This window comes from Aeromonas sp., assembly GCF_051657805.1.
Classification (GTDB): Bacteria; Pseudomonadota; Gammaproteobacteria; order Enterobacterales; family Aeromonadaceae; genus Aeromonas.
This window is the reverse complement of record NZ_JBOFLJ010000063.1, coordinates 227,115-282,873: the sequence shown is the minus strand read 5'-3', so window position 1 is coordinate 282,873 and position 55,759 is coordinate 227,115. Positions and strand designations below refer to the sequence as shown.

The 55,759-nt window shown below is 63.3% G+C and carries 56 protein-coding genes and 1 pseudogene (2 of these 57 only partly in view); 40 read left to right on the top strand and 17 right to left on the bottom strand.

All coding sequences use genetic code 11. The features are described from left to right. The 6 genes from ACRCYW_RS21510 to ACRCYW_RS21485 all read left to right on the top strand — a co-directional run. Positions 1–107, top strand: the end of a protein-coding gene (locus ACRCYW_RS21510) for a succinate dehydrogenase/fumarate reductase iron-sulfur subunit (RefSeq protein WP_438552005.1). It extends 628 nt beyond the left edge of the window; 107 of the gene's 735 nt are visible here — the last part of the coding sequence; its start codon lies off the left edge, out of view; it ends in the stop codon at positions 105–107. A 16-nt stretch (positions 108–123) separates the two neighbouring features. Next, on the top strand, positions 124–522 hold the full coding sequence (locus ACRCYW_RS21505; protein WP_438552004.1) for a fumarate reductase subunit C: 399 nt from the start codon (positions 124–126) through the stop codon (positions 520–522). A gap of 10 nt (positions 523–532) precedes the next feature. Beyond that, positions 533–889: a fumarate reductase subunit FrdD gene (gene frdD, locus ACRCYW_RS21500; protein WP_100861283.1), complete on the top strand. Its 357-nt coding sequence runs from the start codon at positions 533–535 to the stop codon at positions 887–889. A 265-nt stretch (positions 890–1,154) separates the two neighbouring features. Next, positions 1,155–1,877, top strand: coding sequence for a nucleoside recognition domain-containing protein (locus ACRCYW_RS21495; protein ID WP_438552003.1), 723 nt, complete (start codon positions 1,155–1,157; stop codon positions 1,875–1,877). Next, a complete protein-coding gene (locus tag ACRCYW_RS21490) occupies positions 1,874–2,341 on the top strand; it encodes a YjiG family protein (RefSeq protein ID WP_438552002.1) in 468 nt (155 codons plus the stop codon). Before ACRCYW_RS21495 ends, ACRCYW_RS21490 begins: the two co-directional genes overlap by 4 nt. Before the next feature lie 38 nt (positions 2,342–2,379). Beyond that, the gene (locus ACRCYW_RS21485) at positions 2,380–3,504 is read left to right on the top strand and encodes a M20 family metallopeptidase (protein ID WP_438552001.1); all 1,125 of its coding nucleotides are present in this window, start codon (positions 2,380–2,382) and stop codon (positions 3,502–3,504) included. A gap of 70 nt (positions 3,505–3,574) precedes the next feature. Here ACRCYW_RS21485 and ACRCYW_RS21480 read toward each other — a convergent pair whose 3' ends face one another. Together ACRCYW_RS21480 and ACRCYW_RS21475 are read right to left on the bottom strand one after the other, a co-directional pair. Then, positions 3,575–4,786 (bottom strand): winged helix-turn-helix domain-containing protein, encoded by a 1,212-nt coding sequence (locus ACRCYW_RS21480; RefSeq protein ID WP_438552000.1) that lies wholly within the window; start codon positions 4,784–4,786, stop codon positions 3,575–3,577. A 212-nt stretch (positions 4,787–4,998) separates the two neighbouring features. Then, a complete protein-coding gene (locus tag ACRCYW_RS21475) occupies positions 4,999–5,640 on the bottom strand; it encodes a class I SAM-dependent methyltransferase (RefSeq protein ID WP_438551999.1) in 642 nt (213 codons plus the stop codon). 247 nt (positions 5,641–5,887) lie between these two features. Here ACRCYW_RS21475 and ACRCYW_RS21470 point away from each other — a divergent pair, with 247 nt between their 5' ends. The 3 genes from ACRCYW_RS21470 (at position 5,888) to ACRCYW_RS21460 (ending at position 8,926) form a co-directional block, all read left to right on the top strand. Next, positions 5,888–6,703, top strand: a complete 816-nt coding sequence (locus tag ACRCYW_RS21470) for an SDR family oxidoreductase (protein ID WP_438551998.1) — start codon at positions 5,888–5,890, stop codon at positions 6,701–6,703. Positions 6,704–6,782: 79 nt separating this feature from the next. After that, complete coding sequence (locus tag ACRCYW_RS21465; RefSeq protein WP_438551997.1) at positions 6,783–7,469, top strand: response regulator; 687 nt, start codon at positions 6,783–6,785, stop codon at positions 7,467–7,469. Then, positions 7,466–8,926, top strand: a complete 1,461-nt coding sequence (locus tag ACRCYW_RS21460; protein ID WP_438551996.1) for an ATP-binding protein — start codon at positions 7,466–7,468, stop codon at positions 8,924–8,926. Before ACRCYW_RS21465 ends, ACRCYW_RS21460 begins: the two co-directional genes overlap by 4 nt. A gap of 44 nt (positions 8,927–8,970) precedes the next feature. On the opposite strand, the gene ACRCYW_RS21455 is transcribed toward ACRCYW_RS21460, so the two are convergent. Next, complete coding sequence (locus ACRCYW_RS21455) at positions 8,971–9,486, bottom strand: retropepsin-like aspartic peptidase RloA3 (protein WP_438551995.1); 516 nt, start codon at positions 9,484–9,486, stop codon at positions 8,971–8,973. Between the two features lie 394 nt (positions 9,487–9,880). Between ACRCYW_RS21455 and ACRCYW_RS21450 the strand changes: the two genes are divergently transcribed. The 6 genes from ACRCYW_RS21450 (at position 9,881) to ACRCYW_RS21425 (ending at position 15,561) form a co-directional block, all read left to right on the top strand. Next, positions 9,881–10,924, top strand: coding sequence for a GMP reductase (locus ACRCYW_RS21450; RefSeq protein WP_438551994.1), 1,044 nt, complete (start codon positions 9,881–9,883; stop codon positions 10,922–10,924). Positions 10,925–11,025: 101 nt separating this feature from the next. Further along, positions 11,026–12,207 carry an elongation factor P maturation arginine rhamnosyltransferase EarP gene (gene earP, locus ACRCYW_RS21445; RefSeq protein ID WP_438551993.1) on the top strand — a complete coding sequence of 394 codons (1,182 nt, stop codon included), beginning with the start codon at positions 11,026–11,028 and terminating at the stop codon, positions 12,205–12,207. A 44-nt stretch (positions 12,208–12,251) separates the two neighbouring features. Next, on the top strand, positions 12,252–12,818 hold the full coding sequence (gene efp, locus ACRCYW_RS21440) for an elongation factor P (RefSeq protein ID WP_349919081.1): 567 nt from the start codon (positions 12,252–12,254) through the stop codon (positions 12,816–12,818). Between the two features lie 197 nt (positions 12,819–13,015). Next, positions 13,016–13,624 (top strand): DUF2238 domain-containing protein, encoded by a 609-nt coding sequence (locus tag ACRCYW_RS21435; RefSeq protein ID WP_438551992.1) that lies wholly within the window; start codon positions 13,016–13,018, stop codon positions 13,622–13,624. A gap of 114 nt (positions 13,625–13,738) precedes the next feature. Further along, positions 13,739–14,488 carry a DUF3530 family protein gene (locus tag ACRCYW_RS21430; RefSeq protein WP_438551991.1) on the top strand — a complete coding sequence of 250 codons (750 nt, stop codon included), beginning with the start codon at positions 13,739–13,741 and terminating at the stop codon, positions 14,486–14,488. Positions 14,489–14,604: 116 nt separating this feature from the next. Further along, complete coding sequence (locus ACRCYW_RS21425) at positions 14,605–15,561, top strand: D-2-hydroxyacid dehydrogenase (RefSeq protein WP_438551990.1); 957 nt, start codon at positions 14,605–14,607, stop codon at positions 15,559–15,561. 73 nt (positions 15,562–15,634) lie between these two features. On the opposite strand, the gene ACRCYW_RS21420 is transcribed toward ACRCYW_RS21425, so the two are convergent. Both ACRCYW_RS21420 and ACRCYW_RS21415 read right to left on the bottom strand, forming a co-directional pair. Then, positions 15,635–16,108, bottom strand: a complete 474-nt coding sequence (locus tag ACRCYW_RS21420) for a YMGG-like glycine zipper-containing protein (protein ID WP_438551989.1) — start codon at positions 16,106–16,108, stop codon at positions 15,635–15,637. Positions 16,109–16,366: 258 nt separating this feature from the next. Continuing rightward, a complete protein-coding gene (locus tag ACRCYW_RS21415) occupies positions 16,367–17,884 on the bottom strand; it encodes a diguanylate cyclase domain-containing protein (RefSeq protein WP_438551988.1) in 1,518 nt (505 codons plus the stop codon). A gap of 290 nt (positions 17,885–18,174) precedes the next feature. On the opposite strand from ACRCYW_RS21415, the gene ACRCYW_RS21410 reads away from it, so the two are divergent. Continuing rightward, a complete protein-coding gene (locus ACRCYW_RS21410; protein ID WP_438551987.1) occupies positions 18,175–18,777 on the top strand; it encodes a nitroreductase family protein in 603 nt (200 codons plus the stop codon). 117 nt (positions 18,778–18,894) lie between these two features. Continuing rightward, entirely contained in the window at positions 18,895–20,352 is a 1,458-nt protein-coding gene (locus ACRCYW_RS21405) for a diguanylate cyclase (protein WP_438551986.1), read from the top strand. Positions 20,353–20,389: 37 nt separating this feature from the next. On the opposite strand, the gene ACRCYW_RS21400 is transcribed toward ACRCYW_RS21405, so the two are convergent. Then, a complete protein-coding gene (locus ACRCYW_RS21400; protein ID WP_438551985.1) occupies positions 20,390–21,061 on the bottom strand; it encodes an HAD-IA family hydrolase in 672 nt (223 codons plus the stop codon). Continuing rightward, positions 21,058–21,303, bottom strand: a complete 246-nt coding sequence (locus ACRCYW_RS21395; protein WP_438551984.1) for a hypothetical protein — start codon at positions 21,301–21,303, stop codon at positions 21,058–21,060. The genes ACRCYW_RS21400 and ACRCYW_RS21395 overlap by 4 nt, the downstream gene beginning before the upstream one ends. 132 nt (positions 21,304–21,435) lie before the next feature. On the opposite strand from ACRCYW_RS21395, the gene ACRCYW_RS21390 reads away from it, so the two are divergent. Next, on the top strand, positions 21,436–22,335 hold the full coding sequence (locus ACRCYW_RS21390; protein WP_438551983.1) for a LysR family transcriptional regulator: 900 nt from the start codon (positions 21,436–21,438) through the stop codon (positions 22,333–22,335). A gap of 93 nt (positions 22,336–22,428) precedes the next feature. Here ACRCYW_RS21390 and ACRCYW_RS21385 read toward each other — a convergent pair whose 3' ends face one another. The 3 genes from ACRCYW_RS21385 to ACRCYW_RS21375 all read right to left on the bottom strand — a co-directional run bounded on the left by ACRCYW_RS21385 (position 22,429) and on the right by ACRCYW_RS21375 (position 25,097). Further along, positions 22,429–23,115 (bottom strand): cold-shock protein, encoded by a 687-nt coding sequence (locus tag ACRCYW_RS21385; protein ID WP_438551982.1) that lies wholly within the window; start codon positions 23,113–23,115, stop codon positions 22,429–22,431. Positions 23,116–23,216: 101 nt separating this feature from the next. Further along, positions 23,217–23,783 carry an isochorismatase family cysteine hydrolase gene (locus tag ACRCYW_RS21380; RefSeq protein WP_438551981.1) on the bottom strand — a complete coding sequence of 189 codons (567 nt, stop codon included), beginning with the start codon at positions 23,781–23,783 and terminating at the stop codon, positions 23,217–23,219. Between the two features lie 150 nt (positions 23,784–23,933). Beyond that, positions 23,934–25,097, bottom strand: a complete 1,164-nt coding sequence (locus ACRCYW_RS21375) for an FAD-dependent monooxygenase (RefSeq protein ID WP_438551980.1) — start codon at positions 25,095–25,097, stop codon at positions 23,934–23,936. Between the two features lie 254 nt (positions 25,098–25,351). On the opposite strand from ACRCYW_RS21375, the gene miaB reads away from it, so the two are divergent. The 5 genes from miaB (at position 25,352) to lnt (ending at position 31,036) form a co-directional block, all read left to right on the top strand. Continuing rightward, a complete protein-coding gene (gene miaB, locus ACRCYW_RS21370; protein ID WP_438551979.1) occupies positions 25,352–26,785 on the top strand; it encodes a tRNA (N6-isopentenyl adenosine(37)-C2)-methylthiotransferase MiaB in 1,434 nt (477 codons plus the stop codon). A gap of 43 nt (positions 26,786–26,828) precedes the next feature. Next, positions 26,829–27,872, top strand: a complete 1,044-nt coding sequence (locus tag ACRCYW_RS21365; protein ID WP_438551978.1) for a PhoH family protein — start codon at positions 26,829–26,831, stop codon at positions 27,870–27,872. Continuing rightward, the gene (gene ybeY / locus ACRCYW_RS21360) at positions 27,869–28,333 is read left to right on the top strand and encodes an rRNA maturation RNase YbeY (protein WP_438551977.1); all 465 of its coding nucleotides are present in this window, start codon (positions 27,869–27,871) and stop codon (positions 28,331–28,333) included. The genes ACRCYW_RS21365 and ybeY overlap by 4 nt, the downstream gene beginning before the upstream one ends. A gap of 96 nt (positions 28,334–28,429) precedes the next feature. Next, entirely contained in the window at positions 28,430–29,311 is an 882-nt protein-coding gene (gene corC, locus ACRCYW_RS21355; protein ID WP_438551976.1) for a CNNM family magnesium/cobalt transport protein CorC, read from the top strand. 195 nt (positions 29,312–29,506) lie between these two features. After that, entirely contained in the window at positions 29,507–31,036 is a 1,530-nt protein-coding gene (gene lnt / locus ACRCYW_RS21350) for an apolipoprotein N-acyltransferase (RefSeq protein ID WP_438551975.1), read from the top strand. 76 nt (positions 31,037–31,112) lie between these two features. Here the strand turns inward: lnt and ACRCYW_RS21345 are convergent, their stop codons facing one another. Next, positions 31,113–31,595, bottom strand: a complete 483-nt coding sequence (locus ACRCYW_RS21345) for a zinc ribbon-containing protein (protein WP_438551974.1) — start codon at positions 31,593–31,595, stop codon at positions 31,113–31,115. A gap of 145 nt (positions 31,596–31,740) precedes the next feature. Here ACRCYW_RS21345 and leuS point away from each other — a divergent pair, with 145 nt between their 5' ends. The 16 genes and pseudogenes from leuS to ACRCYW_RS21265 all read left to right on the top strand — a co-directional run bounded on the left by leuS (position 31,741) and on the right by ACRCYW_RS21265 (position 47,367). Beyond that, positions 31,741–34,320, top strand: coding sequence for a leucine--tRNA ligase (leuS, locus tag ACRCYW_RS21340; RefSeq protein ID WP_438551973.1), 2,580 nt, complete (start codon positions 31,741–31,743; stop codon positions 34,318–34,320). Between the two features lie 94 nt (positions 34,321–34,414). Continuing rightward, positions 34,415–34,897, top strand: a complete 483-nt coding sequence (locus ACRCYW_RS21335) for an LPS-assembly lipoprotein LptE (protein WP_438551972.1) — start codon at positions 34,415–34,417, stop codon at positions 34,895–34,897. 13 nt (positions 34,898–34,910) lie between these two features. Then, positions 34,911–35,018, top strand: a pseudogene (locus ACRCYW_RS21330) (DNA polymerase III subunit delta); the annotation flags it as partial. A 35-nt stretch (positions 35,019–35,053) separates the two neighbouring features. Beyond that, on the top strand, positions 35,054–36,088 hold the full coding sequence (gene holA / locus ACRCYW_RS21325; RefSeq protein ID WP_438551971.1) for a DNA polymerase III subunit delta: 1,035 nt from the start codon (positions 35,054–35,056) through the stop codon (positions 36,086–36,088). Beyond that, positions 36,082–36,729 (top strand): nicotinate-nucleotide adenylyltransferase, encoded by a 648-nt coding sequence (nadD, locus tag ACRCYW_RS21320; RefSeq protein ID WP_438551970.1) that lies wholly within the window; start codon positions 36,082–36,084, stop codon positions 36,727–36,729. Before holA ends, nadD begins: the two co-directional genes overlap by 7 nt. 186 nt (positions 36,730–36,915) lie before the next feature. After that, positions 36,916–37,254 carry a ribosome silencing factor gene (rsfS, locus tag ACRCYW_RS21315; RefSeq protein WP_349919125.1) on the top strand — a complete coding sequence of 113 codons (339 nt, stop codon included), beginning with the start codon at positions 36,916–36,918 and terminating at the stop codon, positions 37,252–37,254. Positions 37,255–37,274: 20 nt separating this feature from the next. Next, the gene (gene rlmH, locus ACRCYW_RS21310) at positions 37,275–37,742 is read left to right on the top strand and encodes a 23S rRNA (pseudouridine(1915)-N(3))-methyltransferase RlmH (RefSeq protein ID WP_005298242.1); all 468 of its coding nucleotides are present in this window, start codon (positions 37,275–37,277) and stop codon (positions 37,740–37,742) included. A 191-nt stretch (positions 37,743–37,933) separates the two neighbouring features. Continuing rightward, complete coding sequence (gene mrdA, locus ACRCYW_RS21305) at positions 37,934–39,856, top strand: penicillin-binding protein 2 (RefSeq protein ID WP_438552057.1); 1,923 nt, start codon at positions 37,934–37,936, stop codon at positions 39,854–39,856. Between the two features lie 77 nt (positions 39,857–39,933). Further along, a complete protein-coding gene (rodA, locus tag ACRCYW_RS21300; protein ID WP_438551969.1) occupies positions 39,934–41,037 on the top strand; it encodes a rod shape-determining protein RodA in 1,104 nt (367 codons plus the stop codon). Then, entirely contained in the window at positions 41,037–42,035 is a 999-nt protein-coding gene (gene mltB, locus ACRCYW_RS21295) for a lytic murein transglycosylase B (RefSeq protein ID WP_438551968.1), read from the top strand. Before rodA ends, mltB begins: the two co-directional genes overlap by 1 nt. Then, complete coding sequence (locus tag ACRCYW_RS21290) at positions 41,977–42,921, top strand: septal ring lytic transglycosylase RlpA family protein (protein ID WP_438551967.1); 945 nt, start codon at positions 41,977–41,979, stop codon at positions 42,919–42,921. Before mltB ends, ACRCYW_RS21290 begins: the two co-directional genes overlap by 59 nt. A gap of 206 nt (positions 42,922–43,127) precedes the next feature. Beyond that, positions 43,128–44,357 carry a serine hydrolase gene (locus ACRCYW_RS21285; protein ID WP_438551966.1) on the top strand — a complete coding sequence of 410 codons (1,230 nt, stop codon included), beginning with the start codon at positions 43,128–43,130 and terminating at the stop codon, positions 44,355–44,357. A 263-nt stretch (positions 44,358–44,620) separates the two neighbouring features. Continuing rightward, the gene (ybeD, locus tag ACRCYW_RS21280; RefSeq protein ID WP_010673756.1) at positions 44,621–44,884 is read left to right on the top strand and encodes a DUF493 family protein YbeD; all 264 of its coding nucleotides are present in this window, start codon (positions 44,621–44,623) and stop codon (positions 44,882–44,884) included. Positions 44,885–44,966: 82 nt separating this feature from the next. Further along, positions 44,967–45,644, top strand: a complete 678-nt coding sequence (lipB, locus tag ACRCYW_RS21275; protein ID WP_438551965.1) for a lipoyl(octanoyl) transferase LipB — start codon at positions 44,967–44,969, stop codon at positions 45,642–45,644. Positions 45,645–45,723: 79 nt separating this feature from the next. Beyond that, entirely contained in the window at positions 45,724–46,689 is a 966-nt protein-coding gene (lipA, locus tag ACRCYW_RS21270) for a lipoyl synthase (protein WP_371165303.1), read from the top strand. Positions 46,690–46,848: 159 nt separating this feature from the next. Next, positions 46,849–47,367 (top strand): GNAT family N-acetyltransferase, encoded by a 519-nt coding sequence (locus ACRCYW_RS21265; RefSeq protein WP_438551964.1) that lies wholly within the window; start codon positions 46,849–46,851, stop codon positions 47,365–47,367. A gap of 48 nt (positions 47,368–47,415) precedes the next feature. Here ACRCYW_RS21265 and nqrE read toward each other — a convergent pair whose 3' ends face one another. The 6 genes from nqrE to ACRCYW_RS21235 all read right to left on the bottom strand — a co-directional run bounded on the left by nqrE (position 47,416) and on the right by ACRCYW_RS21235 (position 53,867). Beyond that, positions 47,416–48,015: an NADH:ubiquinone reductase (Na(+)-transporting) subunit E gene (nqrE, locus tag ACRCYW_RS21260; RefSeq protein ID WP_438551963.1), complete on the bottom strand. Its 600-nt coding sequence runs from the start codon at positions 48,013–48,015 to the stop codon at positions 47,416–47,418. A gap of 163 nt (positions 48,016–48,178) precedes the next feature. Next, positions 48,179–48,571, bottom strand: coding sequence for a hypothetical protein (locus tag ACRCYW_RS21255; RefSeq protein WP_438551962.1), 393 nt, complete (start codon positions 48,569–48,571; stop codon positions 48,179–48,181). 244 nt (positions 48,572–48,815) lie between these two features. Next, positions 48,816–49,319 (bottom strand): GNAT family N-acetyltransferase, encoded by a 504-nt coding sequence (locus ACRCYW_RS21250; protein WP_438551961.1) that lies wholly within the window; start codon positions 49,317–49,319, stop codon positions 48,816–48,818. Between the two features lie 24 nt (positions 49,320–49,343). After that, positions 49,344–50,525: a MerR family transcriptional regulator gene (locus tag ACRCYW_RS21245; RefSeq protein ID WP_438551960.1), complete on the bottom strand. Its 1,182-nt coding sequence runs from the start codon at positions 50,523–50,525 to the stop codon at positions 49,344–49,346. Positions 50,526–50,677: 152 nt separating this feature from the next. Then, positions 50,678–52,408 carry a single-stranded-DNA-specific exonuclease RecJ gene (gene recJ / locus ACRCYW_RS21240; RefSeq protein ID WP_438551959.1) on the bottom strand — a complete coding sequence of 577 codons (1,731 nt, stop codon included), beginning with the start codon at positions 52,406–52,408 and terminating at the stop codon, positions 50,678–50,680. Between the two features lie 109 nt (positions 52,409–52,517). Next, positions 52,518–53,867 carry a sigma 54-interacting transcriptional regulator gene (locus ACRCYW_RS21235; protein WP_438551958.1) on the bottom strand — a complete coding sequence of 450 codons (1,350 nt, stop codon included), beginning with the start codon at positions 53,865–53,867 and terminating at the stop codon, positions 52,518–52,520. Positions 53,868–54,220: 353 nt separating this feature from the next. On the opposite strand from ACRCYW_RS21235, the gene ACRCYW_RS21230 reads away from it, so the two are divergent. Beyond that, positions 54,221–55,759: the 5' portion of a hypothetical protein gene (locus ACRCYW_RS21230; protein ID WP_438551957.1), read on the top strand. It continues 255 nt past the right edge of the window; 1,539 of the gene's 1,794 nt are visible here — the first part of the coding sequence; the start codon lies at positions 54,221–54,223; its stop codon lies off the right edge, out of view.

The following is a 55,759-nucleotide window of genomic DNA, read 5'->3' as shown; positions in this document are numbered from 1 at the left end:
ACTGCTCGGAAGTCTGTCCGAAGGGCGTGGATCCGGCCGCCGCCATCCAGCTTGGCAAGGTCGAGAGCGCCAAGGACTACATGATCGCCATGTTCAAGCCGGATTGAGACCAGGAGTGAGACCATGAACAACACCCAGAGCAAACGTAAGCCCTACGTGCGCGAAATGAAGAAAGACTGGTGGCTGAAGAATGCCTTCTACACCGGTTACATGATCCGCGAAGGCACCAGTATCTTCGTCTCCATCTACGCCGTCGTGCTGATGTGGGGTCTGATGCGACTGGTACAGGGTCAGGAGGCGTTCAACGGCTGGCTGGAATCCCTGCAGAGCCCCATCGCCATCCTGTTCCACGTCATCGCGCTGGCAGCCTGCCTGTTCCACGCCAAGACCTGGTTCGCCCTGGCCCCCAAGGCCATGCGTATCTTCCGCGGTGAAGACCTGGTACCGGAGAAGCCGATCGTCATCGCCCAGTACGTGGCACTGGCGGTGGTATCCCTGCTTGTTCTGATCATCGTGGCCTGAGGAGAGAATCATGAGACGTTCTGACGAACCGATTTACTGGGGCCTGTTTGGTGCCGGTGGCATGGTAGTCGCCATGCTGCTGCCGGTGCTGGTCCTCATCACGGGTCTGCTGGTGCCCATGGGCATCATGGACGTGGAGACCATGAGCTACGAGCGCGTGCTCGCCTTCGCCAGCTCCTGGTGGGGTGCCTGCATCCTGCTGGTGGTCATCGCCCTGCCCATCTGGCACGGCATGCACCGGATCTACCACGGCCTGCACGATCTGGGGATCCACACCACCAAGCTGCACCACTATGTGTTCTATGGCTTCGCCTTCCTGGTGTCCGCCATCACGGTCGGTCTGCTGATGGTGCTGGTATTCCAGTAATCCCTCAGTTGCCAGCAACACATAAAAACCGGGCCCAGCGCCCGGTTTTTTTATGGCCGCCCTTTAGCCAGGGTCGTCAGTCTCTCGCCCCGCCAGCAGCCATCCCGCCCCACGAATTAATATTCCAATAAATAACAGACAAGTATCACAAAACACTGACAACACTATCATTTTCAGAACCCTATATTGACCCCCATCAAGTTCGCAACACCTCGCTCCACCATAATCAGCAACGATTAAATATTTCTTCATATGGAGCTAGAACATGACTGACAAGAAACGCTCGGTGACCCTGGGCAGTTACCTGGCACTGGCCTTCGCCATTGTCTTCTTCTCGGGGCTGCTGCAGTCCAATCAGTGGTACGGGGTGTTCGATTTCACCACCTTGAACGGATCGTTTGGCACCATGGTGCAGAGCGTCAGCGACAGCGGTGACGGCATCAAGACCGCCATGACCGACATGCGGGGCAAGGGGGGCAACGGTGCCCGGGACGGCTTCCTGTTCGCCCTCACCCTGATCCCCACCGTCATGTTCGCCCTCGGCATGATCAACGTGCTGGAGCACTACGGCGCCCTGGAGGCGGCCCGCAAGCTGCTGACCCCCTTGCTGCGCCCCCTGATGGGGGTACCGGGCAATACCGGCCTCGCCCTCATCGCCTCCCTGCAGAGCACGGATGCTGGCGCTGCCATGACTCGCCAGCTCAAGGATGAGGCGCTCATCACCCAGCGCGAGACCGACGTCTTCACCATGTTCCAGTTCTCCGCCGGCGCCACCATAGTCAACTTCTTCTCCTCCGGCGCCGTGCTCTTCACCCTGACCCTGACGGACGGCACCCCGGCGGTCGCCTCCTCCATCGGTCTCGCGGTGATCGTGATGTTCGTCTTCAAGTTCGTCGGCGCCAACCTGTTTCGCCTCTACCTCAACCTGACCCAGGGCAAGTCAGACGAGAGCACCACCACTTCATCCGTCCAGGAGCAAGCCAAATGAGCCAGGCCTACGTCAAGAAACCCATAGTCACCGACATCTTCGTGGAAGGGGCCAAGAAGGGCTGGGTCATCGCCACCACCTCCACAGTGCCCAACGTGCTGATGGCCTTCGTCATCATCAAGGCACTGCAGATCACCGGCGCCCTCGGCGCCATGGGCACGATTTTCGCCCCCATCATGGCCGTCTTCGGCCTGCCCGGTGAGGCCGCCGCCGTGCTGATCGGCGCCTGGATGTCCATGGGGGGGGCGGTCGGCGTGGTCATCACCTTGTTCGATCAGGGCATACTGACCGGCACCCACATCGCCATCCTGGCCCCCGCCATCTACCTGATGGGCTCCCAGGTGCAGTACGTGGGCCGCATCCTCGGCTGCATCGGCACCGAGGGGCGCTACATCCCCATCATGATCGCCATCTCCGTGCTCAACGCCTTCGGTGCCATGCTGGTGATGAACCTCATCCTCTGACCCTTTCGCAAGCGGCGCCGAGGCGCCTGGAGTAGTCAATGACCTTTTCTCTCAAGGATTACCTGGCCGAACTGGCCCCCCTCATCAACCTGGATTGCGGCTCATTGCACAAGCCCGGCATCACCCGGGTCGCCGAGCTGATGGCGGCCAAGTACCAGGCCATGGGTGGCTGGCACATCAGGCAGGTCGACTGCGGTGTCGCGGGTCCGGGTCTCGAGATCCGCAACCAGCCGGATGCCGCGCACATCGATGTAATGCTGATCGGCCATATGGACACCGTTTTCCCCCTCGGCACCGCCGCCGCCCGCCCCATGACGGTCGATGGCGATCGGGCCTATGGTCCCGGCGTCTCCGATATGAAGTCCGGCCTGCTCAACATCGTCTATGCCCTGCGTACCCTGCCCCCCGCGGTGCGGGATCGCCTCAGCCTCTGCGTCTGCATGAACCCGGACGAGGAGATAGGCTCCCTGCACTCCAGCGACTGGCTGGCGGGGGTCGCCCGCCAGGCGCGCCATGTGCTGGTGGCCGAGGCGGCCCGCGCCGATGGCTCCCTGGTCAAGGCCCGCAAGGGGATGGCCCGCTATCGCATCGATTTTCATGGCAAGGCGGCCCACGCCGGCAACGAGCCCGAGAAGGGGCGCAGCGCCATCTCCGAGCTGGGTCACTGGATCCTGGCCATCGACGCCCTCACCGACGTCGAGAGCGGCACCACCCTCAACGTCGGCCTGGTGCAGGGGGGCAATGGCGCCAACATAGTGCCGGCCGAAGCCAGCGCCGTGGTAGATGTGCGTTTCTGGGACAATCAGGCCTATCAGCGGATAGACGATCGACTTCAGACCCTGAGCACTCGTCCCCACATCGAGGGGGTCGGCATCCGCCTGACCCGGGAGGCTCACAAGCCCGCCATGGTGCCGTCAGAAGGAACTAAAGCCTTGATGCGCCTGGTGGAGGCGTGTGGCGATGAGCTGGGCTTGCCCATCCGCTGGCAGGCGGTCGGCGGCGGCTCGGACGCCAACCTGACCGCCGCCCTCGGCATCCCCACCCTGGATGGACTGGGGCCCATCGGCGCCGGTTTCCACAGCGAGGAGGAATATCTGGATCTGCCGAGCATTGGGCCCCGCATCGCCCTGCTGCAGCGGCTGCTGACCCGACTGGCAAACTGACCCCAGCCCTTGCTAAAAAGCCCGCCGGTTCATACCGGCTGGCTTTTTCGTTGATGGGATGACGTGACGCCTACCCCTGCCACAGGGCCAGCAGGGGCGCCGGGATGGCGCCAAGGCGTAGGCTCGGGGTCTGGTGCCACTCCGCCAGCTTCTGGATGGCCTTGAGCAGATCCTGGGCCAGGGCCTGGCTCATCTTGACCCTCTCTTCCAGGTAGAGGCTCTTGATCTCGAACACCCCCTCCTTGCGATGGGCCTTGGCATCGAGGCGGCCCACCAGCTTGCCGCGGCGCAGCAGGGGCAGCACGAAGTAGCCGTACTGGCGCTTGGGGGCCGGGGTGTAGCACTCGATGCGGTAGTCGAACCCGAACAGCTCGCTGGCCCGCTTGCGATCCCACACCAGGGGATCGAACGGCGACAGCACGGCGCTATGGGTCGCCTTGAGGGTGCCCCCTTGCGCCTGTGCCAGTTCATCCGAGAGGGAGGCGTGTACGAAGGCGCCGTGCTTCCACCCCTCCACCCGCACCGGCAGCAACTCCCCCTCGTCCGCCAGCCGATGGAGCAGCTCATCGTACTTGCCCCGGCGCAGCCGGTAGTAATCCGCCACCCAGCCTGTCTTGACCAGGCCGAGCGCCCGGCAGCTGGCGTGCACCATGTCCCGCTGCACCCGCTCCTGGCTCGGCAAGTCCCGGGCGTCGTCCCAGTCCGGACGCACCCGCTCGGCGAGATCATAGAGGCGCTGGAAGTTGTGGCGCTCGCTCACCATCAGCTGGCCGGCGGTGAACAGCACCTCCAGGTGGCGCTTCTCCGGTTTCCAGTCCCACCAGCCGTTGCCCTTGCCCGTCTTGCGCTCGAAGTCGCTGGCCCGCACAGGCCCGTCCTGGCGCACCCGCGCCAGGAGCTGAGCGATCTCGTCTTTGTGGGTCTCGAGCCACTGGGCGGAGAACTTCCAGCCCATGGCGGCGGGATCCAGCATGCGGTGGCGCAGCAGCCGGTAGTCCTCGCGGGGCACGAAGCAGGCCTCGTGGGCCCAGTACTCGAAGATCTCCCCCCGTGCCAGCAGGCTGTCCAGCCAGCCGGGTTCGTAGTGACCGAGACGGCTGAACAGCACCAGATAGGGGCTGCGGGCCACCACCTGTATGGTGTCTATCTGCAGCAGCGCCATGCGGCGGATGCAGGCCAGCACATCGGCCGAGGTTGCCTTGCGTCTGGGAGGGGTGAGCAGCCCCTGGGCCGCGAGTTGCAGGTGGCGGGCGTCTTGCAGTGAGAGATGGGGGATGGACATGGCAATACCGGCTCCTTGGTAGCAGGTCATCAGCATGCCCAACTCGGCGGCAAATGGAAACGGCCGCCTCAGAACCTGTTCACGATCTGTGACGAGAGGTCGTCAGCAAGGTAAAGAGCAGCGCAGGAACCAGAGTGTATATGAATACATGAGGGTTCCGAGCAGCACATGAACCTTGATCACGACCTCGCAGTAAGAGCATGAGCAGGTTCTCAGAGTTTGGTGAAGATCACCACATCCGGATGGGGGAACTCGACCCCGGCTCGCCAGCGGGCAGCCAGGGCACGGAACGAGGCCTCGGCGAAGAAGGTGATATGGGTAGGGTCGTGGCGATAGCGCCAGGTGATGAAACGCTCGTCTCCCAGCACCCGCTGGGTCTGCAGCACCAGCAGGCCGCCGGGCTTGAGGCAGTTCCAGAGCCGGTCCAGCGCCTCTCTGGGGTCGGCGATATGCTCCATCACCTCGGTGCTGGTGATAAAGTCATACTGTCTCGTCAGCAGCTCGGGCTCGTCGGCATAGAACTTGTCATAGCCCGCCATCTGATACCCCGCCTCGCGCCCCATGGCGATGAGGGCAGGGCCGGGGCCGCAGCCAAAGTCGAGGCCGCTGGCCGGCGGGGCCAGCCGACTGGTCACCTCCCCGAAGGCGCGCATCAGGAAGCGGCGATAGCCGGGATCGTCCACCCTGTTGTCGTGATCGTCATAGACTGCCTTCTCCGCACGGGCATCCAGATGATCCGCCGCCTCCAGCCAGACCAGCTCGCAGCCCTGGCAGCGATGGTAGCGCTTGCCCGCCACGGGCAAGGGGTAGCTGTGGGGATGCTCGCAGAGCGGACAGGACGGGGAGGCGGACATCTCGGGTTCTCGCTGTGGCTAAATCAGAGTGCAGATTGCCCGCAGGGTGCCTGCCAAGGGCGGTGCTGACAAGGTTTTTTGTCCCTAACCCCCTCTGAGGGCCACGAGACTCTCTTCTCGCCCCCTTAAGGCTTCCTTAAGCCTCACCCATTAACCTTGAGAGCAATGGGCCAGGTAGCGGCTATCCCCGATGATCGTCCTTGCCCGCTCGCCGCCCTTAGGCCTGCACTCAGATGGACACCTCACCATGAACCTGCAAGGAAAATCCGTGCTGCTCACCGGCGCCAGTGGCGGCATAGGGGAAGTGCTGGCCCAAGAGCTGGCGGCGCAAGGGGCTCACCTGCTGCTACAGGGGCGCAAGGGCGCCGCACTGGAGCGTCTGCGTCAGGAGCTCCCCCACCCGGAGCGCCACCAGATAGCGATAGCCAACCTCGCCCTCGCCGCCGAACGCGCCCAGTTGTTGCAACACCCGGCTCTGGACGAGGGGCTGGATGTGCTGATCAACAACGCCGCCACCCTCCAGTTCGCCTGGCTGGAGGATCAGAGCATGGAGCAGGTGGAACGCCAGCTGCGCCTCAACGTGGAAGCCCCCATCCAGCTCACCCGCGCCCTGCTGCCGAGGCTGCGCAGGCCCGCCATCATCATGAACATCGGGGCCAACCTCGGCGCCGTCGGCCATCCGGGTTACAGCGTCTATTGCGCCAGCAAGTTTGCCCTGCATGGATTTAGCGAGGCCCTGGGCCGCGAGCTGGCAGGCTCCGGCATCCGGGTGCTCCATTTCGCCCCGCGCACCACCCGCACGCGGCTGGATTCCGAGGCCGCCTACGCCATGCACCTGGCCATCGACACCCCCATCGACAGCCCCTATGAAGTAGCCGAGCTCGCCATCATAGCCCTGTGCAACGAGACCCGTCGGAGCTGGCTAGGCTGGCCCGAGAGGCTGATGGTGCGTCTCAACGCCCTCTGCCCCTGGCTCATCGACTGGCAGATGGCCCGCAAGGCGCCGCTCATCGAACGCTATGCCCGCCAAGGGCCCGGTGACGCTCAGCACAACGCCCGGTGAGGGTCCCCTGCCACCCCTTATGATGTAAACTGAGGCCGCCCACCTCTGGGGCGGCCTTGAGCTATGGAGAACGACGACGATGCGGATCCTGCTGGTGGAGGATGATGTGATGCTGGGTGATGGCATGCAGGATGCCCTTCGCCACAGTGGCTACACGGTGGATTGGTTGCAGCAAGGGCTACCGACCCTGGCGGCCCTCAAGAGCGATGAATTTGCCGCCATGATCCTGGATCTCAACCTGCCGGACATCGACGGCCTCAGCCTGCTGCGCAAGCTGCGCCGGGAAGGCCACCAACTGCCGGTGTTGATCCTCACCGCCCGCGACGCCCTGGATGACAGGGTGGTCGGGCTGGACGCCGGCTCCGATGACTACATGGTCAAACCCTTCGCCCTGCAGGAGCTCAATGCCCGCCTGCGGGCCCTGGTGCGCCGCAGCAAGGGGCAGGCCCAGGCCAGCCTCAGCTACGGAGAGATCCTGATCCAGCCGGACGCCCAGCAGGTCAGCTACCGGGGTGAGACTGTCAGGCTCACCCCCCATGAGTACAAGATCCTGCTGGAACTGGTGAGCCACTCTGGCCGGGTGCTGAGCAAGGAGCAGCTGCAGCAGAGCCTCTACGGCTGGGACGAGGGGGCCGAGAGCAATGCAGTGGAGGTGCACATCCATCACCTGCGCAAGAAGTTCTACCCCGAGCTCATCCGCAACATCCGCGGCGTCGGCTACATAGTGCCCCCCCTGGACAACCCGCCGAGGGACACCCATTCATGACCCGGGTCCGCTCCATCCGTCGCTTCCTGCTGTCGGGGATCCTGGCCCTGGTCAGCGTCAGCCTCGCCGTCAGCGGCTTCATCGGCTATCTGGAGGCCAACCACGAGATGGAGGAGCTGTTCGATGCCCGTCTCGCCCAGTCTGCCCGCATCACCAATCAGCTGCTCAAGGGCTACATGGCCCAGCACAGCCGCCTGCCCGAGGGGGGAGCCATCTATCAGGAGTGGGAGCAGAGCGCCCCCGAGCCCTACCAGAAAGACACCAGCCTCAATCTGCTGGCGCGGGATCGGGAGTTCACCCCCTACGGCCATGAGTTCGAACGCAATCTCTACTTCCAGTTGCTCAACGAGCGGGGGGATATACTGCTGCGCTCACCCAGTGCGCCGACCCAGCCACTGACCACGTTGGAGCGCGGTTTCAACAGCGAGACCAAGGATCACCACGAGTGGCGCACCTTTACCCTCTACAACGAGGAGGAGGGCACCTGGCTCATCGCCGCCGAGCGGGATGACGAGCGCGGCGAGCTGGCCAGCACCATGGCCACCCTGACCATGCTGCCACTATTCATCACCCTGCCCTTCCTGCTCGGCCTGCTCTGGTGGCTCGTCTCGACGGGACTCTCCCCCCTGCGCCGGGTCGCCCAGGCCATCAGCGAGCGTCACCCCGCCAACCTGAGCCCGCTCACCCTGACCATCAAGGCCAGGGAGCTGACCCCCATAGTCAACGAGATCAACCGCCTGATGCACACCCTGGCGGACACCATAGCGCGGGAGAAACAGTTCACCAACGAGGCGGCCCACGAGCTGCGCACCCCCCTGGCGGTGCTGCGCATTCACAGCGAGAACCTGATGGCCGCCGAGGATGAGCACGAGCGCGAGCAGGCCCTGCGCAAGATGTTGCTGGCCCTGGATCGCAGCGATCGGCTGATCCGCCAGCTGCTGACCCAGGCCCGCATCGACAACCAGCAGGCCCTGGCCCTGGTACCCCTCGATCTCAGCGCCCTGCTGCAGGGGGCCCTGGCCGCCCTGGCTCCCCTGGCGCTGAAGAAGGGGCAGCAGCTCTCCCTGGACGGGGAGGAGCATCTGCAGGTGATGGGCCAGGCCGTGCTGATGGACCTGATGTTCAGCAACCTCATCGACAACGCCCTGCGCTACACCCCGGCCGATGGCGAGATCGCCGTCCTGGTCACCTCGGAGGGGAATCGGGTGAAGGTGGACATCCGGGACAGCGGCCCCGGCATCCCGGCCTCGGCCTTGCCCCGTCTGTGCGAGCGCTTCTATCGGGTCAATCCCCAACAGGGAGATGGCGTGGGCCTTGGCATGGCCATAGTCCGGCGCATCGCCGAGCTCCACGGGGCGGATCTGGATGTGCACAACCGCCCCCAGGGCGGGCTCGAGGTCAGCATCTGGCTCCCCATCCCCCACCCCGCCAGCGCCCCTCTCCACCAGCACCAATAGAAAACGGCCCCGCGGGGCCGTTTTCATTCACAGAAGCGAGGACGCTAGTCGCAACTCGGTTGCACCGTGAAGGTGCGGGCGGAATCCACCGGCCCCAACTCCGCCAGCAGGCGCCGCCCCAGCAAGACCGGATAGTTCATGTCGCTGCGATCCCGCAGGGTGAACCACTCCTTGTAGACCTTGTTCCCCAGACAGATGGACATGGTGACCGTGGGCCTCTCCTCCATGCCGCCGGCACCGCGCACTGTGACGGTGCGTTCCACCGGCCGCTCCAGGGTCTGGCGCACCTCCTTGTCCGTGTTCGCATCGGTCAGCGCCAGGGTGAAACGCACCCAGGGCTTGCCGTCGCGCTTGAAGTGCTGCAAGGAGCGGGCATCCATCGAGGAGGTGAGGGCGCCGGTGTCGAGCTTCATCTTCACCGCCACCCCCTTGCCCGCACGGGTATCCGGCATGATCAATCCCTTCTCGATCCAGCCATAAACATCGGGGGCCGCATAGGCTGCCGCAGGCAAGCAGAGCAGGGTCAGTAACAGCCAACTGGCCTTCGGTGATCCGAGCATGATTGTTTCCTCATCGGCCTCTGGTGGCTCGCCCTGCCAGAGTGAGCAGGAGCAAGGGGACTGTCAACTGACAAGATCCCCTCGGCCGGTCCGGGGCGGCCATGAAGGGCTCTACGGCCAAGTCCAGCGACAGCGACTGACTCCAGAGGGACATTGCGAACGGTAGGGGGTGAGATGATGCTATGAAATGGGGCTGGATGAAACCTGTCACTACCCTCAGGTTGTGACGCCAAAGGCTACCACAAGGATTTGCAAATTATCAGTCTTGTTCTTAAGGGATTTTTGCCTAGACTGTTGTAAACCGGAGGCCTTGAAAACCTGCGGTTTTTTTGTGCCTGCCGAAAATTTGCCACTGCAAAGTGACGCACCAACGAGGCTCAAAAAGGAATTCGCAATGCGTATCGAAGAAGACTTGAAGCTCGGTTTCAAGGATGTACTGTTCCGCCCCAAGCGCTCTACTCTCAAGAGCCGTTCCCAAGTCAGCCTGACCCGTCAGTTCACCTTCAAGCACACCCAGAGCCAATGGCAGGGGGTGCCCGTCATCGCCGCCAACATGGATACCGTGGGCAGCTTCGCCATGGCCCGCACCCTGGCCGGCTTCGAGATGATGACGGCGGTGCACAAGCACTATAGCCTCGCCCAGTGGCAAACCTTCGTGAACGAAACCGACCCGGCCCTGCTCGGCCACATCATGGTCTCCACCGGCACCTCCGAGGATGACTTTACCAAGACCCGCCAGCTCCTTGCCATGTCAGAGGCCCTGCGTTTCATCTGCGTGGACGTGGCGAACGGCTACTCCCAGCACTTCGTCGAGTTCCTGCGCAAGATCCGTGAGGCCTGCCCGAACCACGTCATCCTGGCGGGCAACGTGGTCACCGGCGAGATGGTGGAGGAGCTGATCCTCTCCGGCGCCGACATCGTCAAGGTCGGCATAGGGCCGGGCTCCGTCTGCACCACCCGGGTCAAGACCGGGGTCGGCTATCCCCAGCTTTCGGCCATCATAGAGTGCGCCGATGCGGCCCACGGCCTCGGCGGCCAGATCGTCGGTGACGGCGGTTGCACCTGCCCGGGTGACGTGGCGAAAGCCTTCGGCGGCGGCGCCGACTTCGTGATGCTGGGGGGCATGCTGGCGGCTCACGAGGAGTGCGGCGGCGAGATCGTCGAGGTGGACGGATCCCCCTTCATGAAGTTCTACGGCATGAGTTCGTCCAGTGCCATGGACAAGCACGCCGGCGGCGTCGCCGACTACCGTGCCTCCGAGGGCAAGACGGTGCTGCTGCCCTACCGCGGCCCGGTGGAGAACACGGTGCGCGACATCCTCGGCGGCGTACGCTCCACCTGCACCTATGTGGGCGCCAGCCAGCTCAAGGAACTCACCAAGCGCACCACCTTTATTCGGGTACGTGAACAAGAGAACAACGTCTACGGAAAGGAGTAAGTTCCTCTTCGGCCAAGTGCCGACCGTTAGGACCTCAACCACCGGTGTGCTACCCTGCGCACCGGTTTTTTTATCTCTTTTTCGTATCCGGTGATGTATCCATGACGACCCCTGCGCCTCTTTCTCTGCCCCCGTTTGACTGGGATATCTTCTGCTGCGTCGTGGACAACTTCGGCGACATCGGCGTCACCTGGCGACTCGCCAGCCAGTTGCAGCGGGAAGGTCGCGGCAAGGTGCGGCTTTGGGTGGACGATCTGGCGAGCTTCGCCCGCATCTGCCCCGGGCTGGATCCCGCACAGGATAGTCAGTGGGTGGAGGGCATCCATATCCAGCACTGGCACACCGTCCTGCCCGCCGATGTCATCCCCGCCAGGGTCGTCATCGAGGCCTTCGCCTGCGAGCTGCCGGCTCCCTTCGTGCAGGCCATGGCCGAGCAGAACCCCCCTCCCTGCTGGATCAATCTGGAATACCTCTCCGCCGAGGCCTGGGTCGAGGATTGCCACGGCCTCGCCTCCCCCCAGCGGGTCGGCAATACCAGTCTGAACAAATATTTCTTCTTCCCTGGCTTCACGGCCAAAACCGGGGGCCTCTTGTGCGAGCAGGGGCTGATCACGGCGCGGGAGCGGTGGCAGCAGGACGAGGCAGGCCTAAATGCTTACTGGGCCGGCCTGGGGTTAGCGCCCAAGGCGGATGACGAGCTGAGGATAAGCCTCTTTACCTACGAAAGCGCCGCCCTCAGGAGTCTGGTGGCGACCTGGTGCCAGAGTTCGACCCCGGTCACCCTGTTGCTGCCGCTGGGACGCTCCCTCAACGACGTGCTCATCGGCGCCGGGCTGGAAGGGGCCACCGCCGACGCGGGGGATCTGCTGCAGGCGGGGAGCCTGTGCATCAAGCTGCTGCCCATGACGGATCAGGCTGGCTACGATCGGCTGCTGTGGAGCTGCGATCTCAACCTGGTGCGCGGGGAAGACTCCTTCGTGCGAGCCCAGTGGGCCGCCCGCCCCTTCCTGTGGCACATCTACCCCCAGGACGACGAGGCTCATATCGCCAAGCTGGACGATTTCCTCGAGCACTATCTGGCGGCGCTGCCCGCAGAGGCCGCCCGGTGGCTGCGCGACTTCAGCCACGCCCTCAACCACGGGCAGGATGTCGGCGAACTCTGGGTGCAATGGCCGCAATACGCCACCATTTGGCAACAACATGCGCGAGCCTGGTCACATAAGTTGCTCGCCGACGGGGATCTCGTCACTCGGCTGGTGAAATTTTTAGAAAGCCGTATATAATCTGGCAGTTTTTATCTGCCCGTATACGAACAGGAATTTTTTACATGAAAACCGCACAGGAAATCCGCGCTGGTAACGTCGTCATGATCGGTACCGAGCCGATGGTGGTCCAGAAAGCCGAATTCAACAAATCCGGCCGTAACTCCGCCGTGGTCAAGATGAAGCTGAAAGGCCTGCTGAACGGCAGCGCCACCGAGACCGTATTCAAGGCTGACGACAAGCTGGAAGTCGTTCAACTGGAGCGTAAAGAGTGCACCTACTCCTACTTCTCCGACCCCCTGTATGTCTTCATGGATACCGAGTACAACCAGTACGACGTCGAGAAAGACAACCTGGGTGACGCGCTGAACTACCTGGTAGACGGCATGGAAGATCTGTGTGAAGTGACTTTCTACAACGAGAAAGCCATCTCCGTAGAACTGCCGACCACCATCGTTCGCGAAGTCGAGTACACCGAGCCGGCCGCCCGTGGCGACACCTCCGGTAAAGTGACCAAGCCGGCCCGCCTGAAGGGCACCACCTACGAGCTGGCCGTTGCCGCCTTCGTAGAGATCGGCGACAAGATCGAGATCGATACCCGTACCGGCGAGTTCAAGCGTCGCGTCAACTAATTTGACCGCTGAAACCCGTTCGGACAAAAAAGCGAGCCCAAGGCTCGCTTTTTCTTTATCTGCCCAGGACCCCTCGTGGTTCAGCCAGGGTCCATGACGTTCCGCCCGGGATAGGAGAAAATGGGATTGCCCCTTTTCATTGGGGCCGATTGCGGCTACATCATGAAGTCAGGTTTCTTCTCCCTCACAGGCGCCCTATGACATCTTCTCAAAAAATCCTGCTGTTGTTGCTCACGCTGGCTCTGCTGGTGATCTCCGGCTGGCACCCCTATGACAGGCTGACCTGGCTGCTGGAGGTGATCCCCGTGCTCATCGTCATGCCGCTGCTGATCCTGAGCCATGAGCGCTTCCCCCTCACCACCCTGCTCTATCTGGGGATCACATTGCACGCCGCCGTGCTGATGCTGGGGGGGGCCTACACCTATGCCAGGGTGCCGCTCGGCTTCGATCTGCAGCAGTGGTTCGATCTCGGCCGCAACCCCTATGACAAGATTGGCCACTTCTTCCAGGGCTTCGTGCCCGCCATCGCCTGCCGGGAGATATTGCTGCGCGGCCACCATGTGCAGGGCAAGCGCATGCTGGCGTTTCTCGTCGTCAGCGTGGTGCTGGCCATCAGCGCCAGCTATGAGCTGATCGAATGGGGCGCGGCCCTCGCCCTCGGCCAGGGGGCCGACGAGTTCCTCGGCACTCAGGGAGATCCCTGGGACACCCAGTCCGACATGTTCTGCGCCCTGGTCGGCGCCATCAGCGCCCTGCTGATCCTGACCCCATTGCACGACAGGCAGCTCGCCAGGCTCCACCGCTGAGGCAAGCGGGGAAGGGATAGCCCTTCCCCGCTCATCGTCTGTCACTTCATCGCCGCGCATTCCCCTTCAGAAAACGGGCCAGCCGCCGCTAACCCAGTGAACCCGGGAGCGCATATGGTCAAATCATCCTTACTGCTGTTGTTGAGCCTGCTGGCAAGCACCGCCTTGCCGGCCAGCGAGATCACGCCTCCCGCCCCCCTGGATCACTGGCAGGCGGGCGACTGGAAAGGGATCCCGGACAGTACCCAGGTGGACAAGCAACGGGTACTGTTCGCCAAGCACGACGGCGGCAGCTATCTGGGGCTGGCCATCCTCTTGCCGGACTGGCAGCGCAGCGGCCAGCTCTGGCAGCTGACCCGGGCGCTCGGTCGCCTCGGCTTCGATACCCTGCTGCTGCTCCCCTCCCCCCAGCAGTTCGAGCTGGATCCGGCCGCCGAAAAGAAGCAGAAGGCCATCGACAGCTTCCGCCAGCAATTCGCCGAGCGGATCGTCAAACTGAGCGACGCCAAGCTGCAGGAGGGGGGCTTCAAGCTGCTGCTGGCCCAGGGTACCAGTGCGGCCTGGGCCGCCAACCTCATCGCCAGCGAACAGCTGCCCGCCCCCGACGCCCTGGTGCTGCTGGACGGCTTCTTCCCCAATCAGCAGAGCAACCAGACCCTGGCCAAACAGGTGGCCCAGGCCAGCATACCGACCCTGGACCTCTATCAGGAGGAAGGGGGGCGCTGGCCCCTGCTGGCGGCCGAGGCGAGGCGCAGCGAGAGCCGCCGCAGCCACAAACTCAACTACCGCCCCTATGCCCTGATGGAACTCGAGGAGACCCCCGGCCGCATCCAGGGCTGGTTGACCCATCTCGGCTGGATCTGACCCGTCAAGGGTCGATCAGAGGATCCCGGCCAGGCTGCTTCACGGCCAACAGTCAGCACACTGGTCATCCCGCCCCCCTTTTTGGCATCATGGCCTCATCAACGGCAGGAGGCTTCATGCAGCAAATCGTGTTTCTCGACAGCGACACCCTGGACGCCGGCATCAAGCTGGGTCGCCCCGACTTTCCCCATCACTGGCAAAGCTACTCCACCACGGCACCGGATCAGGTGGTGGAGCGGCTCAAGTGCGCCAGCATCGCCATCATCAACAAGGTGCGCATCGGGGCCGCCGAGCTGGCCGAGCTGCCGGAACTCAGGCTGATAGCCCTGGCGGCCACCGGCAGCGACAACCTGGATCTGGAGGCCTGCCGCGCCGCCAACGTCGCCGTGTGCAACATTCGCAACTACTCGGGCCCCTCGGTACCCGAGCACGCCATGGCACTCATGCTGGCCCTGTCACGCAACCTGTTCGCCTGGCGCCAGTCCCTGCTGGAGGGACGCTGGCAGCAGAGCGGCCAGTTCTGCTTCTTCGATCACCCCATCTCGGATCTCCACGGCAAGCGCCTCGGCATCATCGGCAAGGGCACCCTGGGGCAGGCCCTGGGCCAGCGTGCCAGCGCCATCGGCATGGAGGTCTTCTACGCCCAGAGCCAGGTCGGGGCCCCGGGAGACGACGACCGCCTGCCCCTGGAGGCCCTGCTGCAGAGCTCGGACGTCATCAGCCTGCACTGCCCCCTCACTCCCTATACCCGCCACCTGATCGGCGAGCGGGAGCTGGCCATGATGAAACCGGAGGCCCTGCTCATCAACGTGGGCCGGGGCGGTCTGGTGGACGAGCAGGCACTGCTGATGGCGCTCGCCAACGGCCGGCTCGGCGGCGCCGGCTTCGATGTGGCGAGCCAGGAGCCGCCCCCGCCGGATCACCCGCTGATGCGGGCCCTGCAATACCCGAACTTCATCCTGACCCCGCATGTGGCCTGGGCCAGCGAGGAGTCCATGCAGCGCCTCGCCGATCAGCTGATCGACAACATCAACGCCTTCGCCATCGGCCGGCGCCAGCATAGATTGGTCTGAAGACCGGGCTGATGAGCCGCGAGCAGGATCGAAAAAGGGGCCATGGGCCCCTTTCTTGTGGTGTGCGATTGGATCAATCGTCGTCATGCCATCTGTGCTTGCGGTGCTTTTTGTATTTCTTGTGGTGCTTGTGATAGCGCCTGTCGTCGTAATAGCGATCGTTCCTGCTCTCGTGGCCGTCACCGGTTCTGGCCCCGATGGCCGCGCCACCTGCGCCGCCCACCCCAGCCCCGATCAGGCGACCCGTGTCACCCCCCACGCTCTTGCCGATGGCGGCACCGCCGAGGGCCCCGACCGCGCCACCGATGGCCGCTTCGTTCTTGTTGCCCTTGTTCGCCGTGGCCGCGCCGCCGGCGGCGCCACCCACGGCAGCCCCCACCAGGGCACCGGTGTCACCGCCGAGCTGCTTGCCGATCATGGTCCCCGCCACCCCGCCGAGGCCACCCCCCAGCACGGTATTGAGATCTTCCGAGGCCAACGCCGGGCCCGCCATCAACAACGCACCCAACAGCACCATCGCGCCCATGCCGTGTTTTTTCGCGTCCATGGAGTACTCCTGTCAAACCTGATTGATTATTTTCCTGCACTATACAAAGCGGCGGGCGCGCCGCTACTGGATCTGCGGGAACTCAACTGCCAGGCAGAGTGTCGCCCCCCCGCGACAGGACCCGATGAAATAGGCTAACCAACTGAAAATTAGTTAAAAAAAAAGGTCACAAGAGAAATCATCCCCCCCGTGACCGGTTTTTCGGGTGCATGGGCCCGTTTTCCCCCCTCAACGCTCGGACAGATCCTGTCAGCAGCCTCAGGATCCGGACCCAAGGGGAGCGAGATGCCAGCAGTCCCGCCCACTGTGCTTGCTCCGATAGAGACACTCATCGGCCAGTTCGAACAGCTCCTTGGTCTCATCCGGATAGCGGGCCCCACCCGCGCTCAGGGTGATGGACGACTTGAATTCCCGCCACTGCAAGCTCCGTACCCTCGCCAGCAGATGAGTCAGGCGCTGCTCCACCTCTGCTCCCCCCCAGGGCAACAGGGCGGCGAATTCGTCCCCGCCGATGCGATAGACCCGGCGGTCCCCCAGGGTACGCACCATGATGGTGGCCACCCGGCACAACACCGCATCCCCCACGCTGTGTCCCCAACAGTCATTGACCCGCTTGAAGTTGTCCACGTCGAACAGCACCAGCCAGTAAGGGGTGTCGGATTGCTCGAACTCGGCCCTGTCCTGCTCGAAGGCCCGCCGGTTCATGATGCTGGTGAGAGGGTCGCACAGCAGGGCATCCTGTTTCTGCAGCAGGCTGGTACGCACCTGATCTATCTCTCCCAGGCTGTCATGCACGAACCACACCGGCTGCTCCGTGGGGATCATGGCCCCGCCGCTGCGACGGATCCCGCTCAGGGTCTCTTCCACCAGGGTCTGCTCCTGGCGGAATATCCTGATCAGGAACAGCAGGCTGCAGAGCCAGGTGGTGAGCAGGGCCAGGGCGGGCAGTACCACCATCAGCAGGGTCTCCCACAGGCTGTCGTTGAACACCGCCGGCGGCAGATAGAGGTTGAGATCCCAACCGATGTTCTCCAGCGGCACCTTGAGGTGAACGCCGTGCAGGCTGGCGCTGCAGCCGGTGATCTCGGCCGGGATCGCAGTGCCTTCGGCAGGCAGCAGCGCCATGTTGTGTCCCACCACCAGCTGGCCGCTGTCACGGTTCGTGAGGTAGATGGCCACCGGCTTGTTGCCCATGGCTCTTTGCAGCGCGTGCTGGAGCGACTCGAACGACATGTCCACCATCAGCAGCCCCAGCAACCCCTGCTCATCCAGGACCCGCTTGATCAGGGTCAGGCTCTGCTTGTCGGAGCCAAAGTCCGGGTACGGGCCGAACCAGATCAACTCCTCGCTGTCGCTGGCGAGCGCCCGATACCAGGGTCTCTGCTGCGGGTGGTAATCCGCAGGCAGCGGCCTGTCCGGGTAGCTGCTGATCCGCTGGGTGCGGGCGTTGTAGAAGTAGAGGAAGTGGGCATCCCGCTTGAACTGGTGGGCGATGGCCCAACTCGGATTGACGGCGGAGCGACCACGGGCGATGGCCTCCTTGTCGAGGGACGCCTCCAGCACGGCGAGCTGGTTCTGGTTGCGCAGCGCCATCTCCTGGAGCAGGGTGGCGTCGATGGAGACCAGCATCTGCTCATAGCTCCCCACGGTCTTGGCGATGCTGCGCTGGTAGCTGGTGAAGGCCAGCAGCAGGGTGGCGATCAGCACCAACACCCCGAGCAGCACGGAGAGCGGGGTCAGCACGTAGTAACGCTGTTTCAGAATGCAACTCGTCATCCAACCTCCACAAAATGCTACCGAATGTGGATTCTATGGTGGAAACGATTGCCCAGAAAATGATTGAAATCATTAACCGTCAAGGTTATTGACTTAAAAGACATCAACGCGATCCAGGTCGCTATCCCGCTTTTCCGATGTGCATATCCACAATTAGTGGAAACAGTCATCACCTCAGGTTGACGGCAAATGGTTTGAGGGGTGTTATAGTCGAGCCTTCGAGAAATCGGAGCCAACTGGCCTTAACGACCGCGTCTGGCGACCACGATTAATCACACAAAGGAGATGTTATGAGCAGTCCATTTATCGAACAGATTAAGGTACGTCGTTCCATCTATGCCCTGGGTGACCAGGTTTCCCAGACCCCGGCGCAACTGACCGCCCTGATCCAGGATGCCGTCAAGCAGAGTCCCTCCGCGTTCAACTCCCAGAGCTCCCGCGCCGTCATCCTCTTTGGCGAGCAGCACCACAAGGTGTGGGACATCGTCAAGGCGGAGCTGAAGAAAATAGTGCCGCCCGAAGCCTATGCCCAGAGCGAAGGCAAGGTGGATGGCTGCTTCCGCGCCGGTTTCGGCACAGTGCTCTTCTTCGAGGACACCGACGTCATCAAGGGGCTGCAGGAGCAGTTTGCGCTCTACGCCGACAACTTCCCGGTCTGGTCCGAACACTCCACCGGCATCGCCCAGTTCTCCGTCTGGACCGCCCTGGCCCAGGAAGGGATTGGCGCCACCCTGCAGCACTACAACCCGCTGATCGACGAGGCCGTGCGCAAGCAGTGGGATCTGCCCGCCAGCTGGCGCCTGCGCGCCCAGATGCCCTTCGGCAGCATCAAGCAAGCGGCCGGCGACAAGACCTTCATCGATGACGACGTGCGTTTCAGGGTCTTCGGTTAATCTCCCCCGCGCCCCCTCCCCGAGGGGGCGTTTTCCCATCGCCCCGCTCCCTGCCTTTTTCCATTTCCTGCATCCATACTCTGTGGCAACGCCACCAGTGACCGCGAGGAGAACCTCATGAGGGAGGCCGGACATCCGCATGTCTCACCCAGACTCTATCCCCTGTTTGCCTTCCTGTGCGTCACCACCCTGATCCTCGTCTTCTCCCTGCTCGGGATCTTCACCCGTCCCCCCGACCTGCTGGCCGCCTTCTGGCCCGCCAATGCGGTGCTGCTCGGCATCATGCTGCGCTATCCACGCCTGGCCTCACCGGCGGGCTGGATCGGGGGGATCGCCGGCTATCTGCTCGCGGCCCTCTTCACCGATGACAGCGCCATCAAGACGACGCTGCTGACCCTGGGCAATCTGGCGGGCGTCGGGGTCGGCTACCTGCTGTTTCGCCGCCTTGATCACGAGGATGTCCGGCTAAGACGCCCCACCTCCATCGTCTATCTGCTGTTGATCACCATGGCGGCGTCCCTGGCCGCCGGGCTGGTTGGCGCCCTCGTCAACCCATTGCTGTTCAAGGGGGACATGCTCTACGGGCTCGGCTTCTGGTTTGCCAGCGAGCTGGTCAACTACATGGCCATCTTGCCGGTCATCCTGACCCTGCCCCCGTTAGCCGTCCTGGCCCAGTGGCGCATCGACTTCTATCGGCCCAGCATCTCCTGGGCCAACATGCTGCCGCTATTGAGCTTCCTTGCCACCCTGCTGCTGGCCCTGCTGATCGAGGGACCTGGCTCCATCGTCTTCCCGGTGCCCGCCCTGCTGTGGTGTGCCGTCACCTATTCGCTGTTTACCACCAGCCTGCTCTCCCTCTGTTTCAGCTCCCTGACCCTGCTGGCACTCTCCTACGGCTACCTGACCATCAACCACGATGCCCAGACCCAGTACTGGATGTTCTCGGTTCGCATCGGTCTCATGCTGATCGCCCTCACTCCGCTCACCGCCGCCAGCATCATGGCCGCCCGCAACGCGCTGTTGAGCAGGATGGAGCACCTGGCCCATCACGATCACCTCACCGGCACCCTCAATCGCACCGGCTTCTGGCCGGTGGCCCAGGCCATGCTGGCGACTCACGAGCAGCGCCAGCACCCCATCGCGGTCTGCATGCTGGATCTGGACAACTTCAAGCGCATCAATGACACCCATGGCCACGAGGCCGGTGACACCCTGCTCAGGGCCTGCACCGAGGCGGTGCGACAACACCTGCGCCAGGGGGATCTGTTCGCCCGTCTCGGGGGAGAGGAGTTTGCGGTCCTGCTGCCGGCGGCCACCCAATCCCAGGCACTGGAGGTGGTCGAGAGGTTGCGGGAGAGAGTAGCCGGGCTCAGCGTGATGGATGAGACGGGCCGGCCAGTCGGCGCTACCATCAGCATCGGCATGGCCTGTCAGCAGCGCGGCACCTACAACCTGGACAGGTTGCTCTCCCGCGCCGATCAGGCGCTCTATCAGGCCAAGCGCAATGGCCGCAACCGGGTGGAACTGCATGAGGATTGTGGGCAAGAGAGGGTCGCCCACCCGCTCGGGGCCTGAGGGTTCCCCCCAGGCCCCAGGCCGTGTGCCAACGAGTTCAGCCGCACAGACGCTTTAGTTGCCCTGTCAGCGCAAGCCGCAGACCCTGTGCCTCTTCTGTGACCCGGATCTGGCGCCAGTCATCGACCCAGCCGCTCACCCTGGCATTGAGCAAGCTATCGCCCCCTATCTGCACCACCCGGCAACCGGCATGCAGGGCGCTCGCGATGCCGGCATGGGCATCCTCGAACACCAGGCAGTCGGCGGGATCCAGGCCGAGCCGGGCCGCCGCCAGCAGATAGGGCTCGGGATCCGGCTTGCCCCGCACCACGTCATCTCCGCCAACCATCAACCTCGGCAGCGGCAATCCGGCGTCGGCGAGCCGACCCCGTGCCACCCGCTTGCTGGCGGAGGTGACCAGGGCCCAGCGCTCGGCTGACAGGCCATGGAGCAGGGCGCTCGCCCCCTCGATGGGTTCTGCCACCCCCGAATGCGCGAGTTCCAACTCGTCCAGCCGGGCCATCTCCTGCACCATGTCCAACTGGGGCGCCAGCGCCTCGATCACCTCTTTTGCCCGCACCCCGTGGCACATGGCCAGCACGGGCTCGGGGGCCAGCCCATGGTGCTGGCACCAGAGTCGCCACACGGTCTCCACCCCAGCGGTCGACTTGACCAGGGTTCCATCCATGTCCAGTAGCAGGGCCCTGGCCCGCAAGGCAATGGAGCTCATGTCGCCGCTCCCGCCAGCCTGGGTTCGACACCGGACAGGGAGCTGGCGAGCGCCTGACGCTGAGCCCTCGCCTCATAGCAGGCCAGAGCCTGTTCGGTATCGCTCGCCCATACCAGCAGGGGGGCCACCACAAACCCCTGTGACAACAGACTGGTCAACAGCTCCCCCGTCTCGGCCGCCGCCAGCGGCTGGGCCATGATGAGGCTTCCCTTGATTAGAAACAGATAGCGTTCGCTTTGCATGATGTGACTCCTCGTTCCCCGTTCGGGTCGACTCCCGACCCGCTGCAACACCATTAGAACAAGGCCAATAGATAATTTATAATCAATAAATCGCCACATTTGATAATCAAACGGAATGGATAACCAAACGGAATGAAATTCGATCTGAGGCAGTTGCACGCCTTCGTGACCCTGGCCGAGACGGCCAACTACCGGGAGGCCGCCAACCGGCTGTTCGTCACCCAGCCGGCGCTCACCAAGCAGATCCAGGGACTGGAGCAGGCCCTCGGCAGCACCTTGTTCAACCGGGGACGCCACGGCGCCGAGCTGACCGCCATCGGCGTTCAGCTGCTCAGCCAGGCCCGCGCCCTGGTCGATCACGGCAAGGAGTTCGAACGCCACGCCCTGGCGCTGGCGAGCGGTCTCGCCGGACGGCTCAAGATGGGGTTCGGCCTGTCGAGCTTCGTGCTGGCCCCCTCCCTGGTGGCCCGTTTCAAGCGACAGGCCCCCGATGTGATGGTGCACCTGCAGGACATGCCCTCCGCCATCCAGCACGAGATGCTGCTCTCCGGCCAGCTGCAGGTCGGTTTCATGCGAAGGCCAGAGGCGCCACAGTTGCACGAACACAGGCTGCTGACGGACAGCCTGGTGTTGGCGGTGCCGACCCAGCTGATAGGGCCGGACCCCGCCGCCTTCGATGTGGAGCGGGCCCTGGTGCAACAACCCCTGCTGCAGATGGTGGGTCATCGCTGCCCGGGTCTCACCCAGCAGATCGCCAACTTCCTCGGCGCCAACCGCCTGACCGGCGTCATCCAGGAGGCGGAGGATATTCAGACCCTGGTGGCCCTGGTGGCGGCCGGCATAGGCAACGCCATATTGCCCCGCAGCGTCAGCTTTATCGCAGGGCCCGATGTCACCCTCTATCCCCTCTCAGGCCCCTATTCACAGTGGGAAATAAGCCTGGTGTGGAATGCGAGCTTCGCCGACCCCATCCGGGATCAGTTCCTGGCGCTGGTCAAGACGGCCCACCCGCAGGTCAGGCCCGCCACATGACGTATGAGCACCCAAGCATTCCGTTCATCCGGGCAGGGTTAAAAGGCCAGTCAGCCTGGGTGGGCTGACCCTTTTGCTAATGGGGTCGGTGACTCAACGGCCGCACCACTGGCTTTCACAAGGAATGCCGTTTCCTCTGCCATGGCCATCCATCTTGGTATTGGGGCAATTTTGCAAAAACCAGGTTGCCTCCTCACAGGAGGTCATCTGGGAGCAGTACTGCCTGCCATCGCATTGGCGAACAAAGGTGGGGGCCGGCGGGGCGCTCGCAAAAGCGCTCACCCCGGCGCCCGTGGGTGAGGATACAGGCTGCGGTGAGACCGACTCGGCCGAGAAGCGGGAATAGATTGAAAACAGACCCGCCAGCACCAGCAGGGGGATCAGCTTGCCCTGCCAGCTGCCCTTACGCCTATGGGCAGGCTGCAGGCGAGATCTCGGTGCCGCGCTCTGCCCCTTGGAGGGAGTCACGGCGGGTGGCAAGCGGCTGGATCCATTGCCCGTGGACAAGGGCCGATCCGGCGCCGGACTGAACCCATCCGCCAGCGACAGGGGACGGTCGGGGAAAAACACCTGCATGGCGCAGGGCTTGCCGTCCTTGCCGGTACCGAGCCGATAAGAGACGCGCTCCCCTGGCTCGGGCAGCCTGCCGTCGAAGGTCAGGGAGGATACGTGCACGAAGAGATCCCCATCTCTCTGCTCCTGCTGTGACTGTGACTGCTGCCTGATAAAGCCAAAGCCGCGCTGGGTGTTCCAACTCGCGATTTTTCCTTGATAGCGCATGCCCTCATCCTTGTGGTCAGCGGTTTTTTACCATCTTGCCCAAAACAACGTGGTTTCAACAGCGGCCCATGAGCAAAATGTGAGCGACTCGATAGGGTGCGTCAGCTCAGTTGGGCCACCTTGATGATCTCGGCGATGCGTCCAAGCTGGCGCAGGGAGCCGTGATGCTCCATGGCATCGGCGGCGGCGCAGGCGTCCTCGAGGATGGTGATGGCGTAATCCCGATCGTGTCCATCCCGGGTGGCGGCCTGGATGGCCCAACTGGTACTGACACCACAGAGATAGAGGTGATCGATCCGGTTGGCCCGCAGCGCCGGCTCCAGCGCCGTGCCGTAGAAGGGGCTGACCCTGGGCTTGGTCAGCACCAGATCGCCGGGCTGCACGTCCAGATCGGGGTGAAAATCCGTGCCGCCGCCGGCCAGGGACAAGGCGCCTAACCGCTGGGCCCGGCCAAACATGGGGGAATTCTTGGGCTGCAGCAGATAGTGCTGGTCAAAGCCCACCTTGATAAGGATCACCAGCCAGCCCTGGGCGCGGGCATGGGCCAGCGCCTGGTTCGCATGCTTGATGGCATCCTGCTCCACCACGTGGGCCGCCGAGGCGGCGATGCGCCCGTCCGGGTGAGCGATGTCGTTGATAAAGTCGATCACCAGCAGTGCCTTGTTCATGGTTTGCTCCACGATTGTCGGATTTCGTTCGGCCCTTGCGGCATCGGCATCACCAGCGGCACCGCGTCAGGCCATATAAAATACCAAGTGCATCAACCCTGCAGCTTGATACTCCACCAGAGGATCAATGGGCAGTGCAGCACACTGCCTTTATACCAACCCCAGGGCGTAGCGCAGCGCCATCTCCTTGAGGGGGCCCGCCTTGTCCGCCAGATTCAGCGCCAGATTGCGGGCAAGTCGCAGGGGGCCTATCTCGTTGCTGAAGACCCCGTAAAAGAGATCCATCCCCGACTGCATCAGCAGGTTGTCCGGGCGGCGACGACGCTCGTAGCGCTCGGCCAGCGCCATCTCATGCCAGTCGCTGCCCGCCTTGGTGAGCAGTTCCACCCAGCAGGCTACGTCCTTGAAGCCGAGGTTGACCCCCTGCCCCGCCAGGGGGTTGATGGTGTGGGCCGAGTCCCCGAGCAGCAGCACCCGCCCGGCGTGGTAGTCATTGGCATGGCGGCGCACCAGGGGGAAGCTGCCCTTGCCGGTGACGGTGAAGCCGCCGAGCCGGGCCGGGAAATGGCGGCGCACCTCGGCCGCCAGGGCCTCGTTGCTCATGGCGGACAGGGTGCGGATGCGGGCCGGGCTGTCGTACCACACCAGGGAACCGTGTTGGCCTGGCAGGGGCAGGAAGGCGCGCGGGCCGCTCGGGGTGAACTGCTGCCAGGTGATGTCTTCCTGCTCGAACTCGGTGTCGATATTGATCAGCATGCAGTGCTGGCGGTACTCGAAGCGCGACACGCCGATGCCGGCGAGGCGGCGGGTGTGGGACTCGGCACCGTCGCAGGCCAGCACCCAGCGCGCCCGCAGCTCGGTGCCGTCATCCAGCAGCAGGGTGGCGTGCTCCCTGTCCTGAATAAGGCTCTGCACCGCTGCCGGGGTATGGGTCTGGATGCTCGGGAAATCTTCCATTCTCTTGAGCAGAGCGAGCTGCACCAGCCGGTTCTCGATGATGTAGCCGAGCTGGGGCAGCCCCAGATCGACGGCGTCGAAGCGGGTGGCGAAGCCGTCCAGCTCCCAGGTATCCAGCCGGCGATAGGGGCACAGCCGCATCTGCTGCAGGTGTTGCCAGGCACCGGCCTGGGCCAGCAGGGCCACCGAGGCCTGACTGATGGCGGAGACCCGCAGATCCAGCGGCTGCTCGGGGGCATAGGGCTCGGGCAGCCGGGTCTCGATGACCCGCACGGAGAGGCCCTGGCCCGCCAGCAGACAGGCGGTGGCGGCCCCCACCATACCTGCGCCGACGATGGCGATATCGCAATGTTCCATGACGTACTTCCTGAAATGGGCGCCCCGCACAAGCATAGAGGGGCTAAACCGAATGGGGGCATGATAGCGCAAGGAGGGGGGATAAACAGTGAGAGAGGCGGCGAATTGCCTTGCTCCATCAAGGGCAAAGCCGCTGTTGACGCGGCCGGCCAGCCCCCGGGCCCGCCGGATATTAACTAGTCAGCCCCGCCATTGCGGAGTAAAATGCCCGGTCCTTTGACCCTGTCGATAGCAAAAAACAGTCAAGAGTAGCGATGAGCAAGAAACTTCATATCAAGACCTGGGGCTGCCAGATGAACGAGTACGACTCGTCCAAGATGGCGGACCTGTTGGACGCCAGCCATGGTTATCAGCTGACCGAGGAGCCCGCAGAGGCCGACGTCCTGCTGCTGAACACCTGTTCCATCCGCGAGAAGGCCCAGGAGAAGGTGTTCCACCTGCTCGGTCGCTGGAAGAAGCTCAAGGCCAAGAAGCCGGGTCTGGTGATCGGGGTGGGCGGCTGCGTCGCCTCCCAGGAAGGGGACAATCTGAGAAAGCGCGCCCCCTATGTGGACATCGTCTTCGGCCCCCAGACCCTCCATCGCCTGCCCGCCATGATCAAACAGGTGCAGGAGGGCCATGGCGCCCAGGTGGACATCGCCTTCCCCGAGATCGAGAAGTTCGACAACCTGCCGGAGCCCCGCGCCGAAGGCGCCACCGCCTTCGTCTCCATCATGGAAGGCTGCTCCAAGTACTGCTCCTTCTGCGTGGTGCCCTACACCCGCGGCGAAGAGGTGAGCCGGCCCCTGGATGACGTGCTCTACGAAATAGCCCAGCTCGCCCAGCAGGGGGTGCGCGAGGTCAACCTGCTCGGCCAGAACGTCAACGCCTATCGCGGCCCCACCTTCGAGGGGGATGACTGCACCTTCGCCGAGCTGCTCAGGCTGGTTGCCGCCATCGACGGCATCGACCGCATTCGCTACACCACCAGCCACCCCATCGAGTTCACCGACGACATCATCGAGGTCTATCGGGACACCCCGGAGGTGGTCAGCTTCCTGCACCTGCCGGTGCAAAGCGGCTCGGATCGCATCCTGACCATGATGAAGCGACCCCACACCGTGCTGGAGTACAAGTCCAAGATCCGCCGCCTGCGGGCCGTGCGTCCCGACATCACCATGAGCTCGGACTTCATCGTCGGCTTCCCGAACGAGACGGACGAGGACTTCGAGGCCACCATGAAGCTGATCGAGGAGATCAACTTCGACATGAGCTTCAGCTTCATCTACAGCCCTCGCCCCGGCACCCCGGCCGCGGACCTGCCTGACGATGTGGACATGGAGGTGAAGAAGGCCCGCCTGACCCGGCTGCAGAACCAGATCAACCACCAGTCCATGCTCATCGGTCGCGCCATGCTGGGCTCGGTGCAGCGCATCCTGGTGGAAGGCCCCTCCAAGATGGATCCCATGCAGCTCAGCGGCCGCACCGAGAACAACCGTGTGGTCAACTTCGAGGGCTCCCACCGCCTCATCGGCGGCTTCGCCGACGTGGAGATCACCGACGTGCGCCCCTTCTCCCTGCGCGGCCGTTTCATCCGCGGCGAGGACGAGATGAACCTGCGTATCGCCACGGCGCCGAGCGAGATCCTGGCCCGCCGCCCCGACAACGTGCCCGATCCCCTGGGCGTTGCGGCCTTCACTCCCCATTAATCTCTCTTCCCTTTCGGGGGAAGAGCCTTGAGACGAGGTCAATTTGAGCCGACATATCGCGACCCTGAACCTGCACCTTGAGCCCGCCGACAACCTGCGGCTGGCCAGCCTGTGCGGACCCTTCGACGACAATCTCAAGCAGTTGGAGCGTCGCCTCGGCGTCGAGATCAGCTACCGCGACAACCACTTCCAGCTGCTCGGCAAGCAGGCGCAAATCGATGCCGCCGCCGTCATCCTCAAGCACCTCTATGTGGAGACCCAGCCGCTCAAAGGCGGCAAGGTGACCGACATCACCCCGGAGATGGTCCACCTGACGGTACAGGAGTCCCGGGTACTGGAGCAGGATGAAGAAGAGGCCCCCAGCCTGCCCTACGGCAAGGAGGTGACGGTCAAGACCAAGCGCGGCCTCATCAAGCCGAGGAGCCCGAACCAGGCCCAGTACATCGCCAACATAGTGCGCCACGACATCAGCTTCGGCATAGGTCCGGCCGGTACCGGCAAGACCTATCTAGCTGTGGCCGCAGCGGTGGACGCCCTGGAGCGCCAGGAGATCCGCCGCATCCTGCTGACCCGCCCGGCGGTGGAGGCGGGGGAGAAGCTCGGCTTCCTGCCGGGGGATCTCTCCCAGAAGGTGGACCCCTACCTGCGCCCCCTCTACGACGCCCTGTTCGAGATGCTGGGCTTCGAGCGGGTGGAGAAGCTGATGGAGCGCAACATCATCGAAGTGGCGCCGCTCGCCTATATGCGCGGCAGAACGCTCAATGACGCCTTTATCATCCTGGACGAGGCTCAGAACACCACCACCGAGCAGATGAAGATGTTCCTGACCCGTATCGGCTTCAACTCCAAGGCGGTGGTGACCGGCGACATCACCCAGGTGGATCTGCCCCGCAGCACCAAGTCCGGCCTGCGCCACGCCCTGGAAGTGCTGCAGGGGGTCGATGGCCTCTCCTTCAACTTCTTCGAGTCCAAGGACGTGGTGCGCCACCCCGTGGTGGCCCGCATCGTCCAGGCCTACGAGGCGTTCGACGCCCAACAGGCGGCCGACAAGGCCGCAGTCAACACCAATAAAGAGAGTGCCCAATGAGCCTGATCCTGGATCTGCAACTGGCCTGTGCCAACCCGGAAGGTCTGCCCACCGAAGCCCAGCTGCAAGGCTGGCTCGAGGGCACCATTCTCGGCTTCCAGGAAGAGGCCGAGGTGACGGTGCGGCTGGTGGATGAGGCGGAGAGCCGAGAGCTCAACCACAGCTACCGCGGCAAGGACAAGCCCACCAATGTGCTCTCCTTCCCGTTCGAAGCCCCTCCCGGCATGGAGCTGCCCCTGCTCGGGGATCTGGTGATCTGTCGTCAGGTGGTGGAAGCCGAGGCCATCGAGCAGAACAAACCCCTCATGGCCCACTGGGCCCACATGGTTGTGCACGGCAGTCTGCATCTGCTAGGTTATGACCATATCGAGGACGAGGAGGCCGAGGAGATGGAGCAGCTCGAGCGCGACATCCTGCAGGAGATGGGCATCCCCGATCCTTACCTCGACGACGAAGAGTGAGGCCAGGGGGATGGTCAACCGATTGAAACAGTCGGCCGCCATCCTCATAGTGCCGAGACAACGACCCTGTGTTCACACGAGTAACCAAGAGAGAAAATGACCGACGATCACCCTAGTACCGGCTCGCCGAAGAAAACCTGGCTCGACAAGCTCAGCCAACTCTTCCAGGGCGAGCCAAAAGACCGCAATGATCTGGTGGAAGTCATCGCCGATGCCGAAGAGCGAGACCTCATCGATCAGGACACCAAGGACATGATCGAGGGCGTGCTCGAAATTGCCGAGCTGCGCGTGCGTGACATCATGATCCCCCGCTCCCAGATGGTGACCATAGAGAAGTCCCAACCGGTGGACGAGTTCCTGCCGGTCATCATCGAATCCGGCCACTCCCGCTTCCCGGTGATCAACGAAGACAAGGATCATGTGGAGGGCATACTGCTCGCCAAGGACCTGTTGCCGTTCGGTTTCGGCGGCCAGCACGCCAGCGAGCCCCTGCAGCTCGAGCAGATCCTGCGCCCCACGGTGATAGTGCCTGAGAGCAAGCGGGTCGATCGCCTGCTCAAGGAGTTCAGGGAAGAGCGCTACCACATGGCCATAGTGGTGGACGAGTTTGGCGGTGTCTCGGGTCTGGTGACCATAGAAGACATCCTCGAGCTCATCGTCGGCGAGATCGACGACGAGTTCGACGACATCGAGGACGAGCCGGAAGAGATCCGCCGCATCAGCAAGCGGGTCTTCTCCGTCAGCGCCCTCACCGAGATCGAGGACTTCAACGAATTCTTCGGCACCCAGTTCAGCGATGAAGAGGTGGATACGGTGGGCGGCCTGGTGATGCACGCCTTCAGCCACCTGCCGAAGAAGGGGGAAGAGATCGAACTCGACGGCTACCTGTTCAAGGTGATGCATGCGGATCGTCGCCGCCTGCAGCAGCTGCAGGTGAAGATCCCGGAGAATCACGCGGCCGCCCAGCCGGAGTCCTGATCTCTCCCGCCCCGGATCTGACGTTCAACGCCCCTGCCAAGGGGCGTTTGTCATGCTGCCAGGCCCCTTTCTCCTTCGCTCCCCCCTGCCACCGCCCCTCGATACCCGGCCGCCGGGAGGCTCGCCGTTGGCACCGTTTGCGGTTAAGATGTCGGCCACTTAACTTTATTCAGTCCAATTCGAGCCCCTAGCCCAGTGAAATCCAAATTTCTGACCAGCCTGTTTGCCCTGGCCTCCGGTGCCATCGCCGTCCTGGCCTTCTCTCCTTTCGGCTACTGGCCCCTGGTGATCCTCTCCCTGCTCGGCCTCTACGCCCTGCTGGACAAGGCAAGCCCCAAACAGGCGGCCTGGCGCGGCTTCGGCTACGCCATAGGGCTCTTCCTGCCGGGCCAATGGTGGATCCACGTCAGCATGACGGAATTCGGCGGTATCCCGCTGCCGGCGGCCTTCGTGCTGCTGGCCGGGCTTTGCGCCTACCTTTCTCTCTACCCGACTCTGGCCTGCTGGTTGTTTGCCCGCTTCTTCAGCGGCCGCCACTGGAGTCGCTGGTTGCTCGCCTTCCCGGCCCTCTGGCTCGGTGCCGACTGGCTGCGGGGCTGGGTGATGACCGGCTACCCCTGGCTCTGGTTTGGTTACACCCAGATCGACGGCCCCCTCAAGGGGTTCGCCCCCATCCTGGGGGTGCAGGGCATCACCCTGGCGCTGCTGCTCTCTACCTCCGCCCTCTGGCTGGTATGGCAGAGCCGCAAGCCGTCCTGGCTGCTGGTGCCGGTCGCCCTGGTGGGTGTGGCGCAAGGGCTGATGCAGCTCAGCTGGGTCACCCGGGGCGAGCCGGTCAAGGTGGCCCTGGTGCAGGGCAACATCGCCCAGTCCCTCAAGTGGGATCCGGAGGCGTTGATCCCCACGGTGCGCACCTATCAGGATCTTAGCCGCGAGAATCAGGATGCCGACATCATCGTCTGGCCGGAGTCCGCCATCCCGGCCATCGAGAAGGAGATGGGCACCTATCTGGAGAGCCTGGACAAGGCGATGAAGGTGAACGACACCGGCCTGCTGGCGGGGATCATCCACTACGACCTCCAGCAGCAGCGCTTCTACAACACCGTGCTCGGCATGGGGGTGCAGGACGCGGCGGGCAAGGAGTCCTACCACTACGAGCACAAGAACCGCTACTACAAGTACCACTTGCTGCCCATCGGCGAGTTCGTGCCGTTTGAAGATCTACTGCGCCCCATAGCCCCCTTCTTCAACCTGCCCATGTCCTCCTTCAGCCAGGGTGACGAGGTGCAGCCGAATCTCATCGCCAAGGGGCTCAAGTTCGCCGCCGCCATCTGCTACGAGATCATCTTCCCGGACGAGGTGCGCCGCAACGTGCAGCCGGATACCGACTTCCTGCTGACCGTCTCCAACGACGCCTGGTTCGGCACCAGTATCGGCCCCTGGCAACACATGGAGATCGCCCGCATGCGGGCCCTTGAACTGGCCCGTCCGCTGCTGCGGGACACCAACACCGGCATCACAATCGTCACCGAGATAGACGGCAGCATCCTGGCCCAGATCCCGCAATTCGAGGCCGGCGTGCTGAGAGCCGAGGTGCGTCCGGCCCACGGCCAGACCCCTTACCTGCGCTTTGGCAGCTGGCCCATGTACGGCATCGCCGCCCTGCTGCTGGGTCTGGGGCTGGCCCTGCGCCCCCGCGCCCATCCCTGGGCCCGCAAGGGCTGAGCCGCTGCCGGCCGATAGCCATCAATAGAAAGAGGCGCCCCTGGGCGCCTCTTTCTATTGAGCTCATCACCCGATATCAGGGTGAGAGCGGCTCACGATGATACTCGTTGGCCCCGCACTCCGGGCAGGTGCCGAGCTGTTCGGGGTGAAGCACTGTGTGGCGCCACTCGCAGTGATCGCACACCAGCACCCCGAGGCCGACCCAGTCCCCGGCGCGGTAGATGCCCTTGTGCTCCAGCTCCTCGGCCAGCTCCTGCCACTCCACCTGGGCGCGGTCCGTCACGTCGGCGAGCCAGGACCAGGCGGTGTCTTTCAATGCCAGCATAAAGGCGGATTCCGGCGCCTCGCTCTTGCCCTCGTCGTAGTTGCCGAGATCCCGTTTCACGTATTCGGCGATGAGTGCCAGCTCGTCCTTGGTCAGATCGCCGGCCGCCTCCAGATAGGCCTGCACCCTGGCGATCATGCGGTTCAGGCGCTCTCCCTGAAACTCCTCCGTCTCCTCCCACTGCTTCCTAAGCTGGGCGATGAAGGCTTCGTACCCTTTTTGCTGTTTGTCCATGGCCGTTACTCCTCTGCTGCAAGCTGATCATGGCCGGCCCGAGACCCGGCGGATGCTGGCGGTTGTTGCCGCCGCAGGATATGGGTATTCTATCTGGATTTCCCAGCTGATTTATCTATTCATTTCACAGATCCGGATGTCACCAATGCAAGAGCAATACGTTCCCCAATCCATAGAACCAGCAGTGCAGCAGCACTGGGATGCCAAGAAAACCTTCAAGGCCGTGGAAAAAGTAGACAAAGAGAAGTTCTACTGCCTCTCCATGTTCCCCTATCCGTCTGGTCGTCTACACATGGGGCACGTGCGCAACTACACCATAGGTGATGTGATCTCCCGTTATCAACGGCTCAATGGCAAGAACGTGCTGCAACCCATCGGCTGGGATGCCTTCGGTCTGCCGGCCGAGAACGCCGCCATCAAGAACAACACGGCGCCGGCGCCCTGGACCTACGAAAACATCGAATACATGAAGAACCAGCTGAAGATGCTGGGGCTCGGCTACGACTGGGATCGCGAGCTCGCGACCTGCAAGCCGGATTACTACCGCTGGGAGCAGTGGTTCTTCACCAAGCTCTACGAGAAGGGCCTGGTCTACAAGAAGACCTCCTCCGTCAACTGGTGCCCGAACGACATGACGGTGCTGGCCAACGAGCAGGTGATCGACAACTGCTGCTGGCGCTGTGACACCCCGGTGGAGCAGAAAGAGATCCCCCAGTGGTTCATCAAGATCACCGACTATGCCGAAGAGCTGCTGAACGACATCGACAACCTGGACGGCTGGCCCGAGATGGTCAAGACCATGCAGCGCAACTGGATTGGCCGCTCCGAAGGGGTCAACATCAGCTTCAAGGTCGACGGCCAGGCTGATCACCTGGAGGTCTACACCACCCGTCCCGACACCTTCATGGGCGTGACCTATGTGGGCATCGCCGCCGGCCATCCGCTGGCGACCCTGGCCGCCGAGGGCAACCCCGAGCTCGCCGCCTTCATCGAGGAGTGCAAGCACACCAAGGTGGCCGAAGCCGACATGGCGACCATGGAGAAGAAGGGCATGGCCACCGGCCTCTATGCCATTCACCCCCTGGATGGCCGCAAGGTACCGGTCTGGGTCGCCAACTTCGTGCTGATGAACTACGGCACTGGCGCCGTGATGGCGGTCCCCGGCCACGACCTGCGTGACCACGAGTTCGCCACCAAGTACGGCCTCGAGATCAAGCCCGTCATCAAGCCCGCCGAGGGCGAGGTGCCGGACGTGATCGCCGCCGCCTACACCGACAAGGGCGTGCTGTTCAACTCCGGCGAGTTCGACGGTCTCGAGTTCCAGGCCGCCTTCGATGCCATCGCCACCAAGCTGGAGAGCCTGGGCTGCGGCAAGCGCACCGTCAACTATCGCCTGCGCGACTGGGGTGTCTCCCGTCAGCGTTACTGGGGCGCCCCCATTCCCATGCTGACCCTGGCAGACGGCTCTGTGGTGCCGACGCCGGAAGGCCAGCTGCCGGTGCTGCTGCCGGAAGACGTGGTGATGGACGGCATCCAGAGCCCCATCAAGGCCGATCTCGAGTGGGCCAAGACCAGCTACAACGGTCAGGAAGCGTTCCGCGAGACAGATACCTTCGACACCTTTATGGAGTCCTCCTGGTACTATGCCCGCTACTGCTCCCCGGACTACGACAAGGGCATGCTGGATCCGGCGGCCGCCAACCACTGGCTGCCGGTGGATCAGTACATCGGCGGCATCGAGCACGCCTGTATGCACCTGCTGTACGCCCGCTTCTTCCACAAGCTGCTGCGCGACGCCGGCCTGGTGAACAGCGACGAGCCGTTCAAGCGCCTGCTCTGCCAAGGCATGGTGCTGGCGGATGCCTTCTACTACAAGGACGAGAAGGGCGGCAACGTCTGGGTCAGCCCCCTCGACGTCAAGATCGAGCGTGACGACAAGGGTCGTATCACCAAGGCCGTCGACCTCGAGGGTCGCGAGGTCATCCACTCCGGCATGACCAAGATGTCCAAGTCCAAGAACAACGGCATCGATCCCCAGCTGATGGTGGAACGTTACGGTGCCGATACCGTGCGCCTGTTCATGATGTTCGCCTCCCCGGCCGACATGACCCTGGAGTGGTCCGACTCCGGCGTCGAGGGTGCCCAGCGCTTCCTGCGTCGCCTGTGGCGCATCACCTTCGAACACGTCAGCGCCGGCGCCGCCCCAGCCCTGAATGTGGCGGCACTCAGCAGCGAGCAGAAGGCCGTGCGCCGCGAGCTGCACAAGACCATCGCCAAGGTGAGCGATGACGTGGGTCGTCGCCAGACCTTCAACACCGCCATCGCCGCCATCATGGAGCTGATGAACAACCTCTCCAAGCTCGGCAGCGACGAGCAGGACCGCGCCCTGATGCAGGAAGCGCTGGAGGCCGTGGTGGTCATGCTCTACCCCATCACCCCGCACATCGGCTTCGAGCTGTGGAAGATGCTGGGCAAGGAAGGGGACATCGACGTGACCGGCTGGCCGGTCGCCGACGAAGCGGCCATGGTCGAGACCGAGAAGCTGGTGGTGGTACAGATCAACGGCAAGATGCGCGGCAAGCTGACCGTGCCGGCCGAGATCAGCCAGGCAGACGTCGAGAAGCTGGCCATGGAAGATGCCTCGGTGCAGAAATTCACCGAAGGCCTGACCGTGCGCAAGGTGATCTACGTGCCGGGCAAGCTGCTCAACATAGTCGCAAACTGAGGATGGCAGACCGGGCACCGGTCACTGCACATCCATGAATGATGACGGCGGGCAGGCGCCCGCCGTTGTTCAAAGGTTTCAAAGAGGATTATCCATGGGCATGCCCTTCATTCGCTGGATTGCCATCATCTTGACGGGCCTGCTGCTGCAGGCCTGCGGTTTTCAGATGCGCGGTACCGCCATCCCCCCCGAGCTGATGACCATGAAGGTGGTCGGTGACAAGACAAGCGACTTCTATCGCCTAGTGACCACCCGCCTCAAGGCGTCAGGGGTGACCCTGGCAGACAAGGAAGGCATTCCGGTGCTGACCCTGGCCGGTGTCAGCAGCAGCAGTCAGGTCGCCTCCGTCGACTCCATCGGTCAGGATCGCGAATACCTGCTGGGCTACAGCACCCAGTTCAGCGTGACCGTGCCGGGCAAGCCGACCCAGGTCTTCCCCATCACCTTCAACCGCAGCTTCCTGAACAAGCCGGATGCGGCGCTGGCCTCCTCCCGTGAGCAGGAGCAGCTCGGCAAGGAGATGCAGGAGCAGGCCGCAAACCTGGTGATCCGTCAGCTCAGCCAGGTCAAGTTCTGATGCGAGTCTCCTGATGAGAGTCTATCCGGAGCAGTTCACGGACCATCTCAAGGCAGGGCTCAAGCCCTGCTATCTCATTTTTGGTGACGAACCGCTGTTCAAGAATGAGCAGGCCATCGACCTTGCATCCTCCCCCCTCAACCAGGCCAGGCTCTGATGCGGATTTACCCTGAACAACTCGCAGACCACCTCAAGGCAGGGCTCAAGCCCTGCTATCTCATTTTTGGTGACGAGCCCCTGCTCAAGCTGGAGGCCATCGATGCCATTCGTCAGCTGGCGCGCAAGCAGGGTTTCGACGAGCGCCACAGCTTCGTGGTCGAGGCCGGGCTGGACTGGCACCAGGTCTATGACGCCTGCCAGGCCATGAGCCTCTTCTCGGCCCGCCAGATCATCGAACTGGAGCTGCCCGCCAAGGTCGACAAGGATCTCGCCGCCCGCATCACCGAGATCGGCAAGCAGTTGCACCCCGACCTGCTGCTGGTACTCTCGGGCGGGCGCCTCAACCAAACCCAGATGAAGGCCGCCTGGTTCGACAAGCTGAGTCAGCTCGGCACCTATGTGCCGGTCAACCACCCCGAGCCCCGTTTCTTTCCGCGCTGGATGAGCGCCCGTTTCCAGCGCTTCGGTCTCAAGGCGCTGCCGGACGCCATCAACTTCATGTGCCACGCCTATGAAGGCAATCTGCTGGCCGCGAGCCAGGAGATCGAGAAGCTGACCCTGCTCTCGCCCCCTCAGCCGATCACGGTCACCTATCTGCAAGAGACCATCATACGTCACGCCCACTTCACCCCCTTCCAGCTCATCGACTGCCTGCTGGAGGGCAAGGTGAACCGGGCCCAGCGCATCCTGCTGGCGCTGCGGGCCGAGGGCACGGAGCCCGGCATGCTGGCCTGGACCCTATGCCGGGAGCTTGAGCAGCTGACCGAACTGGCGCTGGCGGCGCGAGCGGGTCAGCCCCTGGTGGAGCACTTCTCCCGCCTGCGCATCTGGCAGAGCCGTCAGCAGCTGATCCAGCAGGCCCTGACCCGATTGCCCTTCGCCAAAATACAGCAGCTGTGGCAGCTGATGGCCCGGCTCGACGACGCCCAGCGCCGCTTCGACACCGAACAGGCCTGGCTGATGCTGCAGACCCTGGCGCTCGGTTTTCGCGATGGCACCCCGCTCCCCCTGCTGGAGGCGGAATCATGCTGAAGCCTCCCATCGGGATCCTGGGAGGCACTTTCGATCCCATCCATATCGGCCACCTGCGTCCGGCCATCGAGGCGCGCGAGGCGCTGGGGCTGGCCGAGGTGCGCCTGCTGCCCAACCACATTCCTCCCCACAGAGCCAGCCCGTTCTGCTCGAGCGAGCAGCGCCTGGCCATGGTCAGGCTGGCGGCGGCAGAGACGCCGGGATTCGTGGTGGACGAGCGGGAGCTTGGGCGGGACAAGCCCTCTTACACCATCGACACCCTCGTCGAGCTGCGAGCGGAGCTGCCGGACACCCCGATCTGCTTCCTGATGGGGATGGACTCCCTGCTCGGCCTACCTAACTGGCATCGTTGGCAGGAGCTGCTCGATTACGCCCATCTGGTGGTGAGTGCCCGTCCGGGCTGGCAGCCGGATTACCCGGCCGATGTGAAGGCTCTGCTCGGCCGCCACCTGAGCCAGGACAAACAGGACTTGCATCGCCATCGCCACGGCCATATCTGGCTGGCGGGCAACCTGCCCGTCGAGCTATCCGCCACCGGGCTGCGGGCCCTGCTGGCCGAGGGGCGGGATCCCAGATACCTGCTGCCGGCCTCGGTCGCGGACTACATCGCCCGGCACAAGCTCTATCAGCCGACACCCTGAGGCGCAGCGAGGGCCGGTACGACTATTGCCCGCGCAGGTTGCGCACTATAGTGATCAACAGGGGCTCGCCTCCTTCGAGGCGGCCCCGGATGCCTTCCCCTTTGCCGCACTGGGAAACGGGAATGACCATGATATAATCCGCCGCCCTGAGGTTATGCAGCGCGCCGGACAGAGTAGGAGAAGACATTGCAAGGCCAAGAATTACTCGCCTTTATCGTCGACAAGATCGATGACATGAAGGGCCGCGACATCATCACCCTGGATGTGCGCGGCAAGTCCAGCATCACGGATACCATGATCATCTGCTCCGGCAACTCCAATCGCCACGTCACCGCCATCGCCCACAACCTGGCCAGCGAGGCCCGCCACGCCGGGCTGGATCTGCTCAGCGTGGAGGGTGAACTCACCGGTGAGTGGGTGCTGGTGGACATGGGCTCGGTCATCGTGCACGTGATGCAGGATGAATTTCGCGATTTCTACCAACTGGAAAAGCTCTGGGGCGGCGCCCAAGTACAGGTGCAATAAGGGTGCAAGCGTAAAGAACGATGAAGATCCAGTTGATTGCGGTGGGCACCAAGATGCCCGCCTGGGTAGAGCATGGCTTCGAAGAGTACCGTCGCCGTTTCCCCAAAGACATGCCGTTTGAACTCGTCGAGATAGGCGCGGGCAAACGGGGCAAGAATGCCGACATTCCCCGTATCCTGCAGAAGGAAGGGGAAGCCATGCTGGCCGCCGCCGGCCGCTCCCGCATCGTGACTCTGGATATTCCCGGCAAGCCCTGGACCACGGAGCAGCTTGCCGTGCAACTGGAAGCCTGGAAGCTGGACGGCCGCGACGTGGCCCTGCTGGTGGGCGGCCCCGAGGGGTTGTCGCCGGAGTGCAAGGCCGCCGCCGAGCAGAGCTGGTCCCTGTCGCCGCTCACCCTGCCCCACCCGCTGGTGCGGGTGCTGGTGGCCGAGAGCCTCTATCGCGCCTGGAGCATCACCACCAACCACCCGTATCACAGAGAGTGAGCCATGCATTGCATCACCCTCAAACATCCGTATCACAGGGAATGAACCATGCACAGCTGGCGCATCACCCCTCCATGTCACCCGTATCACAGAGAGTGAAGCATGTTTCCCCTGCGCAGCCTCTCCCGTCGTATTCATGGCACCAGACCCCGGTCTGGTGCCATCGCTCATAAGGTAGCGGCATGCTGAAGATGAAGAATCGCATCGAGATGCGCGACCACAGCGCCGAAGGACGGCTGTTCTTCCGACGCACCCTGGTCGCCTACATCGGCATGGTGGTGCTCATGCTGGTGCTGCTCGGCAACCTCTATTACCTGCAAGTAGAGTCTTACGACACCTATCAGACCCGTTCCAACGACAACCGGATCCGGGTCGTGCCCGTGGCGCCGCCACGGGGCCTCATCTATGACGCCAACGGCGTGCTGCTGGCGGAGAACCGCCCCGTCTACAGCCTGGAGATAGTGCCGGAAGAGACCGACGATCTGGAGAAGACCGCGGACGCCCTCATCGAGCTGCTGAAGCTGCCGGAGGGGACCAAGGAGAAGTTCCTGGCCGAGGTCAAGCGCCAGCGCCGCTTCAAGCCGGTTCCCCTGTTCGAGAAGCTGACCGAGTACCAGGTCGCCCTCTTCTCGGTCAACCAGCACAACTACCCCGGGGCCAGCATCGAGGCCTACCTCAAGCGTTACTATCCGTTCGGGGATACCCTCACCCACGCCCTCGGCTATGTGGCTAAGATCAACACCCGTGACGTGGAGCGCCTCGAGAAGGAGGACAAGCTCGCCAACTATGCCGCCACCAAGGACATCGGCAAACAGGGGGTGGAGAAGTTCTACGAGGATCAGCTGCACGGGGTCGCGGGCTATCAGGAGGTCGAGGTCAACAACCGCGGCCGGGTGGTGCGTACCCTCAAGTTCCAGCCCCCCGAGCCCGGCAAGGACATCTACCTCAACATCGACATCCGTCTGCAGTTGAAGGCTCAGGAACTGCTGGCCGGCCGCCGCGGCGCCATCGTCATGATGGATCCGAACACGGGCGCCATCCTGGCCATGGAGTCGAGCCCGAGCTATGACCCCAACCTGTTCGTGACCGGCATCTCCAGCACCAACTACTCGGCGCTGCTCAACGATCCCGCCCGTCCGCTGGTGAACCGTACCACGCAGGGCATCTACGCCCCCGCCTCCACCGTCAAGCCCATGATGGCGGTGATGGGGCTGAACGAGGGGGCCATCACCCCCAACTACCGCTACTTCGGCGGACCCAGCTTCTCCATCCCAGGTACCACCAAGAAGTTCCGGGACTGGCGCCGCTGGGGCCACGGCTGGCTCGATGTCTATCGCGCCATCGAGGTGTCGGCGGACACTTACTTCTACGATCTCGCCTACCGGGTCGGCATCGACAAGATCAACAGCTACATGACCAAGTTCGGCTTCGGTCAGTACAGCGGCGTCGATCTATACGAGGAGACCAAGGGGGTCATGCCCTCTCGTGACTGGAAGATGGCGCGCTGGCGCCAGCCCTGGTATCAGGGAGACACCATCTCCATCGGCATCGGCCAGGGCTACTGGAGCTCGACCCCGATCCAGCTGGCCAAGGCCATCAGCATACTGACCCAGAACGGCCACGACGTGACGCCGCATCTGCTCAAGAGCACGGCCTCGGCAGAGGGCGTGGTCAATGCCCCCATCAACCCGAACATCGCCATCGCCGCCAAGAGCGACACCTACTGGCAGGTGGCCAAGGACGGCATGTGGCGCGTCATCAACGGCCACGAGGGCACGGGCCGGCGCGCCTTTGCCAACACCCCCTATGTGGCGGCGGGCAAGTCCGGTACCGCCCAGGTGGTGGGGCTGAAAGAGAACCAGGTCTACAACGCGGCCACCACCAAGGTGGAGCACCGCGACAACGCCCTGTTCGTCGCCTTCGCGCCGTTCGAGGCCCCCAAGGCCGTGGTCGCCCTGGTGCTGGAGAACGCAGGGGGCGGCAGCGCCATGGGGGCGCCGGTCGCACGCCACATGCTGGATGCCTACCTGCTGCCGCCCGAGCCCCAGTTGCCGCCGGCACCCCAGCCATCCACCCCTGTTCCGGCTCAGGGCGAGGCCACTGCCAATGAGTAATCTTGCATGCCAGAAGGGAGTGTGTTGCCCATTCACGCAGCTCACGACGCCTTCGACTCCGAGTGAGGTAATGCCCAATGAGTAATTCCGCCCGCCAGCAGAGCATCTGGTACAAGCTGCACATCGACCTGCCGCTGCTGCTCGGCCTGCTGGCCCTGATGACCCTCTCCATGGTGGTGCTCTACTCCGCCTCGGGTCAGGACTTTGACTCCATCGTGCGCCAGCTGGTGCGCGGTGGCCTGGCGTTCGCGCTGATGATAGGCCTGGCCCAACTGCCGCCCTCCCTCTACGGGCGCTGGTCCGTGCCCCTGTTCGCCGTGGTGGTGGTGCTGCTCATCGCGGTGGACGTATTCGGCCATATCGGCAAGGGGGCGCAACGCTGGCTGGACCTCGGCTTCATGAAGTTCCAGCCTTCCGAGGTGATGAAACTCTCCATGCCCATCATGGTGGCCGCCTGGCTCAGCCGTCACTCCCTGCCCCCCAAGTTCAGCCACGTGCTGATCGCCTTGGTGATGGTGCTGCTGCCGACCTTGCTTATCGCGGCCCAACCCGACCTCGGCACTTCCATCCTGGTGGCGGCCTCCGGCTTCTTCGTCATCTTCCTGGCGGGGATCAGCTGGTGGCTCATCGGACTGGCGGCCCTGCTCATCGCCGCCTTCATGCCGGTGCTCTGGTTCTTCCTGATGCACGACTACCAGCGCCAGCGGGTGCTGATGCTGCTGGATCCCGAGAAAGATCCGCTCGGCCGCGGCTATCACATCATCCAGTCCAAGATAGCCATCGGCTCAGGGGGCGTGTTCGGCAAGGGCTGGCTGCAGGGGACCCAGTCCCAGCTGGAGTTTTTGCCCGAGCGCCACACCGACTTTATCTTCGCGGTATTCAGCGAGGAGTTCGGCCTGGTGGGGGTCGCCCTGCTGCTGGTGATCTACCTCTATATCATCAGTCGCTGCCTGTTCATCTCCATGCAGGCCCAGAACAGCTTCGAGCGCCTGCTCGGCGGCGCCCTGACCCTCACCTTCTTCGTCTATGTGTTCGTCAACATGGGCATGGTGAGCGGCATACTGCCTGTGGTGGGGGTACCCCTGCCCCTGGTCAGCTATGGCGGCACCTCCATGGTGACCCTGATGGCGGGCTTCGGCATCCTGATGTCCATCCAGACCCACAGACGACTGCTCGCCTGATGAGAGGAGGCTGGCTGGCACTCTGGCTCTGCTCGCTCACGGCGGGGGCCACTGTCTCCCCCGAACGGCTGGCCGAACTGGCCAGCCAGCAGCAGGTGCCCCTCGCCGAGTTGCAGGCGGCCACCGCTCAGGCGCAGCTGCGTCAGGAGATCCTCGACACCATGGCCCGCCCCTGGGAGGCCAAGCCCTGGCATCGCTACCGGCCGCTGTTCGTCACCCCAGAGCGGATCAGGGACGGGGTGAGCTTCTGGCAGCTCCACGCCGCCGTGCTGGCGCGTGCCGAGCAGCGCTACCAGGTGCCTGCTTCCCTCATCGTCGCCATCATCGGCATCGAAACCTTCTATGGCCGCCAGATGGGCCGCCACTCCGTGCTCGACAGCCTCTATACCCTGGGCTTTCACTACCCCGAGCGCGCCGACTTCTTTGCCAAGGAATTTGCCCAGCTGGTGCTGTTGGCCCGGGAGGAGAAGTGGCCGCTCACCCGTTTGAAGGGATCCTACGCCGGAGCCATGGGGATGGGGCAGTTCATGCCCTCCAGCTATCGCCACTACGCCGTCGACTTTGACGGGGATGGCAAGCGGGATCTGTTCGCCAATCCGGCGGACGCCATCGGCAGCGTGGCCAACTACTTCGCCGAGCACAAGTGGCGCTGGGGAGAGTCCGTGGTCGAACCCGCCTTGATCGGACTGGCACCAGTGGATACCCTGCTGACACCCGGCCCGGAGTTCAACCAGCAGTGGCACGAGCTGGCCGCCGCCGGCATCGAACTCGCCGCCCCGCTGGCCCCGGATACGCCAGTCAAGCTGCTGGCCTTGGAGCAGGCAGACGGACCCGAGTACTGGGTCGCGCGCCACAATTTTCATGTGATCACCCGCTATAACCGCAGCCCCCTCTATGGGATGGCGGTGCATCAACTCAGTCAAGCAATCCAGGACGCTTATGCATTACAGCCACAGACTTCTTCCCCTCAGCCTGACCTTGTTGCTGGCCGCCTGTAGCAGCCAGCCGGAGCCTCAGCCCCTTCCCGAAGAGCCCGTCCAGCAGGAAAAACCGCAAGTCATCGAGATCCCTCAGGCCACCGGCGCCATCCCGCGCCCCGAGCCCCTCAGTGCGAGCGGCAACCGGGACTACTGGATCGGCAAGCAGAAGTACGAGGTGTGGCGCGACATCAAGCACTATCAGGAAGAGGGGACAGCCAGCTGGCTCTCCCAGGATCTGGACGGCCAGAAGACCGCCAACGGCGACGTGCTGGACAGCAAGCTGTTCAGCGCCGCCCACCGCAACCTGCCGCTGCCGAGCTATGTGCGGGTCACCAACCTGGACAATGGGCTGGAGACCATAGTTCGCATCAACGATCGCGGCCCCTTCGGCAGTGATCGTCTCATCGATCTCTCCCATGCGGCGGCCAAGCAGCTGGAGATGGTGGAAGGAGGGGAGGCCCGCGTGCGCGTCGAGCTCATCAGCGACACCCCGGATCAGATGGTGGAGATGGTGCCCATGATCCCGATGCAGCCCATGCAACCGGCAGCGACCGCCGAGGAGGGCGCCTTCCTGGGCGAACCCAAGCCGGCGGCACCCGCTCCTGCGCCAACCACCCCGCCCAAGGCCGCAGCCAAGCCGGTTGCCACCGCCACCACCACGGTCACGGCGACTCAGGCCGCCAGCGGTCAGGGCAAGATGATCCAGGTGCTGGCGAGCGGTTCCCAGCCCAGGGCCGAGGCCCTCGGCAAGGTGATGACCCAGCGCTACGGGGTGCCCTATCAGGTGGTGGCCCACGGCGCCATCTTCCGGGTCCTGCTGGGGCCGGTCGCGGCCGATCAGCAGACCGCCTTGCTGGAACAGATCCGTCAGGGTGGGCTGGAGCAGGCCTTCATCGTTCCCTGAGGGGAAACGCTGCACCACAACCCCCTGCACGCGGCATCACGTCGTATCCCGGCGTGATACCGCGCATTGGGCCATAAAATCCCAGCCAGATCGCATGTCGGGCTATGACCGCCCGGCGCATCTGGTATAGTGGGGCCCGCTTTTTTTAACTTGGGTACTCCCCTCTCAACCGGGGTACTCCCCATTCAGGCACCAGGAATTTCAAGATGTCCAAATTTGCCCGCTCCGTCATTCTGGCCTCCCTGTTAAGCGCCACCGCCCAGGCCAACCAGCCAGTGCCGACACCGGATTCAGCCCTGCCGACCGCCCAGCCGGTCCCGACCCTGAACGCCGCGCCCATGGTCGTGCCTGCCGCGCCGGAAATCGCCGCCAAGGCTCACATCCTGATCGACTACTACTCCGGTCAGGTGCTGGCCGAGCAGAACGCCGAAGAGCGTCTGCCCCCCGCCAGCCTGACCAAGATGATGACCTCCTACATCATTGGCCAGGAGCTGGCCAAGGGGAACATCAAGCGCACCGACATGGTGACCATCAGCCAGAACGCCTGGTCCAAGAACTATTCCGACTCCTCCAAGATGTTCATCGAGGTAGGCAAGCAGGTCTCCGTCGATGATCTGAACAAGGGCATCATCATCCAGTCCGGCAACGACGCCTGCGTCGCCATGGCCGAGTACCTGGCGGGCAGCACCGACTCCTTCGCCAGCCTGATGAACAGCTGGGCCGCCAAGCTCGGCATGAACGACAGCCACTTCATGAACCCCCACGGCCTGGATGCCGAGGGTCACTACAGTACCGCCCACGACATGGCGCGTCTGGGTCAGGCCCTCATCCGCGATCTGCCGGAGGAGTACAAGATCTACGCCCAGAAGTCCTTCGTCTTCAACGGCATCACCCAGCACAACCGCAACCGTCTGCTGTGGGATCAGTCCCTGCAGGTAGATGGCATCAAGACCGGACACGTCAGCCAGGTCGGCTACAACCTGGTCTCCTCCGCCACCAACAATGAAGGCATGCGCCTCATCGCGGTGGTGCTGGGTGCCGGCAGCGAGGCCACTCGCGCCGCCGAGAGCAAGAAGCTGCTCACCTACGGTTTCCGCTTCTTCCAGAGCCTGACCCCCTACAAGGCTGGCACCGAGCTGGTGACCCAGAAGATCTGGATGGGTGACAAGTCCGAGGTGAAACTGGGCGTGGATCAGGACGTCTCCGTGCTGGTCACCCGTGGTCAGGGCAACAACCTCAAGGCCGACTTCCAGCTCGAGAGCGAGCTGAAGGCACCGCTGGCCAAGGGTCAGCGCGTCGGTACCGTCTTCCTCAAGCAAGGGGACAAGGAGATCAAGCAGGTTCCCCTGGTTGCCCTGGAAGAGGTGCAGGAAGGTGGCCTGATGAGCCGCCTGTGGGATTACCTGGTGATGCTGGTTTCCAGCTGGTTCAAGTGATCCACGCACAATATTGACCAAACAGCGGCGCCAACAGGCGCCGCTGCTGCCTCTGGCCTGTCCAACCAGTCAATAACCCTGCAAACTGCAGGTTCCGCCGACAACCGATTTGTGGTAAAAAGCAGCACCTCCACGACTTGTCGCATCCCCCGGGCCTTGATCCCGGCGTGGGCCGTGCCCATATTGACAGGGACTGGCGGCCCCGCGGGGCCATGCAAGATTAAAGATGACGTCGCCCTGTGGACGACGAAAAAGGTGAGCAAATGAATACCAAGTTTGATGAACTGCTGGAGTTCCCCTGCAAGTTCCCGTTCAAGGTGCTCGGCGTGGCCGACCCTGCCCTGCCGGACATGGTGGTGGAAGTGCTGCAGCAGCACGCCCCCGGCACCTACAGCCCGACCGTTCAGCCCAGCTCCAAAGGCAACTATCACTCGGTTCGAGTGACGGTCACCGCCCAGAGCAAGGAACACATCGAAGCCATGTACACCGCCCTTGGCAAGATCGAGCTGGTGCGCTACGTCCTGTGAGTCGCCTCCCTCGCCCCGCCTCAGGGGCGAGCAATTTTTGAGTACCCGGTTTCTGGGTTCAAGCGCCCGTCAGTGAGGAAAGATGTCACTTCAAACGCCTGCTCAGCCACAGTTGCTCGTCAGACAGCTTGGCCGTCGCCCCTACCAGCCGGTGTGGGATGCCATGAAGGCTTTCACCGACAGCCGCACCCCCGACACCCCGGACGAGTTCTGGGTGGTGGAGCACGATCCCGTCTACACCCAGGGTCAGGCCGGCAAGGCCGAACACCTGCTCGCCCCCGGTGACATCCCCGTGGTACAGAGCGATCGCGGTGGCCAGGTGACCTATCACGGCCCGGGTCAGCTGGTGCTCTACGTGCTGGTGGATGTGCGCCGCAGCAAGCTCTCGGTACGCGAGCTGGTGACCTGCCTCGAGACCGCCATCATCAATACCCTGGCGAAGAGTGACATCTCGGCTTACGCCAAGGCCGACGCCCCCGGCGTCTACGTGAAAGACGATCTCGGCATGGAGGCCAAGCTGGCCTCGCTGGGTCTGCGCATCCGCAAGGGCTGTTCCTTCCACGGGCTGGCGCTCAACGTCGACATGGACATGACCCCCTTCCTGCGCATCAACCCCTGCGGCTACGCGGGCATGGCCATGACCCAGACCAGCGCCATCGGCGGCCCACAGAGCGTGGCCGAGGCACAATCCGTGCTGGTAATGGAGTTGGCCAGGCTGATCGGCTATCAAGGGATCACGAATACCGAAGAGGCGGCATGAACATGCTCATGCCCCGCGGTCATCAGGGTACAGCCCCGATGGCCATCAATCAGACAATAACAAACACCGAGAGTGAATCATGAGCAAACCCGTTCGTATGGAGCCGGGCGTCAAGCTGCGCGATGGCGACAAGATGGCCCTGATCCCGGTGAAATTCATGCCGGATCCCAACGAGGAAGTGCTGCGCAAGCCGGACTGGATGCGGATCAAGCTGCCGCCGTCGAGCCAGAAGATCGAGCACATCAAGAGCACCCTGCGCAAGAACAAGCTGCACTCGGTATGTGAAGAGGCCTCCTGCCCCAACCTGGCGGAGTGCTTCAACCATGGGACGGCCACCTTTATGATCATGGGTGCCATATGCACCCGCCGCTGCCCCTTCTGCGACGTGGCCCACGGCCGCCCGCTGGCGCTGGATCCCGATGAGCCGAAGAAGCTGGCACTGACCATCAAGGAGATGGGTCTCAAATACGTGGTGATCACCTCGGTGGACCGCGACGATCTGCGGGACGGCGGTGCCCAGCACTTCGCCGACTGCATCAAGCAGATCCGCGAGCACAGCCCCCAGACCCGCATCGAGATCCTGACCCCGGACTTCCGCGGCCGGATGGAGCAGGCCCTCGAGGTGTTCCGCGAGACCCCGCCGGACGTGTTCAACCACAACCTGGAAACCGCCCCCCGCATGTACCGGGTCGCCCGTCCGGGCGCCGACTACAAGTGGTCATTGGAGCTGCTGCGTCGCATCAAGGAGATGCACCCCCATGTGCCGACCAAGTCCGGTGTCATGATGGGTCTGGGCGAGACCAACGAGGAAATCGTGCAGGTACTCAAGGACTTGCGCGAGCACGGCGTCAACATGCTGACCCTGGGTCAGTATCTGCAGCCGAGCCGCCACCACCTGCCGGTCAAGCGCTACGTGCCGCCCGCAGAGTTCGACGAGCTCAAAGACGTGGCCATGGATCTGGGCTTCTCCCACGCAGCCTGCGGTCCCTTCGTGCGCTCTTCCTACCACGCGGATCTGCAAGCCAAGGGTGAAGAGGTCAAATGACCTCGCCCGACAGAGAGGTCAGATAACCTCTCCCGCAATAAAAAAAGAGCGCCCTTGGGCGCTCTTTTTTTATTGCGTAATCCGGACTCGGCCAACCCCTTGGCTAGTTCCGGGCTCCGGGGTTAAGGTAGCGACTCCCTTTCCTTGAGTGCAACGCCAATGCCTACCCCCATTGTTCGTCTGATCCCCATGGGTGAGGCGGATTTCCCCGCCTATCGCGACTACTTCATCGAGGACTATGCCCAGGATCTCGCCAGCAATCACGGGCTGGCCCTGGCCGATGCCCGTCAGCAGGCCGAAGCTTCCTTACTGCAATACCTGCCCCGAGGGGCCGCCACATCGGGCCAGAGCCTGCTCTGCATCATCCCTGTCAATGATCCTGTGAGTGGCAATACGGGAAACGAGGTCACATCGACGGCGAGCACAGCCGGCTATCTCTGGCACTGTGTCGACGGCACCGCCCACACCACCTTTATCTATGACTTCTACACACTCCCGGCCCATCGTGGATTGGGGTATGGCAAAGCCGCCATGGCGGTGCTGGAGGCCGAGCTCAAGACCATGGGCGTCAGCCAGATCAAGCTCCGGGTCGCCTATGACAACCCCAGAGCCAGGGCCCTCTACGAAGAGCTGGGCTTTCACATCACGGGCTACAACATGGCCAAGACGCTGGGCTGATGGCACCCGCCATCAACCTTCTCTCGTCATGTCATGGCGAGCCGATGCTCACAGCGAGATCCCGGAAAACGACATAAAGCCCAGCGACATCAGCCCCGCCACTATGAAGGTGATGCCGATACCCCTCAGCCCCTCCGGCACATCCGAGTATTTCATCTTCTGGCGCAGGCCGGCGATGGCGACGATGGCCAGCAACCAGCCGAGCCCCGAGCCCGCGCCATACACTATGGATTCGATGAAGTCGTAATCCCGCTGGGCCATGAACATGACGCCACCGAAGATGGCGCAGTGCACCGTCAGCAGCGGCAGATAGATGCCCAGCGCGTGATAGAGAGCCGGGAAATGTTTGTCGAGCACCATCTCCATCACCTGCACCAGGGCCGCCAGCACCCCTATGTAGACGATGAAATCGAGAAAGCTCAGATCAAACTCCCCGAGGAAGGTGCTGTCAGGACGCAGGATATGGCGGTAGATCAGATTGTTGAGGGGGATGGCGATCACCATCACCACCAGCACCGTCATGCCGAGGCCGAAGGCGGTGTTGATGTTCTTGGATACGGCCAGGAAGGTACACATGCCGAGGAAGAAGGCCAGGGCCAGGTTTTCGACAAAGACAGAGTGAATAAACAGGCTTACATAATATTCCATCGGATAGGCTCACGGATTTGCGCAGACAGGGCCGGCCCCAGGGCGAAAGGCCATGGGACGGGATCAGGAAGCGCGTGGCGAACGCCGGGAATGGGCAGTCTGGCTCCGGGGAACCAATCAGGCAGACAGGGATCCGGCCGCGCGCTTGGGGGCGAACCCGTCGTCAGTCACCGTGGCAGAAACGAAATTGCAGATGGTGGCACCCCAGCAGACGCCGGTGGAGAGAGCCGAAGTGATCGGAACCCTGCCTGAGGTAGATGAGCGGCAGGAAGAACAGGAGCCCGCACAACAGCCCCAGGATGTCGTGCTGGAACCAGGCGAGCAGCTCCCGATAGAACTCCGGGGATGAGCTGCTTTCCAGTCGCCTGCCCTGCTCCAGGCTGAGTCGCCACTGGCCGCCCGGTGGCAGACCGATTTCCTTGGTCAGTCGGCCATCCGCAACCTGATAGAGCTGCACCACCGCCGGTGACTCAGCACTCGCCATTCGCACGGATGCATCCAACCCTGCCGCCATGATGGCGGCCAGCCACAGGATGCAGGCGATGCCAAGGGACATCAACCCTGTCTGTAATCGACCAAGGCTTGGCAAGGGAGCGGGTACCTTCAGAATATGGTGAGCAGTGCGGTCAAGGGTGCAGTGCATAAGACAGGGCAGAATATATCACGATTCGACCCTGTTTTGCAGGAGGAAGGAGCCAGGCTGGCACCTCTGAGAAGGGAAATATGGCCGCATCTCGGGTAGCGTGAACGGGCCTTAAACAGGCAGGGCATCCCTGCCCTCCCTTCACCATCAACCAGGCTCAGCCTTGGTTGAAGGCGCAGTGATAGCTCACCTCGCCGCTGGCCTGCTCATCTCCGTGGCGTCTGGCCATGAAGTATTCCGCCGGCACGCCGGGCAAGTGCAGACGGGTATCGGCCACGAAGCCGAAGCGGCCGTAGAAACCGGGATCCCCCAGCACCACGCAGCCAGCTACCCCCTCGCTATCCAGGGCGTCGAGTCCTGCCCGCATCAGTTGGGCACCTATGCCTTTCCCCTGCTTCTCGGGCGCCACGGCGATGGGGCCGAGGCCAAGCCAGCCCTGACTTCCATCGCTGATGGTCACCGGCGAGAAGCAGAGGTGACCGACGATGATCCCGTCTTGCTCCGCCACCAGGGAATGCCTGAGGGCCCCAGCCTTGCGCAGGTCGCAGATGATCAACTGCTCGTTGTGATCGGTGTGGGGCGCCTCCAGGAAGGCGGCTATGGTCAGCGCCTCGATGGCGTCGCTGTCGGCACGAGTTTCGGGTCGGATATGGATAGTCATCTTGTCTCCTGTTGAATGTTGTTGTCAGGCTGCCCGCAGGCAGCACATCACATAGCCGTAATGGCCGAGATACTGGCGGTGCATGGCAAGCTCCTGGGTTAAGTCCCGAAAGGCCGCCGACTCTCCCAGTTCCCCTTCGAGGCGCGCCAGATTGCGCGCCATGGGCTCCAGATAGTTGTGCCACGCCCGCTCTGGCAACAGGGTATGGGAGAGGCACTCATAGCCCCTGGCCCGGATGGTCGCAAGCAAGCCATCCAGGGTCTGCATGCCGAGATACCCCTGTTGCCAGTATGCCCTGGCCTCGGCCGGGGGCTCGTCGGTCAGCCACACCAGCTCGCTGACCACCAACCTGCCGTGGGGGACACTCAGCAGGGGCCGCCAGGCGGTCAGCGCCTCGGCGAAGCCCATCACGTAGGCGCTCCCCTCCGCCCAGATAAGATCCACCGGTGCCAGATCTGCCGGTAGGGCAGCCATGCTTGTACACAAGGTGCTCACCTGACCTAAGCCTGCCGCCTTGGCCGAGCGCTCGACGGCGGTCAGGGCGCTCTCGTCCAGATCGATGGCCAGGATGGGGGCGTCGCATACCTGAGCCAACGCCAGGGTGGCGGCGCCGCGCCCGCAGCCGATGTCGAGGATGCGGTTGGGGATCATGGCGAGGGCCTCGAACTGCTGCTGGGTAAAGGCGCGATCCCCCGGGCCCCAGTGGCTCATACCATCCAGTAAGCGCTTGAAATCCGTGATGTAGCGCTCGTGCTCGTTCATGTCCTTGCTGAGCCACTGCAGGTGATAACGGTCCCGCTCGCCAAAGCCCTGTTTCATCACCCAGTCGAAATAGGCCTGGGGCGCTTCTTGTTGCAGGCGCAACTGCCAGGCCTTGAATTCCTCGCCGGACTCACGGCTCATGCCCGCCAGATCTGCCAGCAGATCCCGCGCCCGCTGAATCCGGCTGAGCTCAATGTCCAGCTCCTCCACTCGCGCCCGCAGCTCAGCCTTATCCATCTCGCCGGCCAGGCAGGCGAGGCACTGCTTGAGGCTGAGGCCGCCAGCCTGCAGCGCCTTCACCATCTGCAGCCGCTGCAGATCGGCCTCGTCATAGTGGCGATAGCCGTTGGCGGCCCGCACGCCCTCGATCACCCCCAGCTTCTCGTAATAGAGCAGGGTGGAGCGGGCGAGGCCACAGCGACGGGCCAGTTCGGATATTTTCATGGCAACCACTCGTGATGCGGGTCGTCACTTGACCCGATGAAGGAGAGCTTAAACTGTGAAGCTATAGACGGGTCAACCCTGCCTTGCCATCTCCCAATGCAAAACGGCCACCCAGGGGTGGCCGTTTTTGCTCAGCAGGGTTCGGAAACTGGCTAGAGGCCAGCCGCCTCCAGATGTTCCACCAGCAGTTGCACGCTGCGATTGCCCCGCCACTCGTTCACATCGAGGCGATAGACCAGCCGCACCCGTTTCACTGAGGCGTCTGGCCAGCGCTTGAGATCGACCCCGAAGGCGATGGCATCCACCGCATGGCCGGAGTCCGTGGTCAGCATCATCTTGAGGTGCTTCTCCCCCACCAGCCGCTGCTGCACCAGCAGGAACTCGCCATCGAACAGCGGCTCGGGGAAGGCCTGACCCCAGGGGCCGGAGGCGCGGATGAGCTCGGCAAGCTCCAGGCTCAGCTCGTCGGGCAACAACTCGCCGTCGGTGAGCAGCACCCCGGTCAAGAGCTCGGGGGTCACCAGTTCACCTATGATGGCCTCAAAGGCGCGGCCAAAACCCTCGACATTGGCCTTGGGCAGAGTCAGCCCCGCCGCCATGGCGTGGCCACCGAACTTGCCCATTAGGCCGGGATTTCGGGTGTCGAGCCGTTCCAGGGCGTCGCGCAGGTGCACGCCCGGGATGGAGCGCCCCGAGCCCTTGAGCTCGGTGTCGCTGCTCTCGGCGAAGGCGATCACCGGTCTGTAGTACTTCTCCTTGATCTTGGAGGCCACCAGCCCCACCACCCCCTGATGCCACTCGTCCCTGTGCAGCACTATGCCGTTGGGCACCTCGCCATCGCGGAAGCGGATCTGCTCCAGGGTGGCCAACGCCTCCTGCTGCATGCCCTGCTCTATCTCCTTGCGCTCCTGATTCAGGCTGTCCATCTCGGCGGCCAGCTGACGTGCCAGGTTGATGTCGTCGCACAGCAGGCAGGCAACCCCGAGCGACATGTCATCGAGCCGACCCACCGCATTGAGGCGTGGGCCCAGCGCGAAGCCGAGATCGGCGGCGCACAGGCGGCGGCCGTCCCGACCCGACACGTCCACCAGCGCCTGAATGCCGGGTCGGCAACGGCCTGCCCGGATCCGCTGCAGACCCTGATGCACCAGGATGCGGTTGTTGCCATCCAGCGCCACCACGTCGGCGACCGTGCCGAGGGCCACCAGATCCAGGTAATCCGCCACATTGGGGGGGCGGATCCCCAAGCGCTCATACCAGCCCGCCTGGCGCAGGTGGGTGTTGAGGGCCGCCATCAGGTAGAAGGCGACCCCGACCCCGGCCAGGGATTTCGAGGGGAAGTCGCAACCCCGCTGGTTGGGATTCACTATGGCATCCGCATCCGGCAGTTCGTGGCCCGGCAGGTGATGATCGGTGACCAGAACCTGCATGCCGGCGGCCTTGGCGGCGGCGACCCCGGCGATGCTGGAGATGCCGTTGTCCACCGTGATGAGAAACTCGGCCCGGCGAGCCACCGCCAGTTCAACAATCTCCGGCGTGAGGCCGTAGCCGAATTCGAAGCGGTTGGGCACCAGGAAATCGACATGTTCCGCCCCCATGGCCCGCAGGGCCAGCACACACAGGGCCGAGCTGGTGGCGCCGTCACAGTCGAAATCCCCGACGATGAGGATCCGCTTCTGGGCCGTCAGGGCTGCCGCCAGCAGGGGCACCGCCTGCTCCATGCCGAACAGACGCTGGGGAGGCAACAAGTGGCTGGCACTGCGCTCCAGCAAGGCGGGATCCTCCACCCCGCGGCTCGCGAAGATCTGGCGCAGCAACGGATGCAGGTTGGCGGGAAGGTGGGAGTCATCCACCCGGGGACGACGGCGAATTTGCAGGGGCATGAATTCAGTCCTGTCTTCTAATGGGATGAGCCAATGGCGAGGCGGTATCATACACGCCAGGGGCCTGGGGGTTAACAGCGGCAGAGCACGGGGTGAAGGGGAAAGCCCCTCAGGAGAGCTGAGCCTCCGGAGGCAGCGGGGGGGTCGATCGCTCCAGCACCCGGTAGAGGGTCAGCCTGGAGATCCCGAGGTGGCGGGCCGCCTCGGTCACATTGTTGCCGCAGAGCACCAGGGCACGGCGCACGGCCTCACACTCCGCCTCCGCCCTGACCAGGTTCAGAGGCCGTATGCCTCCCTCAGCCTGTGGCAGGGACAGCCCCAGATGCTGATGGTCGATACGGTGCCCGTCACACAGGACCAGCGCCCGCTCCAGCCGGTTCTTGAGCTCCCGCACATTTCCCGGCCAGTGATATTGCAGCATCTGGCGGGTGGCACAGGCGGTGAATCCCTGCACCTGGGGGTTCAGGATGCCCCCCATCTTGGTCAGGAAATACTGGGCAAGCAGCATGATGTCCTCCCCGCGTTCCCGCAGAGGGGGAAGCGCGAGATCCAGCACGCAGAGGCGATAGAAGAGATCGGCCCGGAAGTGACCCTGCGCCATCTCCTGATCGAGGGATCGATTGGTCGCGGCGATGACCCGGATATCCACTTCGATGGGCTCAACCCCGCCGACCCTCACTATGGTGCGCTCCTGCAGGAATCGCAGCAGGTTGACCTGCATGGACAGGGGGAGATCCCCTATCTCGTCGAGGAAGAGGACGCCGCGGTGGGCCATCTCCACGCAGCCGATGTGGCGCCGCCAGGCGCCGGTGAAGGCCCCCTTCTCATGACCAAAGAGCTCTGACTGGATAAGGGAGGGCGGGATGGCGCCGCAATTGATGGCAATGAAGGGACCATCCGCCCGCACTGACTGGCGATGGATCTGGCGAGCCACCAGCTCCTTGCCGGTGCCGCTCTCCCCCTGCAGGATCACCGAGGAGTCGACCCTGGCCAGGCGTTCGACTCGCCCCATGGCCTGCTGCATGGCGGGGCTGTTACCGATCAGCCCCCCGCTCTCCTTACCATGGTCACAGGGGCGCAGCGTATTGCCCCTCAGACAGGCGATGCCAAAGGCATGCCCCAGCACGGCCAGCAGCCGATCATCTCCCGCCGGCAGGCTGTGATAGTCGAAGCAGTAGTTCAGCAACAGCTCCTGCATCCTGGGCTGGGCGAGCAGATGAGGGGGGACGAGGGCCACCCAGATCATGGTGCCACAGGTCTGGCGAAACAGGGCCTCCAGCGCCTCGGCGGAGCCCTCGCTCAGCAACACCAGACCCACTCTGGGGCCCTGCTGTGCATAGAGACTGAAGGCCTCCTGCGGCGATGACACCAGGCAGATATGCCACCCAAGGGAAGAGAGCTGTGGCGGGGGGCACCAGACTTCGTCGGTGTTGACGCACAGCAGCGTACGCATATTCATTTACAACACTCCACCGCACCGCGGCTGAATAATGTGCAAAGTATTGGATAGACGGCGTACTTGTGCCACTCATGAGACAGGATGCGAAATGGGATTCAAAAGTGAGCAAAAAACAAATAAATCATTATCAATCAATCTGATATCAATGTTTCTTTAACAATTCTGGCGGCCATGATACTCAGAACGCCCTCCCCCTGTTCCACTGCAGAGACAGTGCCAAAAGATGCCTTTTCCCGTCTGTCGGGCCCCGGCGCCGGGCACACCCGGATCTTTGCTCCATTCAGCTAACAACGCCTCAGCATCCCAACCCGCCAACTTCTACATTTTATGTTTACTTTCAATGCATTAATAACTTGGAACAAAGCCTGCACTGGTGCTGCGCCGATCCCGCTACGCAAGATGAGCCGGACGACATGGACAACACCAAGCAGAAGGAATGCAACATGGGTACTCAATTCACGCATCTCTGGCCCCGCTGTTGGCGGCAGCGCCTGGGCCTCACGGCCCTGCTAATGGCACTCAGCGTACCGGTATGGGCCGCGACGGCGGAGTCACCGTTCGAGCTCGATGCCAACCCCCAGGATGATAACCCGGTCGCCAACAGCGATGACTGGGCCACCCCGCCCAGCAGCGGTGGGGCCACCAAGTTTACCGGCATCATTCAGGACACGGCCCCCAGAACCATCCACGGAGGGGGGGACAAGGACATACTGGACATCGATAAATGGGGTTGGAGCGATGGATCCGTCCCCGACAAGGATGACCTGACCCATGCCTATGCCGCCGCTTACAACGAGAACAACGATCTGTTGCTCTATTTCGGCGCCGACAGAATTTCAAACGTTGGTGATGCCTTCATGGGCTTCTGGTTCTTCAAACAGAAGGTGACCGCCCTGCCCAACGGCAAGTTCAGCGGCAAGCATACCGTGGGGGACACCCTCGTCCTCATCAACTTCCCCCAGGCGAGCAACGCGGTCCCCTACCTGGCCGTCGTGACTTGGGATCCGACCTGTAGCAAGGCTGCCAACAACAACCCGCAAGCGGGTCAGTGCGCCGCCACCAACCTGCGGCTCAAGCTGCAAGGCTCGGGGGCCAACGACGTCGTCTGCGCCAATCAAGGCGGTGCCAACCTCGCCTGCGCCCTGACCAACACGGGTAATGTGCCCGTCCCCGGCAGCGCCCTGGCGAACGGCGTCAGCGGCCTGTGGAGCGACTACACCCCGAAGAGCGGCACCAAGGGGATCTTCCCCTTCGAGAGCTTCTTCGAGGGGGGGATAAACCTCAGCCAGATAGTGGGGGGCAGTGATGGCTGCTTCAGCAGCTTCATGGCCGAGACCCGCTCCTCCAGTTCCTTCACCGCGGCACAGAAAGACTTCGTGCTGGATAACTTTGAGCTGTGCAAGGTCGAGATCACCAAGACCTGTACCAGCGGCGATCTCAACGGCGATGAAACCGGCTTCACCTTCAACTTCGAGGGGACGGTCACCAACGGTGGCTTCGGTACCATCTATAACGTGGTCGTCACCGATGACAACGGCACCCCGGCCGATACCAGCGATGACTTCGTCGTCGATACGTTCGATTCCATCGCCAAGGGAAGCGCTGAAAACTACACCGGCAGCTTCGAGTCCACCGGTAATGCGCCGACCAACGGCATCAGCGTCAAGGCCGCCTCCAGCAACGGTGGGGTGCAGTCGATCACGGCTTCCGCCACGGCCGCCTGTCCCCGTGTAGAGAGAACGCCGGGGATCAGCGTCACCAAGGCCTGTAATACCAAGGTCATCGATGCGGGTAGCCAGCTGGTGATCAGGGTCGACTACAGTGGCCAGGTCTGTAACACCACGGGTCTGGGTGGCGTACCGCCACTGAACCTGAGCGGGGTCACAGTCACC

Coding starts and splice junctions, on each gene's coding strand:
- ACRCYW_RS21505 (WP_438552004.1), top strand. CDS start 124: ATGAACAACACCCAGAGCAAACGTAAGCCCTACGTGCGCGAAATGAAG.
- frdD (WP_100861283.1), top strand. CDS start 533: ATGAGACGTTCTGACGAACCGATTTACTGGGGCCTGTTTGGTGCCGGT.
- ACRCYW_RS21495 (WP_438552003.1), top strand. CDS start 1,155: ATGACTGACAAGAAACGCTCGGTGACCCTGGGCAGTTACCTGGCACTG.
- ACRCYW_RS21490 (WP_438552002.1), top strand. CDS start 1,874: ATGAGCCAGGCCTACGTCAAGAAACCCATAGTCACCGACATCTTCGTG.
- ACRCYW_RS21485 (WP_438552001.1), top strand. CDS start 2,380: ATGACCTTTTCTCTCAAGGATTACCTGGCCGAACTGGCCCCCCTCATC.
- ACRCYW_RS21480 (WP_438552000.1), bottom strand. CDS start 4,786: ATGTCCATCCCCCATCTCTCACTGCAAGACGCCCGCCACCTGCAACTC.
- ACRCYW_RS21475 (WP_438551999.1), bottom strand. CDS start 5,640: ATGTCCGCCTCCCCGTCCTGTCCGCTCTGCGAGCATCCCCACAGCTAC.
- ACRCYW_RS21470 (WP_438551998.1), top strand. CDS start 5,888: ATGAACCTGCAAGGAAAATCCGTGCTGCTCACCGGCGCCAGTGGCGGC.
- ACRCYW_RS21465 (WP_438551997.1), top strand. CDS start 6,783: ATGCGGATCCTGCTGGTGGAGGATGATGTGATGCTGGGTGATGGCATG.
- ACRCYW_RS21460 (WP_438551996.1), top strand. CDS start 7,466: ATGACCCGGGTCCGCTCCATCCGTCGCTTCCTGCTGTCGGGGATCCTG.
- ACRCYW_RS21455 (WP_438551995.1), bottom strand. CDS start 9,486: ATGCTCGGATCACCGAAGGCCAGTTGGCTGTTACTGACCCTGCTCTGC.
- ACRCYW_RS21450 (WP_438551994.1), top strand. CDS start 9,881: ATGCGTATCGAAGAAGACTTGAAGCTCGGTTTCAAGGATGTACTGTTC.
- earP (WP_438551993.1), top strand. CDS start 11,026: ATGACGACCCCTGCGCCTCTTTCTCTGCCCCCGTTTGACTGGGATATC.
- efp (WP_349919081.1), top strand. CDS start 12,252: ATGAAAACCGCACAGGAAATCCGCGCTGGTAACGTCGTCATGATCGGT.
- ACRCYW_RS21435 (WP_438551992.1), top strand. CDS start 13,016: ATGACATCTTCTCAAAAAATCCTGCTGTTGTTGCTCACGCTGGCTCTG.
- ACRCYW_RS21430 (WP_438551991.1), top strand. CDS start 13,739: ATGGTCAAATCATCCTTACTGCTGTTGTTGAGCCTGCTGGCAAGCACC.
- ACRCYW_RS21425 (WP_438551990.1), top strand. CDS start 14,605: ATGCAGCAAATCGTGTTTCTCGACAGCGACACCCTGGACGCCGGCATC.
- ACRCYW_RS21420 (WP_438551989.1), bottom strand. CDS start 16,108: ATGGACGCGAAAAAACACGGCATGGGCGCGATGGTGCTGTTGGGTGCG.
- ACRCYW_RS21415 (WP_438551988.1), bottom strand. CDS start 17,884: ATGACGAGTTGCATTCTGAAACAGCGTTACTACGTGCTGACCCCGCTC.
- ACRCYW_RS21410 (WP_438551987.1), top strand. CDS start 18,175: ATGAGCAGTCCATTTATCGAACAGATTAAGGTACGTCGTTCCATCTAT.
- ACRCYW_RS21405 (WP_438551986.1), top strand. CDS start 18,895: ATGAGGGAGGCCGGACATCCGCATGTCTCACCCAGACTCTATCCCCTG.
- ACRCYW_RS21400 (WP_438551985.1), bottom strand. CDS start 21,061: ATGAGCTCCATTGCCTTGCGGGCCAGGGCCCTGCTACTGGACATGGAT.
- ACRCYW_RS21395 (WP_438551984.1), bottom strand. CDS start 21,303: ATGCAAAGCGAACGCTATCTGTTTCTAATCAAGGGAAGCCTCATCATG.
- ACRCYW_RS21390 (WP_438551983.1), top strand. CDS start 21,436: ATGAAATTCGATCTGAGGCAGTTGCACGCCTTCGTGACCCTGGCCGAG.
- ACRCYW_RS21385 (WP_438551982.1), bottom strand. CDS start 23,115: ATGCGCTATCAAGGAAAAATCGCGAGTTGGAACACCCAGCGCGGCTTT.
- ACRCYW_RS21380 (WP_438551981.1), bottom strand. CDS start 23,783: ATGAACAAGGCACTGCTGGTGATCGACTTTATCAACGACATCGCTCAC.
- ACRCYW_RS21375 (WP_438551980.1), bottom strand. CDS start 25,097: ATGGAACATTGCGATATCGCCATCGTCGGCGCAGGTATGGTGGGGGCC.
- miaB (WP_438551979.1), top strand. CDS start 25,352: ATGAGCAAGAAACTTCATATCAAGACCTGGGGCTGCCAGATGAACGAG.
- ybeY (WP_438551977.1), top strand. CDS start 27,869: ATGAGCCTGATCCTGGATCTGCAACTGGCCTGTGCCAACCCGGAAGGT.
- corC (WP_438551976.1), top strand. CDS start 28,430: ATGACCGACGATCACCCTAGTACCGGCTCGCCGAAGAAAACCTGGCTC.
- ACRCYW_RS21345 (WP_438551974.1), bottom strand. CDS start 31,595: ATGGACAAACAGCAAAAAGGGTACGAAGCCTTCATCGCCCAGCTTAGG.
- leuS (WP_438551973.1), top strand. CDS start 31,741: ATGCAAGAGCAATACGTTCCCCAATCCATAGAACCAGCAGTGCAGCAG.
- ACRCYW_RS21335 (WP_438551972.1), top strand. CDS start 34,415: ATGGGCATGCCCTTCATTCGCTGGATTGCCATCATCTTGACGGGCCTG.
- holA (WP_438551971.1), top strand. CDS start 35,054: ATGCGGATTTACCCTGAACAACTCGCAGACCACCTCAAGGCAGGGCTC.
- nadD (WP_438551970.1), top strand. CDS start 36,082: ATGCTGAAGCCTCCCATCGGGATCCTGGGAGGCACTTTCGATCCCATC.
- rlmH (WP_005298242.1), top strand. CDS start 37,275: ATGAAGATCCAGTTGATTGCGGTGGGCACCAAGATGCCCGCCTGGGTA.
- mrdA (WP_438552057.1), top strand. CDS start 37,934: ATGAAGAATCGCATCGAGATGCGCGACCACAGCGCCGAAGGACGGCTG.
- rodA (WP_438551969.1), top strand. CDS start 39,934: ATGAGTAATTCCGCCCGCCAGCAGAGCATCTGGTACAAGCTGCACATC.
- mltB (WP_438551968.1), top strand. CDS start 41,037: ATGAGAGGAGGCTGGCTGGCACTCTGGCTCTGCTCGCTCACGGCGGGG.
- ACRCYW_RS21290 (WP_438551967.1), top strand. CDS start 41,977: ATGCATTACAGCCACAGACTTCTTCCCCTCAGCCTGACCTTGTTGCTG.
- ACRCYW_RS21285 (WP_438551966.1), top strand. CDS start 43,128: ATGTCCAAATTTGCCCGCTCCGTCATTCTGGCCTCCCTGTTAAGCGCC.
- ybeD (WP_010673756.1), top strand. CDS start 44,621: ATGAATACCAAGTTTGATGAACTGCTGGAGTTCCCCTGCAAGTTCCCG.
- lipB (WP_438551965.1), top strand. CDS start 44,967: ATGTCACTTCAAACGCCTGCTCAGCCACAGTTGCTCGTCAGACAGCTT.
- lipA (WP_371165303.1), top strand. CDS start 45,724: ATGAGCAAACCCGTTCGTATGGAGCCGGGCGTCAAGCTGCGCGATGGC.
- ACRCYW_RS21265 (WP_438551964.1), top strand. CDS start 46,849: ATGCCTACCCCCATTGTTCGTCTGATCCCCATGGGTGAGGCGGATTTC.
- nqrE (WP_438551963.1), bottom strand. CDS start 48,015: ATGGAATATTATGTAAGCCTGTTTATTCACTCTGTCTTTGTCGAAAAC.
- ACRCYW_RS21255 (WP_438551962.1), bottom strand. CDS start 48,571: ATGTCCCTTGGCATCGCCTGCATCCTGTGGCTGGCCGCCATCATGGCG.
- ACRCYW_RS21250 (WP_438551961.1), bottom strand. CDS start 49,319: ATGACTATCCATATCCGACCCGAAACTCGTGCCGACAGCGACGCCATC.
- ACRCYW_RS21245 (WP_438551960.1), bottom strand. CDS start 50,525: ATGAAAATATCCGAACTGGCCCGTCGCTGTGGCCTCGCCCGCTCCACC.
- recJ (WP_438551959.1), bottom strand. CDS start 52,408: ATGCCCCTGCAAATTCGCCGTCGTCCCCGGGTGGATGACTCCCACCTT.
- ACRCYW_RS21235 (WP_438551958.1), bottom strand. CDS start 53,867: ATGAATATGCGTACGCTGCTGTGCGTCAACACCGACGAAGTCTGGTGC.